The following is a 57,671-nucleotide window of genomic DNA, read 5'->3' on the forward strand; positions in this document are numbered from 1 at the left end:
GAGTAGCGATGATCGTCGAGCTGGAGCTCGATTTGCCCGGTATCAAGAAAGTGCATCTGAAAAAACTGGTCGTGGCGATGTGCCTGCATGTCGCGGCCAAAAAACGCGGCCATTCGTGCAAACGACTGATAATGCACGTCTTCACTGCCCAGCGTTTCATCGTACTCTTTGCTGATATCGATATTGGCAATACCCGGCTGACACATACCCGCTCCTTAGTGGATCTTTTGCGGCGCCATGCCGGCGGCGTTTTCGCGGTGTTCCCGCTGGGTCATGGGAATTCGCGTCAGCACCAGTGCGCCAACGAACAGCAGCCCCGCGACAAACCACAGCCCCGAACTGAAGCTGCCGGTGGCATCGCGCAGGATCCCAATCAGCAACGGGCTGACGGCGGATCCGACGTTACCAATGGCGTTGATCACCGCCAGCGCCACCGCGCGGGATCGCAGGCTGATAACCTGATCCGGCGTGGTCCAGAAGATGGCCATAGCGGTAAACGATCCGGTTGAGGCCATGATGATGCCAAAGAGCTGGATCAGGCTGTGATCGGTTGCCGATGCCAGCAGCCATCCCGCCGCCGCAAACAGATACGGCAGGATGGTGTGCTTTTTTCGCTCTTTTAACCGGTCAGAGCGGCGGCTCCACCAGATCATCCCGAGGATGGTGCAAAACTGCGGAATAGCCGCCAGCAGGCCAATCACAATGTTGCTGCTGCCGGTGTTAAAGCTTTGCAGGATCTGCGGCGTCCAGATATTGATAGCGCTAAGCGTATTGGTCAGGCAGAAATAGGCCAGCGTATAGAGCAGTACGGCGGGCGTCAGCACTTCGCGCAGAGTGGATCGTGCTGCTGAGGCGCGTGGAGAAACCGCCTCCTGCTCGCGGGCGATCATCGTCTTCAGCGTCTGCTTCTCTTCGTCGCTAAGCCAGGTCGCCTGATCCGGAGTGTCGTTCAGGAAAAACCAGGTCACCACACCCAGCACCACAGAGGGCAGCCCTTCCAGCAAGAACAGCCACTGCCAGCCTTTCAGGTTCCACAGGCCGTCGAGCGCCAGGATATAGCCCGAGAGGATCGAGCCCAGCATCATCGTGACCGGCATGGCAATCATAAACAGCGCATTGGCGCGGGCGCGGTAGTACGCCGGGAACCACCAGGTGAGGTACACCAGAATGCCCGGCAGGAATCCGGCCTCGGCGATACCCACCAGCATGCGCAATACGTACAGCGTTTCGGGGCTGGTGGCGAACATTGTGCAGGTAGAGGCAATGCCCCACACCACCATAATCCCGGCAATCCAGCGGCGTGCGCCAACTTTTGCCAGCATGATGTTGCTGGGGATCCCGCACAGCACGTAGGTGACGTAAAACAGCGTGGCGGCGAGGCCAAACATGGTAGACGTCAGGCCCAGATCTTTGCCCATCGTCAGTCCGGCAAAGCCGATGTTGATTCTGTCGAGAAACGAAAAGACAAACAGGATAAAGAGAAACACGATCAAACGACGGAACAGCTTTTGGATCACGCGATGTTCAACAGCTTTATTATCATCAGGTTGCAGGGTAGAGGTCGTCATGTTGCGCTCCACATCTTACGGTTAGTAGACGGATTTATTGTTATTGACTGACGGAACCGGTGAATCGATAAAACGTGCCGCTAATGCGTCGGCGGCGCGGGCGAGCAGGGTGGTGTCCACCCCGACGGCGACGAACAGCGCGCCACGTTCGAGATAACGTCTGGCGAGATCTTCATTCGCCATCAAAATGCCCGGCGCTTTTCCGGCTTCGCGGATTTGCGTGATGGCCTGTTCAATAGCGGCCTGGACCTCGGGGTGCTGCGGGTTTCCGGCGAAACCCATGTCGGCGCTCAGGTCCGCTGGGCCAATGAATACGCCGTCGACGCCTTCCACTTCGAGAATGTGCGGCAGGTTTTTCAGCGCCTCACGGGTCTCGATTTGCACCAGCACGCACATGGCGTCGTTGGCCTGTTGCAGGTAATCCGGGATGCGGTTCCAGCGTGAGGCGCGGGCCAGGGCGCTACCGACGCCGCGAATGCCCTGCGGCGGATAGCGGGTGGCTTTCACCGCCAGCCGGGCTTCATCGGCGTTCTGTACCATCGGCACCAGCAGGGTTTGCGCACCGATATCCAGCAACTGTTTGATTTGCACGGGGTCGTTCCACGACGGGCGAACTACCGGCTGGCTACGATACGGCGCAATTGCCTGTAGCTGGGTCAGCACCGTCTGAACGTTGTTCGGCGCGTGCTCGCCGTCTATCAGCAGCCAGTCAAAACCACTGTTGGCCAGCAGTTCGGCGCTGTAGCTGCTGCATAATCCCAGCCACAGGCCAATCTGCGGTTTACCCGCTTTCAGCGCCTCTTTGAATACGTTTTGCATCGTCTTCTCCTTACACAAAGCGGCAGCTGATGGCGCCCATATTGCCGTAGTCAACGTGGAAGGTGTCGCCCTTGCGCGCCGCCACCGGGCGAGTGAACGAACCGCCGAGGATTATCTGCCCCGCTTCCAGCTGTACATCGTACGGGGCGAGCTTATTCGCCAGCCACGCCACGCCGTTTGCCGGATGATTTAGCACGCCTGCCGCGACGCCGGTCTCTTCAATTACCCCGTTGCGATAGAGCAGGGCGGAGATCCAGCGCAGATCCAGCTCGTCGGGCTTGATCGGGCGGCCGCCGAGGATCACCCCCGCGTTGGCGGCGTTATCGGAAATGGTGTCGAACACTTTGCGCGGACGCTGGGTCTCGGGATCGTTGTTGTGGCAGCGGGCATCGATAAGCTCCAGCGCCGGGATCACATAGTCGGTGGCGTTGTAGACGTCGAACAGCGTACAGTTCGGGCCGCGTAGCGGTTTTGCCAGCACGAAGGCCAGCTCGACTTCAATACGTGGAACGATGAAGCGATCGGTTGGGATATCGCTGCCATCATGGAAAAACATATCGTCCAGCAGCGCGCCGTAGTCGGGCTCACTAATCTGCGAGCTGGCCTGCATCGCCTTTGAGGTGAGGCCAATCTTGTGCCCTTTCAGCACGCGGCCTTCGGCGATTTTCAGACTCACCCATTCGCGTTGAATGGCGTAGGCGTCTTCAATGGCGATCGTCGGGTAGTCGAGCGAGATCTGCCGGATCTGCTCGCGGGTCTGTTCCGCCTGATGCAGACGATGAGCAATCAGGGTATGGGTTGATTTATCGAGCATAGCGGGTGGCCTTAGCGAAATAACGCGTGCACGTTGTTTTGTTTGAAGTTCAGCGTCGGGTGCAGCTCTTCTATTTCGAAAGAGAGCGCCAGATAGCGGCTTTCCATCAGGGCGGCGAAATGGTGTTTAATCAGCGCAAACAGCGCTTCACCCACGGCTTCCCGACTCTCCAGGCTGCGCCCGGCGCCAATTTTCAGCGTCATATGAACGAAGGCGTAGTCGTGCTGACCGTCGGCCATCTGCCAGGTGTCCAGCCATAGCGCCCGGCTACGGATGCCGCCGATGGGGAAGATGCCGGTGGCGGCAAGCTCCGCGTTAACCTTAGCGAACAGGCCCGGTAAGTCGGCCTGCTCGCGGATGTTGTCGGTACATTCAGCAATAAAATGCGGCATGATTTTTCCTTACGCGGGCAGCGGGAACACGGCGTTCACCTGGCCGGTGCCGGAGCTTGGGAACAGGTCGGTGATGAACTCCACCTTGCCGTCGTATTTATCCCAGCCGAGCATCCCGAGCAGCATCACGGTGTCGTGCATATTGCCTTCGCCGTAGCAGTAGTCGGCGTACTCCGGCAGCATGTTGCAAAACTCTTTGAACTGGCCTTCACGCCACAGCTTCACCACCCGCTCATCCATCTGGCGGTCGAACTCGCGGGTGTAGCTGTTCATACCTTCTTCCGCTCGCTGATCGTCAATGAAGCGGTGGGAGAGCGAGCCGCTGGCGAGTACCGCGACGGTGCCGTCGTAGGCGGCAATCGCCTTCAGGATCGCCTGACCAAGCTTGCGGCTGTCGGCGAAGTCGTGAACGGTGCAGAACGCCGAAATAGAGATCACCTTGAAGTGTCGGTCACTGTTCATGTAGCGCATTGGTACCAGCGTGCCGTACTCCAGCTTCAGGCTCGGGATGTTGTGCGCCTTGGCGCGCACCCCAAGCTTCACCGCTTCGTCGGCAATCAGCTGACCGAGCGCCGGGTTACCGTCGTATTCGTAGGTCATATCGCGAATAAAATGCGGCAGCTCGTTGCTGGTGTAGACGCCAGCAAAATGGTCCGCACAGTTGATGTGGTAGGCGCTGTTCACCAGCCAGTGGGTGTCGAACACGATAATGGTATCGACGCCCATCTCGCGGCAGCGCTTGCCAATTTCTTTATGCCCGTCGATGGCGGACTGGCGGCAGCCGTGGTTTTTCCCCGGCAGCTCAGACAGATACATCGATGGAACGTGGGTGATTTTTGCCGCTAACGCTAACTTGCCCATATCAGACTCCCCATTTCGGGATCGGATGGTCGCCCATGGAAATGCAGACGTTCTTCATTTCCGCGAACACTTCAAAGCTGTACTCGCCGCCTTCACGGCCGGTACCGGAGGCCTTCACGCCGCCGAACGGCTGGCGCAGGTCGCGTACGTTCTGGGTGTTGACAAACACCATGCCCGCCTCGATGTTGCGCGCCAGACGCAGGACTTTGCTGACGTCCTGGGTCCAGATGTAAGAGGCAAGGCCGTACTCAACGTCGTTGGCAAGCCGCAGACCTTCCGCTTCGTCCTTGAACGGCAGCAGGCAGGCTACTGGTCCGAAGATCTCCTCCTGCGCCACGCGCATACGGTTATCGACGTCGGCGAGTACCGTCGGGCGCAGGAAGTTGCCGTTTCTCAGGTGTGCAGGCAGGTCGGAAGGTTTATCCGGGCCGCCCGCCAGCAGGGTGGCTCCTTCTTCAATGCCGAGGCGGATATAGCCGGAGACTTTTTCCCAGTGCTGAAGGCTGATGAGTGCGCCGACCTGGGTGTTTGGGTCGGTCGGATCGCCGACACGCAGGCGGTTGGCGCGCTCGGCAAATCGTTTAACAAACTCCGGATAAATGCTCTGCTGAATGAAGATGCGGGAACCGGCGGTACAGCGCTCACCGTTGATAGAGAAGATGGTGAACAGTGCGGCATCAAGGGCGCGTTCGATATCGGCATCTTCAAAAATCAGCACCGGTGACTTACCGCCAAGCTCCATCGAGTACTTCTTCAGCCCGGCGTTTTTCATGATGTTGCGCCCGGTGGCGGTGCCGCCGGTGAACGACACGGCGCGCACGTCGTGATGACGCACCAGCGCATCGCCCGCGGTAGAGCCGTAACCCTGTACCACGTTGAGCACGCCCGCAGGAATACCGGCTTCCAGCGCCAGCTCGCCCAGGCGGTCGGCGGTCAGTGGGGAAAGCTCTGACATCTTCAGCACGGCGGTGTTGCCCAGCGCCAGGCACGGCGCGACTTTCCACGTGGCGGTCATAAACGGCACGTTCCACGGCGACACCAGCGCGCACACCCCGACCGGCTGCACCAGGGTGTAGTTGAGCATTTTGTCGTCGACCGGGTAGGTTTTGCCGTTCATCTGCTGGCACACTTCGGCGAAGAACTCGAAGTTGTGCGAGGCGCGCGGGATCAGCACGTTTTTGGTCTGGTGGATGGGCAGGCCGGTATCGGCAGTTTCCATCGCGGCGATTTCCGGCACGTTCTGGTCAATCAGGTCGCCAAGGCGGCGCATCAGGCGCGCGCGCTCTTTCATCGGCAGGTTGGCCCACTTCGGGAACGCCTCTTTCGCGGCCGCCACCGCCTGCTGCACCTCCGCTTCGGTGCCGGAGGCCACTTCCGCCAGAACTTCCCCGGTTGCCGGGTTGGTGGTGTGGAAATAGTCGTTGCCGGCGACGTTTTTACCGTTAATCCAGTGATTTATCTTTTTCATTTCAGCATCTCCTCATGCTCCTGCTGACTGACAATGCGGTTAACCAGGCGGCCCACCCCTTCCACTTCCACCACCACTTCATCGCCCGGAACCACGTCCGATAATCCTTTTGGCGTACCGGTCGCAATCATGTCGCCGGGGTGCAACGTCATGAAACTGCTCAGATATTCGATAAGAAACGGCACGTCGAAAATCAGGTCGGCGGTGGTGCCCTGCTGGCGTAGCTCGCCGTTAACCCAGGTGCGCAGCGTCAGGTTGTGCGGATCGGGAATAGCGGACTTATCAACAATCCATGGGGCTATCGGGGTCAGGGTGTCGCGGCTTTTGACCCGCAGATTTGGGCGGTAGTAGTTCTCGAGATAGTCGCGAATGGCATAGTCGTTGCAGAGGGTGTAGCCCGCCACGTAGTCCATCGCCGTTTCACGGCTCACCTTGCGGGCGGTTTTGCCAATCACCACCACCAGCTCGGCTTCGTAGTGCATGTACTCGACGTTGTCCGGGCGCACCGACGTTTGCTTATCGCCGGTGAACGAGTTGGCCGCTTTGATGAATACCAGTGGCTCTTCCGGCGGCTTAAAGTCCAGTTCACTGGCGTGATCGGCATAGTTGAGACCCAGCGCGAACAGCGTGCCGTGCGGGTGTGGCTGCGGCGAAAAGGTGCGAGTTTCAGTGATATCGCGCTCGGCGACCACGTGGTTTTCAAGTGGCGGAAAACCTTCAGCGAGAACGCGGACGTGGTCTCCTGGCTGAAGCGTGACCCGCTGCTGTGGCGTACCCAGCAGAATGACGTCGCCGGGCTGCAGCGTAGCGAATTCACTCAACGCGCAGAGCAGTTCGGCGGCGCTACGTTGTAAATCGGCGGTGCTCCAGCGGTCTGCCTCGCGGCCGTTGATGTCGGTGATGATAGTCAGATTATCGACGTGGCTGAGCGGAACCAGCTCCCCCAACGGGCAGAAGCCATCGCGGCACTTGGCTTTGATAGCCGGGCGATAAAAGCTCTCTTCCGGCAGACTGACCTCGTTTGCCAGTGCAAAACCGGCGATATAGTCTGCGGCTTCCGCCACGCTGACGCGGCTTGCGGTTTTACCCACGACAAGCGCCACCGTAGCCCCGCTCAGTAGCGTTTCTTCTTCCGGGTGAGGGATGGCCTCACCGTCACGGATCACGGTGTTGCGCGGCTTAATAAACCACACCGCCGTTTTCGGTGGTGTGTTGTAGGGGGCTTGCTGGAATGCCTGGTGCCAGGCGTCGATTTGGCTGCGATGGTTGAGCGCAACGGCGAAAACAGTGCCTTTCATTCACCACTCCTCAGATCCGCTGTGGGATTTCATTAATATGTTAATGATCATCTTTTATGCTGCTGGGGGATGTTTGGCAAATTTTGGTGAATGATTTGTGATCTAATTAACGATAATTTTACATTTATTTAAAATATTTATTGATTATCAATGTGTTAATGGTTTGATGTTAACTCTGTTAGAATTTATGCCGCAGAAACCGGTTGCTGAATAATTCATCAATGTTAAATTATTCACTTATTAATGATTGGCAGGATGTACGGGAAGGGCAGCAATGCATGATTCGTTAACCATCGCGCTGTTACAGGCGCGGGAAGCGGCGATGGGCTATTTTCGGCCGATCGTGAAACGACACAACCTGACGGAGCAGCAGTGGCGAATAGTCCGAGTGCTGGCAGATAACCCGTCGATGGATTTTCATGACCTGGCGTTTCGTACCTGCATTTTGCGCCCAAGCCTGACCGGGATCCTGACCCGCATGGAGCGCGACGGCCTGGTGCTGCGGCTAAAGCCGATTAGCGACCAGCGTAAACTCTATGTCTCGCTAACGCCCGCCGGTGTCGCGCTCTACGAGCACGCACAGGCGCAGGTGGAAGAGGCATACCGGCAGATTGAGGTTGAGTTTACGCCTGAGAAAATGCAGCAGCTGACAGCGCTGCTGGAAGAGTTTATTGTGCTGGGCAATCGCCATATCGCCAGCCGTGGCGATGCGGATACCGACTAGCCCGCCGGGTAGCGGGCGACCGGCTGATAGCCATCGACATCAACGCGGTAAATACTTTCCGTCAGCCCCGGCAGCACCCAGCGTTCCGGGCGCTCGCACTCCAGATGAATACACAACCCACAGCCGCCGCGCAGCGCGCGTGGGATATCGGCAACCGTGAACGGTTCGCCCGCCGCCTGCAGCGTCCGGCGGGTTTGTACCACGCCAAGCGTCGAGTGAAACAGCAAGATGTAGTGCGCCACTATCGCCTCCGTTGCCGCTGGCCGATGAGCGCCGCGCCGATGGCCCCGGCAAACTGGGCATCGGGATGCGTCAGCACCGGTGCGCCGAGATGACTGGAAAGCATCTGCGAGAAGGTCTGGCAGTGGCTGACGCCGCCGGTAAACAGCACCGGGCCTTCGGTGGTCAGGCGTGAGATGAAATGCGCGCTGCGCCGGGCCATGGCGTTAATCACCCCGGCGAGGATCGCCTCCGGCGCGACGCCCGCCGAGCGCAGGCTGATGACCTCTGATTCGGCAAACACCGTGCACATGCTGGTGATCGCGTGCGGCTCCACGCCCGCGACGATGCTATCTAACTGCTCCACGCTGGCTCCCAGGGTGCGGGAGATGACGTCAAGAAAACGCCCGGTGCCCGCTGCGCACTTGTCGTTCATCAGAAAATCGTTCAGGTTTCCCTCTTCATCGAGCTTAATCACTTTGCTGTCCTGGCCGCCGATATCGATGATGGTGCGGGTGTGTGCCATCAGCAGCCTTGCGCCAAGACCATGGCAGGAGATCTCGGTCACCTGCTTGTCGGCAAAATCCACCAGCTGGCGACCGTAGCCGGTGAGGGTGAGGAAGGGGACCTCCGTCAGTCCGTCGCGTAGCTCATGCCATGCCTGCTCGATGGCCTCGGCCGGGCGAAACGGCGTGGGGCAGAGGAAACGGCGCAGCAGGGTGCTGCCATCAAGCAGCACGCCCTTCGTCGCCGTGGAGCCGGAATCAATCCCTATGGTTAGCGCCATCCTTACTCCTGGAACATTTCGATAAACGCCGCCACGCGGGTGCTGAGCTGGCCGATGTCGGAAGTTGAGTAGTCGGTTTCGATAGCCATATACGGAATGTCGTGCTGCTGTCGGACGTGGCGTTTGATGGCCAGCGACTCGACGGCGTAGGTGTGGCAGGCCTGCAGGATCACATCAATCACCCCGTCGGCCTGGTACTCCTCGACCATCTCGCTGAGCAGCTTCAGCCGCTGGGTGTTGGGCGAGACGCAGGAACAACCGATGGCGAGGTATTTATCCGCCAGCGCCTCCCATACGTCGCCGGTTTCCGCGACGTTGTGCTCGGTGGCCTTCGCCCCGGTGCAGTTTTCATAGCCAACCACCCAGCCGCCGTTTTCTTCAATCGCCCGTACCACTTTTTCAGCGGCGCCGCCGATAGGACAGCCGGTTATCAGGATGCGCGGGCGCGGGTCGAGGCGTTGACCGGTGAGCCAGCCCGCTTTGACCGTGGCGGTCATCGCCTCCAGTTCGGCGATAAGCGCTTCTTTATCAAAGCGGAACGTCGCACCGTACACCACTTTCAGTAGGTTGGTTCCGCTCAGCGCCGGTGGGTTGAGCTGGCCAAGATGGTAGAAATCCGCCAGCGCCTTACGTTCGCGGTTTCTCAAGGCAATCGCCTCGCGCAGCGCGGTTTCATCAATGGTGGCACCAAAGCGCGCTTCAACCGCCTCTTTCAGACGCTGCATTTCCGCTTTCCACAGCGCACGGGAGGCATCGTCGGTGGTGCTGTTGGGCAACTGCATGACGTGAACCGGTTTGAACTCCGCCATGTACTCGTACATTTTTTTCTTACCGTCGCAGGTGGTTTCGCCCACCACCAGATCGGAAAAGTAAAAGTAGGGGCATTTATCGGTTTTGCCGAAGCCGTAGCTGCTTTTAATCAGCGGACAAAGGTTGCGGGGCAGGTCTTTTTCCGCCTCTTCGATGGTTTCATCAGAGGTGGAACAGAGCGATACCACCACGGCACCGGCGGCCATTGGGATCTCCTGCGGCATAAACGTGCAGTAGGTACCGACCAACGGCACACCGCGCTCTTTGAGTTCCATGACGGTGAGAAAACCTTTCTGACGCGCTTCGGAGAATTGACTGAACAGGCTGGGTAATTCGGTGATGAGGGACATGCGTTTTCCTTCCCCGTAACACGGGAGACAATGAACGATGTCGGCATTATAGCCACTATAAATATGTGGTTATGTTGATCTGGGCCGTAAAATGACGCAGGGGTAGAAAACAAAAAAGCCGCTGATTTCAGCGACTTTTTGCGTATGTCAGCCGGGATACTTAGTAAATCTTCTTCACGTCCATCTCTTCCTGAATGCGGTCGCTCCATGCCATGTGGGTACGAATGGCTTCGTCGATTCCAGCGTTGTAGAAGGTGGGGCCTATCTGTTCGGCAATAAAATCGACGAAGAACTCGGCATCGAACTGCTCCAGTTCCAGCTCAAAATGCTCTTCACAGTACTTCTCAAGCTTACGACGCAGCAGCTCTCGCTGTTCGTGGCTTAGGGTTATCTCAGACATTCTCTTACTCCACCAGGTTCTTCGCCCAGTCCCGGAACAACTTTACTTTCATGGAGTTCATCGACTCCTGCTTCCACGTCATTATATATTTATTCCCGGTAAAAAAGGGTGCTTCGCAAGGGATAATGAGGTTGCCCTGTAATAGATCTTCTTTGATGGCAAATTTGGGTAATAAAGCAACACCTAAATTGGAACGTACGGCGGTAATTAGCATTGATAATAAATCGAAACTTGGACCTTTGTTCACATCTGGATTGGTGATATTAAATTGTCCAAACCACTCCTGCCAACCTTCAGGACGAGAGTTCTGGTGCAATAATGTGAATTCCGAAAGTAATTGATAGACGCTTATTTTTTTACTGTTGTCTTTTAAAAAGGTATTGCTGCAAACCGGAAGTAGCTCTTCCTCAAAAAGAGGCTCAACAAAAGCCCACGGAGTGCAAAAGTTTTCGCGCATGATCGCAATATCACTTTTACAATGCAGAAAATCATTGACGCAGGAAAGCGCGGTGATATTCACCACAATGTTATCGTTCAGTGCGGAAAACGCCTGCAGGTTGGGAATTAACCATTCTGTGCTCAGTGTGGGAGTTGTCGCAATTTCCAGCGATTGCTTCTTTTGATGGAAGCGGCGAATGTGATGAGTGTCATTTTCCAGTTTGACCAGCACGTCACGTACCAGTGGTAAGTAATGGCGCCCGGCGTCGCTCAAAAACAGCTTCTTCTTGCAGCGTGAAAATAGCGGTACCTGGAGGAACTCCTCAAGCGTTGCTATTTGTCGGAAAAGCGCACCTTGTGTTAATGACAACTCTTCTGCCGCCCGGGCAAAACTTTGATGCCTGGCAACAACTTCGAATGTCACTAATAACTCTGATTTCGGGATCTTCTTTTTCATAAAATTCCTACAATCGCGCATTTATTACAACAAAATCACCATGTTATCCGCTTTATTTAAGTTAATTAATTGCTAATGCTAGCAATAAAACTTAAATGTACAGTTAATAAAATGAGTTCCGGCGCGAATTTCAAGTTGTCTTCATTTTTTTTCAATTGCCTTATCATGTTGCTCAACATATATATATTCTGCGCTTGTAAGATTAATTCACAATTAAAAAAATAAGAGATGAGATATATGTCACAGATTCAAGCTGAAGGCGGAAAATATGCATCTTTTATTCAGCTTAATACTAATGAAAAAGCGATAGATAATTTTAAGTTAATTATAATGGCTATTTTTTTAGCATTAATGTTAATTTTTAGTTTATGTGCTGGTGATATTTGGTTAACGCCCGCGCAATGGTTTAGCCCTGAGGCTGAGCTTTTTGTCTGGAATCTACGGTTTCCCCGCGTGTTGAGCGTTATCGGTGTTGGCGCGGCACTGGCGCTGAGTGGGGCGGTGATGCAGGCATTATTTAACAATTCGCTCGCAGACCCGGGGCTGCTTGGCGTCTCTAACGGCGCAGGCGTCGCGGTGGTGATGGCGCTATTTTTGGCTGGCAACGGCCTGCATTTGGGCCTGCTCAGCGGATTCGCCATTTGCGGTGCTATGGCAATTACCCTGCTGCTGATTCTGTTTTCGATGAAGCAGGGGGTCAATAACACCCGGCTGCTGCTCTTTGGGATGGCGATGGGGATTGGCTGTAGCGCCTTTATGACCTGGGCCTTTTACTTCAGCAACAATATGGATATGCGCAAAATCATCGCCTGGACGCTGGGGGGATTTGGCGGCATCGACTGGAGTGAAGCCTGGCTGACGCTGGCGCTGATCCCGGCCATTGGCTGGCTCTCCTGTCAGGGGCAGACCATCAACATTATTGCGCTGAACGAGCTAACTGCGAAGCAGCTAGGGGTAAACGTTAAATACTGGCGCATTCTGCTGGTGATATTTATTGGCTGGCTGGTGGGAGTCAGCGTGGCGCTGGCTGGTATGATCGGGTTTATCGGCTTCGTGGTACCGCATTTGCTGCGGCTGTGGGGGATAACAAACCATCAGCGTTTGCTGCCCGGCTGCGTGCTGGCGGGCGCGTCGGTGCTGCTGGCCTCCGACACCTTTGCCAGGCTAGCGCTCACTTCGGCCGAAATCCCAACCGGCGTAGTCACTGCCACCCTCGGCGCTCCCGTCTTTATCTGGATGCTGCTTCGCACACCTGGTGGAGTGGTGAAATGACGAACCTCAATATCCGCCAGCTTTCAGTGAAGGGCCGGCTCGCCCCCTTCGATGCCTGCGTAAACCCTGGGCAGCTGGTACACCTTATCGGTCCTAACGGTGCGGGGAAAAGCTCACTCCTGTTGCGCCTTGCCGGGCTTATCAACGGCGGCGGATCGATAAGTTTAGGCACGACCCCTTTCTCGGCGATGACCGCTCACGAACTCTCGATGTACCGCGCCTGTTTGATCCAGCAGGATCTCCCGGATTTGCTGATACCTGTTTTTTCTTATCTGGGCTTTTTTATTCCTAAAGGCGCATTGCCAGACGCTGTTGATGCCGCCATCCACACGTTGAGTGAAAGACTGTTTCTGAGCGACAAACTCACGCGTCCCATTAATCAACTTTCTGGCGGAGAGTGGCAGCGGGTAAGGCTGGCATCGGTATTTTTACAGCTATGGCCAACGCTTAATCCTGCCGGAAAATTACTTATTCTCGACGAACCTGCCACCAGCCTGGACATCGTGCAGCAAATTGCGCTCGACAGGCTTATCGAAGAGATGTGCGCTCACGGAATATTAGTGATTTCCAGTTCCCATGAATTAAATCACACCCTGCATCATGCCAATGAGGTCTGGATGATTAAAAAAGGCCAGATGGTCATGCGTGGCCAGTGTAAAGAGATCATGCAGATCCATCAGCTAAATCATTTGTTTGACGCCAGATTTCATTGGGGAAAAAACGATACCGACAATTTACGGTATTCATTAACTTAGGAGTATTTTTTCAATGCCTACCGCGGGAATAGATCAACTTCACCGATTCTGCTGGGGAGTGCCGCTGTTATTTGCATTCCCCGTCATGGCAGAACAAACCATGACCGTCACCGCTAACCGTTTCTTGCAACCCGTCAGTACCGTCCTTGCCCCGATGAACGTTGTCACCAAAGAGGATATGGACAGGTGGCAATCTAAATCAGTCTCCGACGTTATTCGCCATCTACCTGGCGTCGACCTGTCGCAAAATGGCGGCATGGGGCAGAACTCAGCGCTCTATATTCGCGGCACCGAAGCCCGGCACGTGCTGGTGCTCATTGATGGGATCCCTGTGCCACGCCCGGGTATTGCTAACAACCCTGATTTTTCTCAGATCCCGGTCGCGATGGTACAGCGCATCGAATATATTCGGGGCCCACGCTCGGCGGTGCACGGCTCCGGCGCAATGGGCGGCGTTATCAATATTATTACTCAGCATGATGACGATAAAACCCAGGTTGATACCGGCATCGGTTCAAATGGCTACCAGCAATACGGCGCCACCATTAATAAAAAAATCGACAAAACGGTGCTGACGCTGGCCGGCAATTATGAGCGTACCAAAGGGTACGAGGTCATGCCGGATTCCACTTATGCGGGCGATCATGAAAACAAAGGCCATCACGACAAATTCCTGTTTGGTAGCGTCTCGACGGAGTTTAACGATAACCTCAACGGCTTCTTCCGCGGCTATGGCCACTCCGGCAACACAGCTTATTCTCAGGGAGATTACGGCTACGACGGCGGTAATAACCACCTGCAAAACTACACCCAGTCCTGGGATGGGGCGCTGCATTACCACTCAGGTATCTACGCTTCACAGTTGACGGCAAGCTACCAGCGAATCAAAGACTACAACTACAACGACACCGCAGGGCCTTATGCTTCTCCCGCCACGCTTGATGATATGGAGCAATATTATCTGCAGTGGGGGCATAACGTCGTGGTGGGCCACGGCATGGTAAGCGCCGGTGTCGACTGGAAGCGGGAAAAGCTGACCACTACCGGCGAAACCTTCGACCTCAACCCGGTATTTTCCAGCCAGAGCTACTCGCGGGACAACACCGGGCTGTACATGGTGGGCGTGCAACAGCTTCAGGACGTGACGCTCGAACTATCCGGACGTGAGGATCACGATGAGCAGTTTGGCTGGCACGGTACCTGGCAAACGGCTGCCGGATGGCAGTTTGCAGAAAACTACCAGACAACGCTCTCTTACGGCACCGCCTTCCTGGCCCCGTCTCTGGGCCAGCAGTATGGCGCCACGCGATTTAATATCGCCTCGAACCCGAATTTGAAGCCAGAAGAATCTCGCCAGTGGGAGATTGGTCTTGAAGGTCTGACCGGCCCGCTCGACTGGAAGGTCTCGGCTTATTACAACCAGATTACCAACCTCATCGACTACCAGATGGGCGGCGGTGATATGGGGATGAGCGGCGTCTACTATAACGTCAACAAAGCCACCATTAAGGGGATTGAGTTAACCGGGCAGTTTGCGACCGGACCAATTGCCCACAACGTCACGCTGCAGTTTATTGATCCGAAGAATGATGAAACTGGGCAACAGCTGCTGCGCCGCGCTAAGCAGCAGGTGAAGTACGAAATAAGCGGTGAAGTGGCGTCAATTGGCTGGAACGTGGTGTACAACTACGTGGGCAAGCGCAAAGACACCAGCAACAAGGATTACACCACCATCGACGTGGGCGGATCGTCGCTCTGGGACGTGGGGTTATCCTGGCCGGTAACGCGCCAGCTAACTCTGCACGGGAACGTGAATAATATCTTCGACAAAACCTGGCAGACGGCCAACGGTTACAACATGCCGGGCCGTGAATACACCCTGAGCGCCAGCTACCAGTTCTGAGTCATCCTGCCTGTCACGCAAGCCGGACTCTGGCTTGCGTGGTTCTCCGAGGAACCCACATGAAACCTTTCCTGTTCGCGCAAGCTCTGCGTTTTTTACCGATCGTTGTTTGCCTGCTGTGTTCACCACACGCCTGGGCATTACGCGTGGTAAGCCTGGCACCACACACCACCGAAATGGCCTGGGCCGCCGGTCTTGGTGATTCTCTCGTTGCCGTCAGCGACTATTCCGATTACCCCGATGCTGCGCAAAAACGGGAGCGCGTGGCCTCCGGTAACAGCATTAAATTCGAACGTATTTTGCTGCTCAAACCTGACCTGGTGGTGGCTTCCCGCGAGACTAACCCGCAGCGTGAGCTTGAGAAACTGCAAAAATATGGGATCCCGGTGGAGTTTGTCGATTCGCACCGGCTGGCGGAGATCCCGCAGGATATTGAGCGCCTGGCGCGTTTTAGCGCTAACCCGGAAGTGGGGGCTCGTAACGCCCGCGATTTTCGCCAGAAACTGGCGGCGCTCAGCAGGCAGTACGCCAGAGAGGATAAGATCCCCGCCGCGCTGCTCTTTGGCGTGAGCCCGTTGATGACGGCGAACGGTGAGTCGATACAAAACGACGTGCTGCGGGTGTGCGGTGTGGAGAACGTTTTTGCCGACAGCCGGGTGGCCTGGCCGGTGGTCAGTCGTGAGCAAATTATCTCCCGCCAGCCACGATTACTGATTACCGGTACCCATCAGGAAGGCGATGAGCAGGAGATGCAATTCTGGCAACAAAAAACGGGTTATCCGGTGATTAATTTAAATCCTGACTGGTTTAACCGTAGCGGCCCTCGAATTTTATTGGCCGCAGAAGACCTGTGCCAGAAAATAAAAAATGGTAGTTTTTAAATTTGGCTGTGATTGGTATCACATAACCCCTACTTAAATAAAATATTGAAAAATTACGTCAAGATCACAAATTTACGATGCCGATATTTATCATAGTGATAAAAAACAGTGCTGGTTGTATTCGTTCATTTTAACTGTATGTTTTAACTGGTTTTTATTATGTGATGTTTATCAGGCAAACAACGTCAAGTTGTCTTCAAATTTTATCAATTGCAGAAATAAAATACGCGAAGCATATTGCCACCATCACAAAGGATTAATAAACGAGTTACCCCCTTCAACATAAAGGATAGTTAAATGAAGAAACCAACATTAGTTATCGGCGTAATTGGGGCAGATTGCCATTCTGTTGGAAATAAAATCATGGAGCGTGTTTTCACTGAATTTGGATTCCACGTCACAAATTTGGGCGTGATGGTGAGTCAGGACGAATATATTGACGCCGCGATTGAAACGGGTGCTGACGCCATTATTGTTTCCTCTATTTACGGTCACGGCGATACCGACTGCCTGGGCATGCGTGACCGCTGCATCGAGCGCGGCGTTGGCGATATTTTGCTGTACGTCGGTGGCAACCTGGTGGTGGGCAAATACGACTTTAACGAAGTTGAGCCTAAGTTCAAGGCGATGGGCTTTGACTTCGTAATGCCGCCGCATCAGGAACTGGAGCCCCTGTGCGACCAGATCGTCCAGGACGTTAAAACTCACAACGAGAAATTAGCCCTCGAGGTTTGCTGATGCGAACGTTATCAATTGATATTGGCTCAACGTGGACCAAAGCGGCGCTGTTTGCCGTTGAAGGTCACGAGCTGACGTTAATTAATAAAGGTCTGGTGCCCACGACCACAGAAAACTTAGCCGAAGGCTTTTTCCACTGTGTGGAGAATATCGTACAGGAAGATGTGCGCGGCTTACTGAGCCGGGGCGAGCTGTCAGTCAATTACTCTTCGTCGGCGAAAGGCGGGCTCGCGGTGGCGGCCCTGGGTCTGGTGCCGTGCATTACGCTTGAGTCTGCCAAGGTCACCGCGCATTCAGCGGGTGCCAAGATTGTTCACTATTACTCCTACAAGCTGACTCGTCACGATATTAAAGAGCTGGAAAGCTCACCGCCCGACATTCTGCTGTTTACCGGTGGAACCGACGGCGGCGAAGAGAAATATGGTCTGGTCAATGCCCGAATGCTGGGCGAATCGAGTCTCGACTGCGCGATTATCTTTGCCGGTAACCGCGACATTCAGGATGACGTGCGCCAGTTGCTGCGCGACAAAGATCTCACCATTGTCGATAACGTGCTGCCTGACCTTGATACCCCAAATCCTGGCCCTGCGCGCAAAGCGATTTGTGACGTCTTTTTAAAGCGCATTGTGAAGGGCAAAGGGCTGGACAAGATTGTTGATGTGATTGGCAAAGAGCCGCTACCGACGCCGTACACCGTGTATGAGCTGGTGAATCATATCAGTCAGTCTTCTGAAGCCTGGCGCGAGTTTATGCTGTTCGACATGGGCGGTGCCACGACCGACGTGTACACCACCTGCGACAACATCCTGACTCCGGATACCTTCAAGCATGGTCTTGATGAGCCGTTCTTAAAACGCACGGTAGAAGGCGATCTCGGCATGCGTGTTTCTTCCGTCACGGCGGGCGACAGCGCGCGGGCGTTGGTGGAATCGGTATTCGCGAATAAGCCGGTCGAGAAAGCGGCGTTTTATGACTATCTGCGCCGGGTCAACGCCCAGCCGGAACATACTCCTGTCAACGCCACAGAGGCGCATTTCGACACCGTGCTTGCCGGGTTGAACGTGGGGTATGCCAGCGAACGCCACGCGGGGACGAAACGGACGGTGGCAACCGTGGCGGGTAACCGCGAACTGCAAATTGGCCGAGATTTAACGCCTGTCCGCAAAATTATCGGCACCGGTGGGTGGCTATCGCGCGCGCAAGCCTTCGATATTCACCAATGGATCAAATACCGCGACATTGATGAGCAAGGTAAAAAGATCCTCTTACCCACTGAATTTGAATATTACCGGGATAGCCAGGGGTTAATTCCTTTACTGGCGAACGTTGCCCGTGAGTTTCCACAGCATGCCGCAATTACCAGTATTAAAAATTTAACTGACAACCGAGGCCGTAAATATGGAAATTAATAATAAAAAAATAAATATCGATGCTTTTATGAAAGAACGTGAAACCGTGTTGACCACCTGGGAAACCGGTAAAGACGTTCAGAACATTGAAGACGGCATGGCGTATCAGAAATCCATTCCTGATTCCAAAAACTTTGCGTTAACGCTGCTCAAAGCCGATCAGGCCGGTATCACCTTAAGCCAGCCACGTGCCGGTGTTGCACTGATGGATGAGCATATTGCCCTGCTGAAAAAACTGGAGCCAGACTGCGACTTACTGCCGTCCACCATTGATGCCTATACCCGCCACAACCGCTATGAAGAAGCGGCAATCGGTATCAAACACTCCATCGAAGCGGGCACCTCAAAATTAAACGGTCTGCCGGTGGTTAACCACGGCGTGGCCGAGTGCCGCCGTTTAACCGAAGCGCTGGTGAAACCGGTGCAGGTTCGTCACGGTACGCCGGATGCGCGTCTGCTGATGGAAATCAGTATGGCCTCAGGTTTTACCTCCTTTGAAGGCGGCGGTATCTCCTACAACGTGCCGTACACCAAGCGTGTGACCATCGAGAAATCTCTGCGCGACTGGCAGTACGTCGACCGCCTGTGCGGCATCTACCAGGAAAATGGTATCACCATCAACCGCGAACCGTTTGGCCCGCTGACCGGCACGCTGGTCCCACCGTTCATGTCTCACGCCGTTGCGCTGATTGAAGGTCTGCTGGCGCTGGAGCAGGGCGTGAAATCCGTCACCCTCGGCTACGGCCAGGTGGGTAACGTGGTGCAGGACGTGGCGGCAGTTCAGTCTCTGCGCGAACTGGGCCATGAGTACTTTACCGAGTATGGCTACTCCGATTACGAACTCTCCACCGTGTTCCACCAGTGGATGGGCGGTTTCCCGGAGCAGGAGCCAAACGCGTTTGGCCTGATCTCCTTCGGTGCGCTGGTTGCTGGTCTTGCTGGTGCAACCAAAGTGATCACCAAGTCACCGCACGAAGCCTTTGGGATCCCGACCGCGGCCGCCAACATTCAGGGTCTGCAGGCTTCCCGCCAGATGCTGAATCTGGTGCGCGATCAGAGCTTCCCGCAGTGCGCCGACGTGCAGCGTGAAGTGGACCTCATTAAAGCGGAAGTTCGCGCCGTCATGAATAAAGTCTTCGCGCTGGGCGAAGGAGATCTGGCTCGCGGTACCGTGCTGGCCTTCGAAGCCGGGGTGCTGGATGTCCCGTTTGCCCCATCAATGTACAACCAGGGCAAGATCCTGCCGGTCCGTGATAACAAAGGCGCTATCCGCCTGTTTGAACACGGCAATATCCCGCTGCCAGACGACATTCTGACGCTGCACCGCGACTTCATCGCCGAGCGCGCCACCGCTGAAAAACGTAAACCCTGCTTCCAGATGATCGTTGACGACATCATGGCAGTTTCCGATTCCCAGTTAATAGGACGTCCGCAATGAAAATTAAAAATGTGATTTTTACCCCGGGTTATTCGTCTTTTTATTTTGACGATCAGCAAGCGATTAAAAACGGCGCGGAACACGATGGCTTTACCTATACCGGAAAGCCTGTCACGGAAGGTTTTAATGCGATTCGCCAGGCGGGTGAGTGCGTGTGCATTCAGCTGATTCTGGAAAATGGCGCGGTAGCCGTGGGCGATTGCGCCGCGGTGCAATACTCTGGCGCCGGCGGCCGCGATCCGCTGTTCATCGCGAAAAACTTTATTCCACAGCTGGTGAACGACATTAAACCACTGCTGGTGGGTCTCGACGTGAGCGAGTTCCGCAAGAACGCTCAGTATTTCGATAAGCTCAAAATCGACGGCAAGCCGCTGCACACCGCGATCCGCTATGGCCTTTCTCAGGCGCTGCTTGATGCCACCGCGCTGGCTAACAACTGCCTGAAAGCGGAAGTGGTCTGCAAAGAGTGGGATCTGCCGGTGATCGCCGATGCTGTTCCGCTGTTTGCCCAGTCTGGCGACGATCGCTACCACGCGGTCGACAAAATGGTACTCAAAAGCGTGGATGTTCTGCCTCACGCGCTTATCAACCACGTTGACAGCAAGCTCGGTCGTGAAGGTGAGAAGCTGCGTGAATATGTGCGCTGGCTGTCTGACCGCATCATGACCCTGCGGACCTCCGAAGATTACAAACCGACGCTGCACATCGACGTGTACGGCACCATCGGCCTTATTTTCAACAACGATCCGATCAAATGTGCGGCGTACATTGCAAGCCTGGAGCCGGAAGCGCAGGGCCTGCCGCTGTATATCGAAGGCCCGGTTGATGCGGGTAACAAACCGGATCAGATCCGTCTGCTGACCGAGATAACCCAGGAGCTGGCGCGCCTGAAATCTGGCGTGAAGATCGTCGCCGATGAATGGTGTAACACCTTCGAAGACATCGTTGATTTCACCAAAGCGAAATCCTGCCATATGGTGCAGATCAAAACCCCGGATCTCGGCAGCATCCACAACGTGGTCGACGCCGTGCTGTATTGCAACGATCACGATATGGAAGCCTACCAGGGTGGCACCTGCAACGAAACCATCAACAGCGCCCGCACCTGCGTGCACGTCGCCATGGCGGCACGTCCGATCCGTATGCTGGTCAAGCCGGGCATGGGCTTCGATGAAGGTATGAACATCGTTTACAACGAAATGCATCGCACCATGGCGTTACTGAAGGCGGAAGAGACTTATGCCTAAGACGTTCAAAATTCTGTCGCCGACGGCCATTCTTGGCTACGGCTTCCCGGAAGAAAGCTTTCATCGTGCGATGCTGGAAAAACCCGATCTGATCGCGGTTGACGGCGGATCGTCGGATCCGGGCCCACACTACCTGGGTTCTGGTAAACCGTTCACCGATCGTGAAGGGGTGAAACGCGACCTGCGTTACATGATCCGTGCCGGTGTGACCAACAATATTCCGGTGGTTGTCGGTACCGCAGGCGGTTCCGGCGCTATCTCGCACCTTTCCTGGTGCCGCGATATCGTTCTTGAAATCGCGCAGGAAGAGGGGCTGACCTTTAAGCTCGCGACCATCCCGACCGATATCGATAAGGCCACGGTGCATGAAGCGCTGGACAGCGGCAAGATCCACGCCCTGGACTGTGTACCGGATCTGACCCACGAGGCGATTGACGACACCACCGCCATCGTGGCGCAGATTGGTCTGCAGCCGTTCCAGGCCGCTCTGGCGGCGGGTGCGCAGGTGGTGCTGGCGGGTCGTGCCTACGATCCGGCCTGCTTCGCGGCGCTGCCGGTGATGCTCGGCTTTGATGAAGGCCTGGCGATGCACTGCGGCAAAATTCTGGAGTGCGCGGCCATCGCGGCGACGCCGGGCAGCGGGTCTGACTGCGCCATGGGCATCATCGACGACAAAGGCTTCACCCTGAAGGCGTTCAACCCGCTGCGTAAGTTCACCGCCACCTCGGCGGCAGCACATACGCTGTATGAGAAATCGAACCCGTACATTCTGCCGGGGCCGGGCGGGGTACTGAATCTGGAGCACTGTGAATTCACCAATGTTAACGAAGGTGAAGTGTACGTGACCGGTTCGCGCTTTGAAGCCACGCCGTATCAGCTGAAGCTGGAAGGGGCGCGTCGGGTTGGTTACCGCTGCATCACCATTGCCGGGACGCGCGATCCCATCATGATCGCGGGCATCGACGGCATTCTGGAGAAGGTGAAAACCCAGGCCATCACCAACCTGAAGGTGGCGGAAGACATCATCAAACTCAACTTCCATCTCTACGGTAAAAACGCGGTGATGGGTAAGCAGGAACCAAGCCAGCAGACGCCGCACGAGTTGGGCATTTTGCTCGATATCGTGGCGCCTACGCAGGAGATGGCCAACAGCGTCTGTTCGCTGGTGCGCTCAACGCTCCTGCATTACGGCTACGAAAATCGTATTGCCACTGCGGGCAACCTGGCTTTCCCGTTCTCGCCATCGGATATTCCGACCGGGGAAGTGTTTGAGTTCTCGCTGTATCACCTGATGGATGTCGAAGGTTTAGATTTTGCCTTCAATATGGAAACCGTTTCACCGGAGGGCTGCCAATGACGACGCCGATTACCGATGTGGCGCTGGTGATTCGCTCCAAGAATGCCGGGCCGTACGAGCTGGTCCTCGATATTTTATTTAAAAGTCGGGAAGACTATCTGGCGGTTAAACAGTCCGGACAGTTCACCACTGAGTTAATTGCCGGTCTTTATAAAATGAAGCCGGAAGATGTTCTTAATATTGTTTGGTTTGAACCGGCCAATGCCGTCAAAGTCGTATTACCACGACTCATTGTTTCCGGGGAAGTTGGCGATTCAGATGTATATGGCGCACAGCAGCACGCACCGCTATTAGCCATTAAATTCAATCTGGATTAAATCCAAAAAGCAGGGGGGGTATCCCTCTCCTGCTTTCTCATCAGGATAATTATAATATGTTAAAAAAGCTCAACTTGACGACAATGATCATTATCGCCTTAATACTGGGTAGTATTGTCGGCGTCATGATCAATGAAATGGCTGCGCCGGAGACGGCAAAAGTTTATGCGGATGATATTAACATTCTGACCGCAATTTTCTTACGTTTAATTAAGATGATTATCGCACCGCTGATTATCTCCACGCTGGTCGTTGGGATAGCCAAAATGGGCGATGCGAAAACGCTGGGACGTATTTTCTCCAAAACCCTTACGTTGTTTATTCTGGCCGCGCTGATCTCTATCGCCCTTGGCCTGATTATCGTTAACATCTTCGGGCCGGGTCATGGCATTAACTTTGTGGCGACCGGTACAGAGCAAGTGGTTCAGGCACAGGCCTTTACCTTCAAATCCTTTATTCTTCATGCGTTCCCATCGAGCATCTTTGATGCGATGGCGAAAAACGAAGTGCTGCAGATTGTGGTGTTCTCGATTTTCCTCGGCGTGGCTTTAGCCTCCGTAGGGGAGCCGGCTGCACCTATCGTACGTGGTTTAGACGCGCTGGTTCACGCCATGCTGAAACTGACGGGTTACGTGATGCTGTTTGCTCCGTTAACCGTTTTCGCGGCGATTTCCGGCATGATTGCCGAGCGAGGCCTTGGGATCCTGGTCAGTACCGGGATCTTCATGGGGGAATTCTATTTCACCCTGGGCCTGCTGTGGGTGATCCTCATTGGTCTGTCCTGGATGCTGGTGGGGCCTTGTATCAAACGTCTGGTGCGCGGTATCGGTCAGCCAGCGGTACTGGCATTCACCACCTCGAGTTCTGAAGCGGCTTTCCCCGGCACTCTGAAAGCGCTGGAAAACTTCGGTGTGAGCCCGAAAATCGCCAGCTTCGTGCTGCCCATTGGTTACTCCTTCAACCTGGTCGGCTCGATGGCTTACTGCTCCTTCGCGACCATCTTTATCGCTCAGGCCTGCAATATCCACCTCAATCTGACCGAGCAGATAACCATGCTGCTTATTCTGATGCTGACCTCAAAAGGGATGGCCGGTGTGCCGCGCGCATCGCTGGTGGTTATCGCCGCCACGCTGAACCAGTTCCATATTCCGGAAGCGGGTCTGATCCTGCTGATGGGTGTCGATCCGTTCCTCGACATGGGCCGTTCTGCGACCAACGTGATGAGTAACGCGATGGGTGCTGCGCTGGTTTCCCGCTGGGAAGGTGAACACTTTGGTGAAGGTTGCCGTGGTGAACCGGCGGAGCCAAATGCCATTGTGCTGGAAACCGTGAAACCGGTTGAGCAAAACGCGTAATCCTTTTATCGGCCGATCGCTGTCGGCCGATTTTTCTATTCACAGGAAAATAATAATGAAGACGAAGTTAATTGGCATCTGCGTCATGAGCTTTACCCTGCTGACAGGCGCTCCTGCGCAGGCAGATACCACACCGGATTATGCGCAGTTGGTTGAACAGGCACACGCGAAATACAAAAACCTCAACGACGGCAAAGTCGCGGATTATATTCCGGCGCTGGCAAGCTACGACCCGAAAAATTTTGCCATCGTGCTCGCGACCGTTGACGGCAAAATCTACCAGGCCGGTGATGTGAATAAAGCGTTTCCGATCCAGTCTATCTCTAAAGTCTTCACTATGGGGCTGGTAATGCAGCAGAGCGGCCCGGAGACGGTTTTAGAGAAGCTCGGTGCGAATGCGACCGGCCTGCCGTTTAACTCCGGCGTCGGCCTTGAGGCCAGTAAAGGGACGCTGGAAAACCCGATGGTGAATATTGGCGCAATGAGCGCGGTAAGCCTGGTGCGCGCCGATAACAACGCCGACCGCTGGACCAAAATAAAATCCAACCTTGATGCCTTCGCTAACGCGAATTTAGCCGTGAACGAAGAGGTCTTTAAATCTGAGATGGATACTAACCAGCACAATAAAGCGCTGGCCCATCTGGCGAAATCCTTCAACCGTTTCTACAGCGACATTGACGGAGCAGTCGAAATTTACACCCGTCAGTGCTCGGTGGATGCCAATACCCTGCAGCTGGCGCGTATGGGGGCGGTACTGGCCAATAACGGTAAATCCCCGTTTAACGGCCAGCAGCTGATAAGCCAGCAGTATATGCCGTACGTTCTGGCAGAAATGGCGATTGCCGGGCTGTATGACGGCAGCGGTAAATGGCTGTATCAGGTCGGTATTCCGGCGAAGAGCGGCGTCGGTGGCGGTATTCTCGCCGTGGTGCCGGGTAAATATTCCGTTGCGGTGTACTCTCCGCCGCTCGACGAAGCCGGGAATAGCGTCCGCGCGCAGGCCGCCATTAAATATATCGCCGATGCCACTCAGGCCAATATTTTCGTTACACCAAAACAAGAACTTTGATCCGTTTACTTAGCATTATACGGAGTATTTATGACTATGGTTTTCAGTTATCAACCCGATTTCCCGTTGTCTGCCGATGAGACCGAATATGAACTGGTCAGCAAAGATTTTGTTTCGACCATTCAGGTTGGCGAGCGGGAAATTCTTTCCGTGTCGAAGGAAGGTTTAACCTGGCTTGCACGTCACGCGTTTCACGCGGCATCGTTTTATTTACGCCCGGCACATATGCAGCAGGTCGCCAGTATTCTGGACGATCCCGAGGCCAGTGATAACGATCGTTATGTCGCGTTACAGCTATTGCGTAACGCGGCAATTGCAGCGGAAGAAGAATTACCGCTGTGCCAGGACACGGGGACATCCACCATTATTGCGGAGAAAGGCCAGCAGGTATGGGTGGATGGTAATGAACGGGAAGCATTGAGTGAAGGGGTGTTCCACGCGTTTCAGGAGAACAACCTGCGCTATTCGCAGAACGCGCCGCTCGACATGTACACCGAGGTGAATACCCAGACCAACCTGCCGGCGCTGATTGATATCAGCGCGGTGATGGGTAACGAGTATCGCTTTATGTTCATGAACAAAGGCGGCGGTTCATCGAATAAGGCCGCGCTGTTCCAGGAAACTAAATCGATACTGAACCCGACCTCGTTGAAGCGCTTCCTGGCGGAGAAGATGATAACGCTCGGCTCCTCGGCGTGCCCGCCGTACCACATTGCCTTCGTGGTGGGCGGCCTGTCGCCGGAGCAGGCTCTGAAAACCGCCAAGCTCGCGTCGACCAAATACTACGATGCGCTGCCGACGGAAGGGAATCAGTATGGGCAAGCTTTCCGCGACCACGCGCTGGAAGCGGAGCTGCTTAAGGTGGCGCAGGAGATTGGCATTGGGGCGCAGTTCGGCGGTAAGTACTTTGCCCATGATATTCGCGTGATCCGCCTGCCGCGCCATGGGGGATCCTGTCCGATCGCCATGGCGCTCTCCTGCTCCGCCGATCGCCAGGTGAAAGCGAAGATCAACAAAGATGGCATCTGGATGGAGAAGCTTGAGCGTAATCCGGCGCGCTATCTGCTGAACCGCCACGATATGAACGCCGGAGCCGAGGTGGTGCATCTTGATTTAACCCGGCCGTTTAATGAAACGCTGGAAACCCTGAGCCGCCTGCCGGTGTCGACCCGTCTGAGCCTGACCGGGCCAATCATTGTCGCCCGTGATATTGCCCACGCCAGAATCAAAGAGAAGCTGGATAAAGGCGAGCCGATGCCGAACTATCTGACCAATCACGTGGTGTATTACGCCGGGCCTGCAAAAACGCCGGCGAATCATATCTGCGGTGCGTTAGGGCCAACAACCGGTGGGCGCATGGACTGCTATACCGAAGAGTTCCAGTCTGTGGGCGGTAGTCTGGTGATGCTCACCAAGGGCAACCGCAGCCAGCAGGTGACCGATGCCTGTAAGAAGTACGGCGGGTTTAGCCTCGGCAGCGTAGGCGGTGCCGCCGCCTTGCTGGCGAAAGAGTACGTGATGTCGCTGGAGTGCCTGGAGTATCCGGAGCTGGGGATGGAAGCCATCTATATGATGGAGGTGAAGGACATGCCTGCCTTTATCATGGTGGATGATAAAGGGAATAACTTTTATCAGTTCGTCGACCAGCCTTCCTGCCACGCCTGCATCAAGAATCTGTGAGGGAATATGCGTACAGACTATGAGGAAAATGAACACAAGAAGAACCAGCAAACGCTGAAAACCCTGGTGGATGAACGCGTTAAAGGCGCGACCATCAGCAAAGGTGTGATGATGGTCTACACCGGCAACGGTAAAGGCAAAACCACGGCGGCGATGGGCACCGTGGTGCGCGCTATCGGCCACGGCAAAAAAGCCGGGGTGGTGCAGTTTATCAAAGGGAAGTGGGACAACGGGGAGTACAACTTCCTCAAAGCCCACAACGTCGATTTCTTCATGATGGGAACCGGGTTTACCTGGGAAACCCAGGATCGCGAGAAGGACATTGCGGCGGCGAACCTGGTCTGGGAAGAGGCCAGGCGTATGCTGGCCGACCCGACGTATGACCTGGTGGTTATGGATGAGATAACCTACATGACCACCTACAGCTATATTCCGCTGTACGACATCATCGCGGCGCTGCAGAACCGTCCGGCGCATCAGAGCGTGATCCTTACCGGGCGTGATTGCCATGAGAAGCTGACGATCCTGGCTGATACGGTGACCGAGATGCGCGCCGTGAAGCACGGTTTTGATAAGGGTATTAAGGCGCAGCGAGGGATTGACTGGTAACGCGTTGCCGGATGCGGCAATACCCGCATCCGGCACTATCAACACATCAGGACTCCGTCACCGCGATTGCCGCGTTATGCGTGCGCACCCGTTTCAGTAATCCCGCCAGCATCACCACCATCACCACGCCCGCGACCACTGCCAGCAGATGAAACGGCATTCTTCCGCCGTTAAACCACAGCCAGCGAGCGCCTTCAATAGCCAGCGCCATTCCGGTGAGGATGGTCATGTTCAGCGATGCCGAGACGGTACCTTTCGGCAGGTCGTTGGAGAACAGCGTAAAGCGGAACAGCGTCGGGAATATCAGCCCGATGCCGAAGGCGTACAGACTGGTGCCCGCCACCGACCACAGCCAGACGTGCGGCCACAGCAGGTTACCAACGATGAGCAGCGCCAGGCCGGTGAGCTGAATGGGGACCGCCCGCCAGATATACGTCGGGCTGGTCGGATCCTTCACAAAGCGCGCCATCACCATGTTCGCTACAATTACCGCGCCGAATACCGGCACCTGCACCCAGGCAAACTCGGCGGTGCTGAGCCCTCCGGCGTCAATCAGAATAACCGGCGACACCGCAACCCAGGTCATCATCGGGATATAGCTGAGGGTGATGGTTGCCGCGCCGAACAGGAAGATACGGTTGCGGAATACGTTACGAAAATCGCGTACCACTCCCGTCACGCTTAACGGTATGTTACCGCGAACGACGGTTTCCGGCATGGCCCACAGCAGACCGAGAAAGGCGAACAGCCCCAGCACCGCAATAATGGCGAACAGCACCTTCCAGTGGACAAAATGCAGCAGCGCCGCGCCGGAGAGCGGGCCGATGACCGGAGCCATCAGCACCACCGAGGTGACGATCGCCATCAGCTTAATTGCCCGCGTCTGGCCGAACGCCTCCTGAATGGTGACGTAGCCAACGGTGGCGATAAAGCAGATGCTGGTGCCCTGCACGAAGCGGGCAACGAGGAACTGCTCCATGGTGGTGGTGAAGAGCGTTGCGGTGCAGGCGAGGGTAAAGATAAGCGTGCCCGCTATCAGTACCGGCCTGCGGCCAATGCGGTCTGACAGAGGCCCCAGCAGCCACTGCAGCGCCATGCCTCCCGCCAGATAAAGACTGACGGAGGCCGGGGCCATGCTGACATCGGCGTTAAATTCACGCACCACATGAATTATCCCGGGCTGGATCAGATCCGTCGTCAGATAAGCGGCAAAATCGTACACAATCAGCGCCATCGGGAAGAACAGCGACGTGGCGTGACGACGAAAGAAAGACAACATCCGTTGCATAAAAAACAGACTCCTTGTACGGAGAAAAAACGCTACAGCGAAATCCAATGGCGGCGCTTTACGGACAGGCGCGGGGCAGGGCGAAAAGAGATAAAGCGGACTGCAATGCATTGAATTTCGTGTAATCAAAATCGCCGCCGGAGCAAGCTCAGGCAGGTAAACACTCAGCTGACGCGTCGTCAGAAAGTGTTGTGATTACGCGCGGTATTCAACACATTGCACCTCGGAAAGAATGGCGGAGAAAAAAGCAGCATCAGTGTAAATCATATCCACAATGAATCAATGACTATTCATCGCTCAGGCCAGGTGCGCGGCAACCAGTGACGGAATTTGTGACAGCGCCCAGAGAATGAGGCCAATGCTGCCGCCCACCAGCGTGCCGTTGATGCGGATGTACTGCAGATCTTTGCCGATGTTGAGCTCTATCTGCTGCGACATATCGCGGGCATCCCAGCTTTTGACCGTATCGCTGATGTGGTGGGTCAGGAAGCTCGCGAACTCCGGTGCCGCCCGGCGAGCGACCTGCTCCAGATGCTCGTTAAGCGAGGTACGCAGCGCGGCGTCTGCTACCAGGGTTTCGCCGAACCACTGTCCGGCTTCAGCAATACGCTGGCGCACGCGGGAGTCTTCGGCCTCAAGATCGGCTTTCAGCCAGCGGCGCAGATCGCCCCACAGCTCGCCGAGATAGCCGTTAAAGGCGGGATCTTCTTTCAGATATTGCTTGATACCGTTGGCTTTCTCCGCCATTTGCGGATCGTTTTTCAGCGCCTCGACAAGCTTTTGTACCGCCCGATCGAAGGCGTGGCGGATCTGGTGGCTCCGGTCGAGGGTGATGTCGTCGAGCAGGGTGTTAACCGCGTCAGTCACCAGCTCTGCGCTGTGCTCGCCGAGCCACTCGGTGGGCAGCACTTTGGCTTTGAGCGGGTGCTCGGTTTCGAGCCAGTGGACAATCTGCCGGGCGATAAAACTGCGGGTGCCGTCGCGATGGATAAGCACGATCAGCTGGGCGATGAGGGCATCGAGCAGCTTCTGGTGGCGGTTGTCTTTGGTCATGCTCTCCAGCATCAGCGCGCTGGTGCCGGTAAGATCGACCTTATCGATGGCTTTGTGCACCGCGCGCTTCAGCAGCCCCTGAATGCGCGAGTCGTCGGTCAGCTCAAGAAAGCCGCCCATCACTTTAATCAGATGATGCCCGACGCGCTCTGCGTTTTGCGGCTGGCTGAACCAGTTGCCGATGAGCATCGCCGGCTCGTGACGCTGAATGAGCGCCACCAGCGAGCCGGTATCGAGAAACTTCTCCTGCACAAAACGCCCGAGATTGTCGCCAATCCGGTCTTTATTGCGCGGGATAATCGCCGTATGGCGGGAGATAAAGGGAATGGGGATGCGGCGAAACAGCGCCACCACCGCGAACCAGTCCGCCAGCGCACCGACCATCGCCGCTTCCGACATCGCCTTCAGCGCGCCAACCCACCAGACCGGTGGCAGAAACAGCGTGGTCACGAAAATTGCCGCGGCTGCCAGCAGCAGCGACAGCGCCAGCCTTCTGGCGCGTTTTAGTTCAGCTAATTTGTCCATCCGCTAAGACCAGATCCCCTTGAAGCGCGGTCAACGGAACGCGCTGTTTTTGTTCTCAACCATGGCGATAAACGCCATGATCTGCGCCTGCTTGCGCTTTGATAACCGTTGTACCCGCTTGTGCAGCGCCTCGTGCTCCGGCTCCGGCGCTTTGCTGGTGAGCACGATGCAGCCCTCCATCACCCGCACCTCCATCTTACTGCCGGTGGTAAAACCGGCTTTCGCCAGCCAGTCACCTTTTAAAATAATCGCCGGACTCTTGTTCAGCGTCGGATATTTACTGACATAGGTCACGGTATAATGGCGCAGGGTGGCAGGAAGCACTACAGGTTCGGTGATTTCGGCGATATAATCGGGGGTAGTCATGGTGGCTATTCCTATTTAATAGTCATTGTGATTAGCGGGGTGAATGTGTTGGCGCACATTCACTTCGCGATAAAAGAACACTGTTAATTTAGCCAGCGGGGAAGGGAAAGTCCATCTGGAAAATAGAAAAACAGAAAATAAATATAAAAATAAAAACAATGAATAATTAATTGATAATATATTTTTTATAAAAATAAAAAGGCACGCTAAATAACGTGCCCCTTTATGACATCATTACGCCCCTTTCAACATATCAAACACCACCCGGGCAAATCCGCGCGCAATTTCCGGGCTGGAAAGGTATTGCATCATCATCGCCTGATGCGCGTCGTTGCTGTCCATTACCGCGTCATCAATCGCTTTCGGGAAATCGCCCAGCATCGCCTGCTCGCGCGTATTGTTGGCGATCTGGGTCATCACCGCCTGGTTTTCTGACAGCTTGTCACGCACCGCGAAGGCATAATTGATCATATCTTTATCGGTGAGATTATCGGTGACGAACAGCTCATTCAGACGGGCCAGGATATTCGACAGAAACTCTTCTTTCTTGTCCTTCGGCTTTGCCGTACCGACATCATTACCCGGCGTAATTTTGTATTCCGCCGCATCTTCCTGCAGCCTCAGATGCTGCTCGTGAAGCTTCGACAGGCGATAATGGCTCATCTCCACGTTGCTTAAATCAATCTCATCTTCTTCGATGCGCTGCTCATGCAGCAACGGACGCAGATGACGGGCAAACAGGCTCAGCTTTTCCAGATCCTTGTCATCGTAATCGACGATTTGCGACATAAACTCGTAAAAGCGGACAAAGCTGCCGAGATCTTTCTTGAAGATATCGAGCTTACTTTTTTCTTTTTCACACTCTTTGAAGGTGTTTTCCGCATTGGTGATCAGCACTACATCGCCGGTCTTCTTAGTGCGTTCAAACATCTCTTTGGCCAGCACATACGCCTCAATCGCCGAGGTGTAGCGATGTTTCCAGCGCTCCACCGCAGGTTTGCAGATATTACTAATGGCCGCGTTGGATTTGTTTTTGCTGAAGAACGCCTCGCAGAACTGCTCCACTTCGTTCCACAGGAAAATGCCGCTGGTACGCAGCTTTTCAAACAGCTCAAAGACGAGCTGCGGATCGCTGACATCCGTCAGTTCCGCGGTCTGGTAGTACGGCTGGAAAGCACCCAAAATCTCGTCGGGCTCGTTCCAGAAATCGAGCACAAAGGTGCCTGACTGCGCCTTCCCTGGATAGGTCCGGTTCAGGCGCGACAGCGTCTGTACGCACTCCACGCCGCCCAGCTTTTTATCCACATACATGGCGCAGAGCTTGGGCTGGTCAAACCCGGTCTGGAATTTGTTGGCGACCAGCATCACCTGGTAGTCGTCGGTATCAAACGCTTTACGCATATCCCGGCCTTTGAGGCCAGGGTTCATATTGATTTCGGTGAACTTCTGGTTAAGCAGCGCAAGGCTGTTGTGGTCATCTTCATGGAATTCCACTTCCCCGGAGAACGCCACCATTGCGCTTATCCTGTCGTACTTTTGCTCGGCGATGTATTTATCGAACGCCAGCTTGTAGCGCACCGCCGCTTTACGCGAACTGGTCACCACCATCGCTTTCGCCTGACCGGCCAGCAGGTGCATCACATGCTTACGGAAGTGCTCAACAATCACCTTCACTTTCTGCGAGACGTTATGATCGTGCAGCGAGACCCACTGGTTCAGCTTTATCTTCGCTTTTTTGCTGTCCACTTCCCGGTCAGGATCGTCCAGCTTCTGCAGCAGCTTGTACGCCACCTTGTAGTTGGTGTAGTTCTTCAGCACATCAAGAATAAAGCCTTCTTCGATGGCCTGACGCATGGAGTAAACGTGGAACGCTTCCGGTTTGTTCGTTTTCGACGCCGGTTCCTGCGGATGAGGACGACGGCCAAACAGCTCCAGGGTTTTGGCTTTCGGCGTGGCGGTGAAGGCGTAATAGTTGAGGTTGCTGCTGCCTTTACGTGCGGCGACGGTGGCATCCAGAATATCTTCTGAAGACATCTCTACGTCGTCGTCCGCCTCTTCGGTCATCAGCACTTCTTTCAGCTGCCGCGCCGTAGAGCCGCTCTGCGAGGAGTGCGCTTCATCGGCAATCACCGCATATTTGCGCTGCTTAAGGCTGACGCTGTTTTCAATCGCCTTCAGGACAAACGGGAAGGTCTGAATGGTGACGATAATGATTGGCTGCGAGTTTTCCAGCGCGCTGGCCAGCTTCTCCGATTTAGATCCGTCGCCTTCTTTGTTATTGATGCGCCCGACCACGCCGTCCTGATGTTCAAACTGATAGATGGTGTCCTGCAGCTGATCGTCCAGCACGGTGCGGTCCGTCACCACAATCACCGAGTGGAACTGTTTTTCGCCATTTTCATCGTAGAGGCGGGAGAGCTGATGAGCCGTCCAGGCGATAGAGTTCGATTTGCCCGACCCCGCGCTGTGCTGGATCAGGTATTTATTGCCGGTGCCTTCCACCGTAGCAGCAACGATCAGTTTATTCACCACGTCCCACTGGTGGTAGCGCGGAAAAATCAGGCTCTCGCTTTTGTACTTCAGGCCAACGGCATTTTCTTTTTCAACGATTTGCAGATGCACGAAGCTCGCGAGAATTTTCAGCAGATTGTCCGGCAGCAGCACCTCATTCCACAGGTAGCTGGTGGCGTAGTCGTTGGCATCTTCCGGGATATCGTTCCCCGCGCCGCCTTCATGGGTGCCTTTGTTAAACGGCAGGAAGAAGGTTTTATCGCCCTCGAGTTTCGTCGCCATAAACACTTCATACTGGCTGACGGCAAAGTGCACCAGCGCCCCGCGCTTAAAGGTCAGCAGCGGCTCGGGTTTATTGGTGCCAGGATCTTTCGGCAAACGCGTTTTCTTATACTGCGTGATGGCGTTTTGTACCGTCTGCTTAAATTCAGACTTCAGTTCGAGGGTCGCAATCGGCAGGCCATTAACGAACAACACCAGGTCGATACGCCATTTCTTCGCCTTAACGCCCGTCTCTTCAAATGCGGCGTTGGACGCATGCGGGCTGTAAACCAGCTCCGGCACGATGCGGCAGATATTGTGTTTGTAGCGCGTCAGGGTTTGCGGATTAAGATTATGTTCCGGCTTAAACTGGCACAGGGAAAAACGCGCATTATGGCTTTTGATACCGTGACGCAGCACGCCGAGCGTACCCCAGGTACGTGAAAGCATATCGGTAGCGTTGATATCCGCTTTTTTCAGCTGTGCCACCAGCGCATCGAGGAAATGACGTTCGGTATCGGTCGGGTAAATTTTGGCAAACTTCTCCCACTCCTGCGGCTGGGTGGTTTGCACAAAGGTCAGCGCATCCTGCGAGTACAGCGCACGTTCGCGATCGTAGCCGTCGGTTTTGCCACAAACCCAGCCTTTTGCTTCCATCTGAGCAATCATCTCATTCTGGAAAATCAGCTCTTTAGTGCTGTCCATGCTCATGCGGTGGCCTCCTGTGATGCCGCAATATCCTGAGCGTCAGGGGCAACCCAATCGCGGACGTCAATTTTTCCGGTGACGGCGGCGGAGATCAGGGCGGTGCGGCGTTCCTGGAGAAGCAGAATAATATTTTCCGCATTTTTTTCAAGAATATCTAATTGTGGCAATCTAATTTTTAGATACCCTAAAACTGCACCAATCTCTTCTTCTGGTGGTAAACATATATTAATTTTTGAGGTCTGCTCAAAATTGAGTCCCTCCCTGTTTCCACCGACCTGACATGCTTCAATCTGTTCCTTAGTTGAGGACGATTTCATAGCATATGAAATAAAGTCACGAATATTTTCAGTGAAACGAAGTATGCAAACGTGCTGATTCACATTAGCTTCAACAAATGGCGCGGGAACTATACAACTACGACCAATCGAACCACCGGTAATATTAAGTAATATATCACCTTCAAGAACATGAGTTCCTTTCATTTCATTATGTGTTTTAATATCGATAAAAACGCACTCTGAAGGTCCTACTCTAAGTCCATCATCGTAGATATTTTGACTTCTTAAGAAGAGTACTCCCTCATCAAGGTATATTTCTGAACCACCTCTTGGAGTTTTGCCGCTCCCTATTTTTATAGCATGGTTACCCAGCCTAGTTACGGTCCAATGCTCCGGCACTTCTCCTAACCACTCAACACCAGAATCTTTCATCGGCACATCAGGGTTTAGCCCTTTGGTGACAGCATGGCTAATCACTGCCTGACGTTTTTCTTTCAGCAGTTCAATCAGCTGTCGTTGCTTCTCGATTAGAGCATCGATTTTTGCAGTCTCGTGGTCGAGAAAAGAAACAATTGTCCCAATGCCTACATTTGGCATTGGGACTTTAAATGAAGCGAGATCTTCAGTGGATAACTCAAGGAAGGTGCTTCCTCTTCCTAAATTATTTAACGGACTTGTTGATATTGAGAGGAAATAATAGAGAAACAAACTGCTTTCTTTATTTGTTACAACCAAAGATTTGCAACCTTGGTTAGTACAAGACTGAACCCCTGTTATGGCTAACGAACCGATTGGAGCTCGGGTAGACAGAATAACTGTATTTTCTGGCACTAAGCTAGTACCACAAGAATTCAATCCCTCATTAGTGATTTTTCTCTGACTATCATTTAAATAAACACCCGATTTTTGGCTTAAATCGGTTGGGGTTATCCAGTTAATATCACCATCCCAATATTCTTCCACACCTGACTTAGGAGTTGAGCCATTAACAATCAGAGCTATATTTTTTAATGAGTTAACGGACCACTCAGTAGGTACTCGACCCAAAAATTCAACCCCGGAATCCTTATACTCCGGATACGCCTTATACTTCGCCATCAGGAATGCACCTCCTGCAGCAGCTTCATAATCTCGGCGCTGACCGCATCCAGGTCGGCATCAATCTCATCCAGCGGGCGCGGCGGCTGGTAGACGTAGAAATGGCGGTTAAACGGTATTTCATAACCGACAATCCCCACTTCGTTATCTTTGGCATCGCGCTTATCGGCGTTGATCCACGCGTCACTCACATGCGGCAATACTTCGGCTTTGAAGTAGTTTTCAATCAGATCGCTGGTGGAGATGGCCGGGTTCAGCGGCACGTTTTCGTTATCGCGCAGCTCGCCGTCCTGCTCAAACTCAACCACCTTGCCTTTGTACTCAAACGCACCGTACAGAGGCTGAGCGGCTTCTTTCAGCGCCTTTTTCACCACCGGCTCGGCGTCCGGGTTTTTGGTGGTGATGGCGTCGATAAACTGCTTGTTCTCTTTCGCGTCCAGCTTCACGCCAGCGGTTTTGATGGCCCCTTTCAGAGTCAGCTGGAACTGGTTGAAGTCGTTGCTCACCTGCGTTTTGCCACCCGCCTGCGTACCCAGAGCCGTCTGAATCTGCTGCGCTTTTTCCATTAAACTACGCTGCGCCAGCCACAGTTTGCTGTCGAGCAGGTCTTTGATTTGCTTCTCTTTCAGCTCGGTGAAGTCCGCTTTGATAATAGTTCGGGCTTCAGCTTCCAGCCCGGAGAAATCACCATAGTTATTCCCCTGCCACTGGGATGCGAACTCGTCATACAGACGTTCCATCGGCGCGTTAAACGGCTTCGGCGCAAAGCGCAGAGTCGCAATAGCCTCATCCGTTACCTGAGCGGATAAACGCAGCGGGCGCTCAATGGTCAGGCGGCGATAGCCAAAATCGGTGCTGTTAAAGATTTTGCTGGCGAAGGTTTTCGGCGCTTCGGTTTTGGCGGTGGCAGGCTGACGACCACGGCTGGATTTTTGCTCGGTGGCTTTTTCCAGGCCTAAATCCTCAAGCGAGGTGGCGTTCAGCACTTCAAAATTGCCGAAGGTGCGGGTGATGAGCTGGATATCGTCATCGCCCATCAGGTTACGCTTGGAGCCCAGCGATTTACGCATTTTGCCGCACAGGCTGGTGCCATCGATAAGCTGGACTTTACCCTTGCGCTCCGGAGCCTTTTTGTTTGACAGGATCCACACGTAGGTGGCGATGCCGGTGTTGTAGAACATGTCGGTTGGCAGCGCGACGATACCTTCCAGCAGATCGGCTTCGAGGATATAGCGGCGGATCTCACTTTCACCGCTGCCTGCACCGCCGGTAAACAGCGGCGAACCGTTAAGGATAATGCCGATGCGGCCACCGTTGTTCACCATGCCGTCGGCGGCACGGGTGTCGCGCATTTTGCTGATCAGGTGCAGCAGGAACAGCAGCGAACCGTCGGAAACACGCGGCAGGCCGGGGCCAAAACGGCCGTTAAAGCCTTTCTGCAGGTGCTCATCGTTAATGTCACCCTCGATCTTTTTCCAGTCGACGCCAAACGGCGGGTTAGAGAGCATGTAGTCGAACTGGTCAGCCGGAAGCTGATCGTTAGAGAGAGTGTTGCCCAGCTTAATACGGCTGACGTCCTGGCCTTTGATCAGCATGTCGGCTTTACAGATGGCGTAGGACTCCGGGTTCAGCTCCTGACCAAACGCGCGCATCACGGCTTTCGGGTTCAGTTCATGAACGTATTCCATCCCGGCGGAGAGGAAGCCGCCGGTACCCGCGGTCGGGTCGTAAATGGTACGGATGATCCCTTCTTTGGTCAGGGCATCGTCATCTTCCATAAACACCAGAGAGGTGGTCAAGCGCACAATATCGCGTGGGGTAAAGTGCTCCCCGGCGGTTTCGTTAGAACTTTCCGCGAAGCGGCGGATCAGCTCTTCAAACACCAGCCCCATTTCATAGTTGGAAATGGCCTCCGGGCTGAGATCGGTGGTGGCGAACTTTTTAACGACCTTATACAGCAGGTTAGCGTCGTCCAGCAGACCGATAAACTCGCTGAATTTAAAGTGCTCGAAGATCTCGCGCGCATCTTTTGAAAAGCTTTGAATGTAGTTTTCCAGGTTGGCGCTGATGTCGTTCTGTCCCATTTTGCCGAGATCCATTGGCGAGGTGTTGTAGAACGACAGGGAGTTGGTGGCGCGCAGCAGAAACTTTTCTTTGGCTTCTTCCGGCAGCGGGCTGGTTTTGAGTTCCTGTGCTTTAGCCACTACCGCGTCTTTGCTTTCTGCCAACACGCATTCCAGACGACGCAGCAGGGTGAAAGGCAGGATCACGCGGCCGTACTGAGATTGTTTGAAGTCGCCGCGCAGCAGATCGGCAACGGCCCAGATGAAGGCCGCCGTTTGCGAGAAATTTGTGTTAGTCATGAAAGTTACCAAAAGCGGTTACAAAATAGGGTGATTATACAGCGTCATTCCGACTTCGCACGGCATTCATCCCTTCCGGTAACGGGATGAATACCGGCTAACGGGTTACTGTTCGATCTCCAGCTCATCAAACAGCTGCAGGTCGACGTCCAGCAGCTCAACGGCATTGCTGCGGCGAATACCGACGTTGTTTTCAATCAGCAGTTCGAGCAGGCGATCGCCGTCGATCAGGGTGATCGGCGCGGCTCCCGGGAACAGCGCGGCTTCGGCGCAGCTGGTGGCAAATCTGCCGGTGGTGATGAGCGTACCGCGAATGGCCTTATGGTACGGTAGCGCACCGCGCAGCTGGTCGATAAGCGGGCGGTTGACGGTGTTCTGCATCCGCTTCACCTGTACTACTTCGGTGATGGTGGTGATGCCCACCTGCACCTTGCCGACAACGTCCACGCCCTTGTCACCGGAGGCTTTGGTGACTTCAACTTGTTCGTAGCCCATTGCTTCCAGAAGCTGACCCACTAAGTGTTCAAACTTATACGGATTCATGGTGCTGATTTGCTCACGCAGCAGCTCTTTTTGCTGCTGGTTATAGCGTTTGACCGCATCGAGCAGCTCTTTGCGCGGGTCGGTTTTCCGCGCTGGCAGGGCTTTACTCAACCAGGCACGGCCGGTATCGGTAATGCTGTAGCTCATGCCGTCGCGATCGACCATGTGCCTGTCGATAAGATTGTAGAGCCGCGAGTAGAGCGTGCTTTTGATGGAGCTGGCGGAAGCAAACTTTGAATGCTGGTGGAGGAAGGCCTGCCATTCCGGCAATAAATCGGCGCGTTTTGACATCTCACGGCTGGCGAGCAGCTCCAGTAGCTGCAACATGCCTTCCTGATCGTCGAGCCAGCGCCACGTTGACTCATCAGCGTTGAGGAATTGATTGCCCCGCTCGGTGGCCTGCCAGAGCCCGTCGCTGCTCTCTTCCATCAGCTTAAACTGCTCGTTGTTGAGGAACAGATAGCAGCCGTAGCTGTGGCGAGGGTTGAGGATGTGGTTATCGGTTTGCCAGATGCGGTGCGCGAGCTCTGCGTCCTCACCGGTCAGGCGCTCAATGATCCATTTGTCTGGCTCCGACCAGTCGACGGGTTTTTGCGGTGTGCCGGTTTGCTCATGGATCGCGGTGATCATATTTCGTACCGACTTAGCGGGGTAGCCTGCAGAGGCTTTCATCATGGCCTGCGCCTGTGCATAAGTCGGAAAAAGTGGCGTTATGACTTTGTAGTTTTTCACGTTGTTCCCTTAACGATGATGTTGTGCATAGCATGCCAGTTTCGAGGGGAATTACTGTTGGATGAATCACTTATCGGAAAGATATCGCGACGAGTGTCATTTTTCTGACATCCACTCTCTTTATAGTGTCCTGCTCTTGCAAAGGATACTAACCACATGAAAATCAAAATAATCCCTCTGGTTATCGGCTGTACTCTCTCTTTCTCTGCGCTGGCGGCGGAACCTCACGCCGAGCGCTATATCGTGAGCTTTCCGGAAGGCTCAAACATTCCTTATCGCGGTGCATTCTCCAGCGCTTTCCTGAACGGGTTGCCGGTGGGAATTGGCTCCGGGCTGCTGTTTACCGGCAAAGAGGGCGATGCCCTGACGTTTGCCACCGTGACCGATCGCGGGCCGAACGCCGATTCACCGAACGTGGGCAAGCGCGAGGCGAAGATCTTCGTGGTGCCCGAGTTTACTCCGCAGATGATGACTATTCGGCTGGAAAACGGTAAAGCGCAGGCGACAAACGCCGTGCCGCTGCACGATGCGAAGGGCAACATCAACGGCCTGCCGCTTGAAAGCGACGTCATTGGCTCCACCAATGAAGTGGCGCTCAGCGACAGCATGAAGGTGCTGAAAGGGGATAACCGTGGGCTGGATACCGAAGGTATTACCCCGGATGGTAAAGGCGGTTACTGGCTTTGCGATGAATATGGTCCGTTCCTGGTGAACGTCGACCGCAGTGGAAAGATCCTCGCCATGCACGGGCCGCAGGCCGAAAACGGCGAGAAGTCTATCGCCGATGGTTTGCCGAACGTTATCAAATGGCGTCAGCCAAACCGTGGCTTTGAGGGGCTGACCCGCATGCCGGACGGGCGGATTATTGCGGCGGTACAGAGCACGCTCGATATCGACGGTAAAAGCAAGAAGCAGGCGCTGTTTACCCGCCTGGTGAGCTTCGACCCGGCGACGGGGAAAACGGCGATGTACGGTTACCCGATAGATGCGGCGGCGTACAGCAAAAACAGCGATGCCAAAATTGGCGATATCGTGGCGCTCGATAATCAGCATATTTTGCTGATTGAGCAGGGTGGCGATAAAGACGGGGCGATGCGAAATAACATCTACAAAGTGGATTTGAGCAAGGCGAGCGATCTGGCGGCATTCGACAAAACCGGGAAGTATCCGGAGTTTGATGATGCGGAAAAACTGGCGAAACGCGGCGTCATGCTGGCGGAAAAATCGCTGGTGGTGGATTTGCGTAAGCTCGGCTGGCAGCAGGAGAAAGCCGAAGGGCTGGCGCTGATTGATGGTAAAACTCTGGCGGTGGCCAACGATAATGACTTTGGCGTGAAGACGGTGCTGAAAGATCCTGTCGCAGGGAAAAAGCTGAAGGATTACCGCCTGAACGAGCAGGGTGAGCTGACGGTGGACGATAAGGTTGTGGCGACGAGCATCGGCGTGAAGCCGCTGGAGAAACCCGAATCTGAGAGTGAGCTGTGGGTGGTGACGCTGCCTGAAGCGGTGATGTAAGCGTTGTGCGGTCTGCTCCCCTCACCCATCCCCTCTCCCTCCGGGAGAGGGGATGGTCAGTGCGGTCTGAATCCCTCTCCCTTTGGGAGAGGGGATAGTTACGGTACTATTTTTTCAATCCGGCGAACGCTGCGCGGATCTCTTCTTCCGGCAACTGAACGCCGATAAACACCAGCGTGCTGTGCGGTGTTTCTTCGCCCCACGGGCGGTCCCAGTCGGCGCTGTACAGGCGCTGAACGCCCTGGAACAGCAGGCGGTTCGGTTCGCCGTCAATCCACAGCATCCCTTTGTAGCGCAGCAGCTTCTCGGCAAATGATAGCAGCAGGTTCTCCATCACTCGCGAAACGTCGCTGATATCCACCGGGTAGTTCAGTTCGACGACAATCGAGCTGACGTCGTTTTGTTTGTCGGCCATGAAGTGGAAGCGCGGCGCGGTGGTGACTTTCTCTTCCAGCATAAAGCCGTTGGTATTAAACAGCAGGCCGAGGTCAATATCGCCGTGCGTGACGGTGTAAATTGGCGCACGGGCGTTGATGCGCGCCAGGCGTTCACGAAGCTGGGCGGCTTCACCTGCAACGTCGGTTTTGGTCAGCAGAATGCGGTCCGCGTAGCCCACCTGCGACTGGGCGAGGGTGAACTGATTCATTTGCTGATCCGCATGGGCGGCATCGACCAGCGCAATGACGCCGTCGAGGAGGTAGCGCTGGCAGAGGATTTCGTGGGAGAAAAAAGTCTGAATAATCGGGCCCGGATCGGCCATGCCGGTGCACTCAATCACCAGCCGGTCGAAGGTGATTTCACCACGGTCGAGGCTGTCGAGCAGGTCCAGCAGCGCGTCTTCCAGTTCGTTAGAACGGCTACAGCAGATACAGCCGTTGGTCAGGGTTTTGATCTGCGTGGCGCGATCGCCAATCAGCTGGTCGTCGACAGAGACTTCGCCGAACTCATTTTCGATGACGGCAATTTTGAAGCCATGCTGCTCATTGAGGATATGGCGCAGCAGGGTGGTCTTCCCGGCGCCGAGAAAGCCGGTGAGTAGGGTGACTGCAACAGGTGTCATGTTCTCTCCTTTAGCAACAGCGCATACCGCCTTTTCCGTCGCCGCCGTAGCGTGCCTGCTGGCGTTCGCGGAAGAATTCGTTATAGGTCATGTAAGGTTTGTCCGGATGGTTGGTCTTCATGTGCTCGACGTAGTTGTCGTAATCCGGAATGCCAATCAGCATTTTCGCCGCCTGACCGAGATATTTTTTAGCTTGACCTAAGTTACCAAACATTTTGCCATCCTGATAATGCGTAAAGCCCGGTGAAGTGAGTTCACCGGGCGTTTTCCCTTATCCCCCGACCCTAAGGAGAGGGGGATAAAAGGATTAGTGGTGGGAAGAGGTTTTCACGCCGCCTTCCGGTACCGGGACGTACGGGGTTTCTTTATCCGTACGCTTGTCGCTGTTACGCACATTGAGCCAGGTTTTGATGCCGTAGAAGATGATGCTGTAAACCACCACCAGGAACAGAATGCTGAGACCGGCGTTGGTGTAGTTGTTCACCACGATATGGTTCATGTTGGCAATCTGTTGCGCGGTCAGGTCGCCGCCACCGGCTGCCAGCTTCTCTTTGTACTGGTTCGCCATGAAGAAGAAGCCTTCCATTGACGGGTTAGTACTGAAGAGCTTCAGACCCAGCGCCCAGGTGGTGCAAATCAGTAGCCATACGGCTGGCAGCACGGTTACCCAGATGTATTTGGTGCGCTTCATCTTCACCAGGACCACGGTACCCAGTACCAGTGCGACTGCCGCCAGCATCTGGTTAGAGATCCCGAACAGCGGCCACAGGCTCTTCACACCGCCCAGCGGATCGACCACGCCCTGATACAGCAGGTAGCCCCACAGGCCAACGCAGCCCGCTGTACCCAGGATGCCAGCCACCAGAGAGTCGGTTTTCTTCAGGAACGGGACGAAGTTACCTAGCAGATCCTGCAGCATGAAGCGGCCAGCACGGGTACCGGCGTCCAGCGCGGTCAGGATGAACAGCGCTTCAAACAGGATCCCGAAGTGGTACCAGAAGCCCATGTCGGCCATCGGCAGCACTTTGTGGAACACGTGGGCAATACCTACCGCCAGCGTCGGTGCGCCACCGGCGCGGTTCAGCACGGACGGTTCACCAATGTCCTTCGCCGTTTGCATGATCTGCTCAGGCGAAATCACGAAGCCCCAGGAGCTGACGGTCGCCGCCGCCTGGGTGCTGACGTCTTTCAGCTGCGCCATGATCATCGCCGCGTTCTCACCGCCCATCTCGTGCAGGTTCGGCATGGTGATGCCAAGGCCCGCCGGTGGGGTGTTCATCGCGAAGTAGAGACCAGGCTCGATGATAGAAGCCGCAACCAGCGCCATGATGGCAACGAAAGATTCCATCAGCATCGCGCCGTAACCGATGAAACGCGCGTCGGTTTCGTTGGCCAGCAGCTTCGGCGTGGTGCCGGAAGAGATCAGCGCGTGGAAGCCGGAAACCGCACCACAGGCAATGGTAATAAACAGGAACGGGAACAGCGCACCTTTCCACAGCGGGCCGGTACCGTCGATGTACTGGGTGACCGCCGGCATTTTCAGATCCGGGTTGAGGATCACGATGCCGAGCGCCAGACCGACGATAACGCCAATTTTCAGGAAGGTGGCGAGGTAGTCACGCGGTGCCAGAATCAGCCATACCGGCAACAGCGCGGAGATAAAGGCATAACCAATCAGCGCGAAGGTGATGGTGGTATCTTTAAAGGTCAGCGCCGGGCCCCAGTACGGGTCGTGCGCAATCACGCCGCCGAAGTAGATAGAGGCGACCAGCAGGACGATACCAATGACTGAGACTTCACCCACGCGGCCCGGGCGCAGGAAGCGCATGTAGATGCCCATAAACAGCGCAATCGGCACAGTGGAGCAGACGGTAAACACGCCCCACGGACTTTCTGCCAGTGCTTTCACCACGATAAGCGCCAGCACCGCAAGGATGATGATCATGATGAGGAAGCAGCCGAACAGGGCAATTGAACCCGGCACGCGGCCCATCTCTTCCTTCACCATCTCGCCAAGCGACGAGCCGTTACGGCGGGTGGAGATGAACAGTACCATGAAGTCCTGTACCGCACCGGCGAGCACAACGCCTGCCAGCAGCCACAGGGTACCCGGCAGGTAGCCCATCTGTGCTGCCAGCACCGGGCCGACCAGTGGGCCTGCGCCCGCGATGGCCGCGAAGTGGTGGCCAAACAGCACGTAGCGGTTGGTTGGCACATAGTTAAGGCCATCGTTGTTAATCACCGCCGGTGTGGCGCGTGTGGGGTCCAGCTTCATCACCTTCTGGGCGATATAGAGGCTGTAGTAGCGGTAAGCCACCAGATAAACCGAGACGGATGCCACGACTATCCACAGGGCGCTGACGTGCTCGCCGCGACGTAGCGCGACAACCGATAGACAAAAAGCGCCGATAATCCCGAGGATGGCCCAGGGTACGTGCTTAAATATTTTTTTCGTATCCATAGTAAGACCTGGTTGTGTAAACGAAAGTTGGGGTCAATGTGTGTTATTGGGGAGTTATTGATGGTGATGCTGGCGCTATCTTGCCTGAAAGGTGTCTTCCTTTATGAAGGAAAAACGGTGAGTGGTTGTATAACGTGCTCAGCGGTTGCTGGAATGACTGAGTGGTTGAGTAAAGTCTGATATTGGTTATTTATGTGACCTATGTCACGGAAAGTAGAGGAATATATTTTACAGCGCTAAGCTGGAATATATTTTAAGAAATTGCCAAATGTCTATAAATTGCACAGCAGTGTCTCTTTTTTAGTGCGTTGTTGAATAGGGAAAGCTGTCTTATATTCAATTCATACACACTGTAAATTGAGATAGTTATGGGATACTTATTATCAAAAAAAATGCGTTACTTTATGGTAACCATGGAGTTAAGGAATTTCTCCAAAGCCGCTGAAGCATTGTGCATAACTCGTTCACCATTGAGCAAAGTTATTTGCGAGATGGAGGATTACCTTGGCGGAATGCTGTTTAAACGCAAATATAATGAACTGGAGCCGACTGAGCTTGCACTGGAGTATTACGCTAAGTTTCGCTCGGTTTATAACGAGTTGCTTGAGCTTGAAGATGATATTCAGAATAATAGCAAGATAAAAGATCTTCTGGTCAAGTTCGATATTACTTTTCCTGAATTATTATATAAAAACATTAAGATTGCCCTGGAGTCTTCAAATGCGAAAGTGCAGTGTGAGCGAAAAATCATTGAGGCTGGAGATATTAATGAGCTGATTTATAACAAAAACAGTGTAATTTTCTCAATGCGAGATATTTCACTATCGTATAACGTTAACCATGATGAGTGGTTTAGCGATGAGCTGGTGCTGATCTCGCCAAAAGATGCCGATCTTAACAAACCACTCAAACTTTTTATCTGGAAGGATATGAATACCCATTATTATAAACAAATTTTCGGTAATTTACTGGGTGACATTAATAAAACGGTAGAGTTCGTTGAACATAACTGGGATATTCTTTCTGTTTTTTATAACGTTCACCTGGGTAAAGGCTCTGCGATTATAACACCTAAGCTGTCTCGGTTTTTGTCTATCGATGGTGTACAGAGTACGGTGCTCAAAAATAAAAGGCTTAAAATAAGAGGGTATCACTGCTTAAAGTCTGACTATACCGCAGAGAAGAATAAGGTGAAAAAGATCATCAACTCCTTTGTGTAGTTTTTTCCTTAATCATCAGGCAATGAAGTAGTGGATTCAAAAAGCTTTTTTGCCCGTCAGGAAAGCAATAGGTGAAGTTGATGTTATGATCATAGGCAGGAATGGTTATCTGCTGATTGTTAATCATTTTAACAACAAATGATAATGAATCTCTGTCCAGATCATGGCCATCTGTACCCATAAACAAGCCAAAATACTGATTATTAATCAGTATAATATCCTTTATTACGTGATTCAGCGTACCTCTTTCGTAATGTTCAGCGATTGATTTCATGAATAACTCTATCTTTTAAGTATTCTAAAATATCATCATTTTAGCATAAGTTGTTGATTATGATCGTTTTTTGATGTTATTTTTAGTTTTTTATCGTAACTCATTGAAAAAGATCACTTTATTTTTACCGCCCCGTTTTTGTCATTTGTGTATTTTCAAATGAAGATAAAAAAACCTTTTTATTATCGCCTTCAATAAGGTGATTACCTCTTTTTATCTTTTCTCGATGGCAGGAGATGGGGTGTCTGACGGTAGTTCTACTTGTGAGTAATCCCAGAAATCTTTCTTCTTAACATGACAGAATAGTTTTTTTGTCAGAGAGGAATTTTGGTAACTCTCTGAGTTTTCACTATGACAGAGAAATCATGAACCTCTCATTTCAAGAATGATGCGAAAAAAGTCAAATGTGATTGTTTTTTGCTCCAGGTTCTCTGATTGCTCATTTAGAATTTTCTCAACGCAACTTCTCTGATGGCGTTTTTTCTTATTCGAGGTGGTTATGATTAGCGATGACAAAGTGCTGTCGGCAATGTCGACGGTGGAAAGCTACGTCGTGCAAACGGAGGCGCACACATTTCAGAGCCCGCACATTATTATGGCGGCTCTGGCAGGGAGCATTATTTTTTCAGTGACGGCAAAAGACTTTAATGCGCGTACGCGTATTTTACTTTTTGTTGCCTCCTTTATTGTCGGCGTACTCGCGGCCCACTTTATGTCGGGAGTGATATACGTGGTGTTAAAGGATTTTTTAAAAGTAACGGTGTCGGTTCCGGATACCATTGGTGCCTTAATCGGCGCGGTGGTTTCTGTCCGTCTATTAATGTTTTTCTGCGAAAAGCCGGAAAAAACAACATCCATTTTTGATCTGCTGAAACGCAAATAAGGTAATTAAAGAGGTTATTATGCAACAGTTTACATTGAGTGAAAGAAGTCTGAGGAATTTGCAGGGAGTTCATCCTGATTTAGTCGCCATCTGTAAAAAAGCGCTCGATCTGACGTTGATTGATTTCGGTATTACCGAAGGGCTGCGTTCGCTGGATAAACAAAAAGAGATGGTGCGGACAGGGAAATCACAGACCATGAAAAGCCGCCATCTGACCGGACACGCGGTTGATGTATTTGCTTATCCGACACCAGCCGGCTCCTGGGATTTTGCCGACTACGAGCTCATTTCCAATGCCTTCAAACAGGCAGCGAAAAGCCTGGGTCACAGCATTGAATGGGGCGGTGACTGGAAGAGTCTGAAGGACGGCCCGCACTTCCAACTGACATGGAGTGAATACCCGGTTTGATCCCCGCGCCGATCGCCTTTTTCTCCTGGACGGAGAGGGAGGCGACCTCTCCCTTTTTCTGCACGTTTTCAGCACGATTTGCCGTAAAGTTTTTCCTCCTCAGGCCGAAAACATCGTTATCTGCCTAAAGGAAAGCGTAAACATGTTAAACCGAATCAGGATTGTCACCAGCCTCGTGTTGGTGCTGATGTTATTTGGCCTTTTGCAACTGACATCTGGCGGGCTGTTCTTTAATGCCCTCAAACACGACAAAGAAAACTTCACCGTACTGCAAACCATCCGCCAGCAGCAGTCTTCGCTGAACGGCAGCTGGGTTGCATTGCTGCAGACCCGTAACACCCTCAACCGTGCGGGTATCCGTTACATGATGGATCAGAACCATATCGGTAGCGGTGCGACCGTGCAGGATCTGATGCAGATTGCGAGCAAAAGCCTGAGTGAAGCTGAAAAGCGCTGGGCCGAGTATGAAGCGCTGCCGCGCGATCCGCGCCAGAGTGACTCTGCCGCTGCCGAAATTAAGCGTAACTACGATATCTACCACGGTGCGCTTGCCGATCTGATCCAACTGCTGGGTGCAGGTAAAATCAACGATTTCTTCGACCAGCCGACTCAGAGCTATCAGGACGGTTTTGAGAAAGAATACGTGAGCTACCTTTCCCAGAACGATCGCCTGTACGAACTGGCGGTTCAGGACAGCAGCAGCTCCTACTCCCAGGCTATCTGGGTGCTGATCAGCGTGCTGATCGCCGTGCTGGTGGTGATCATGGGCGTATGGATGGGGATCCACAAAACCCTTATCGCACCGCTCAACAGCCTCATTGGTAGCATTCGTCATATCGCCAGTGGCGATCTGGTGAAGCGTATTGATGTAGAAGGCACCAACGAAATGGGCCAGCTGGCGGATTCACTGCGTCATATGCAGGGTGAGCTGGTGCGTACCGTCGGTGAAGTGCGTAACGGCGCCGATGCGATTTACAGCGGCGCCAGCGAAATCGCGATGGGTAACAACGATCTCTCCTCGCGCACCGAAGAGCAGGCAGCCTCTCTGGAAGAGACGGCGGCGAGCATGGAACAGCTGACGGCAACGGTTAAGCAGAACGCCGAGAACGCCCGTCAGGCAAGCAACCTGGCGCTCAGCGCTTCTGAAACCGCGCAGAAAGGCGGTAAAGTGGTTGATAACGTTGTGCAGACGATGCGCGATATTGCCGGCAGCTCGCAGAAAATTGCTGACATCATCAGCGTGATTGATGGTATTGCCTTCCAGACCAACATTCTGGCGCTCAACGCCGCAGTCGAAGCGGCACGTGCGGGCGAGCAGGGCCGTGGCTTTGCGGTGGTGGCAGGGGAAGTTCGTAACCTGGCCCAGCGCAGTGCTCAGGCGGCGCGCGAGATTAAGAGCCTGATTGAAGACTCCGTAAGCCGCGTGGACGTTGGCTCTACGCTGGTGGAAAGCGCCGGTGAAACCATGGATGAAATCGTTAATGCGGTGACCCGTGTGACCGATATCATGGGTGAAATTGCCTCGGCATCCGATGAGCAGAGCCGCGGTATCGACCAGGTTGGCCTGGCGGTTGCCGAGATGGATCGTGTGACCCAGCAGAACGCCTCCCTGGTGGAAGAGTCCGCTGCTGCGGCGGCTGCGCTGGAAGAGCAGGCGAGTCGTCTGACTCAGGCTGTGGCGGTGTTCCGCATTCAGCAACAGCAGATGAAGGCGAAAGGTATGGGCGTGGCGGCGAAATCGCTCCCGTCTGCACCGCTGAAGAAAGCCGCCGTTGCCGAAGGCAACGACAACTGGGAAACCTTCTGATTGACTGACCGCCGGCGAGGTCTTTAACCCCTCGCCGGACTATAATTCACGGCGCATGGCGCACCGCAGTTCTCGCGGTAGCCCCTGCGCCGTTTCTTTATCTCGTTTGCCCGCAAGACCCGACTCCAGCTCGCTATCGTCGAGTATGATAAAACCCTGCCGCGCATAGAATGGGGCGTTCCACGGTACTGCTTTGAACGTTGTCAGCGTCAACGCCGGGTAGCGCTGTTCACGCGCATAGTCGGCGATAAACTGCAGAAATTGCTGGCCAATACCGCGCCCCTGCCAGCTCCGGTGTACCGAAATCTCCGCAATGAACAGGGCGTCATCCAGCGGCTGCGCCAGCATAAAACCAACCAGCTGCTGCCCGTGCTCTGCAACCCAGCTGTGTCCAAGCTCGGCCCACTCGCGATGAACCGCTTCAGGTACACCATCATCGGAGGAGATCCATGCCAGGTCCGGGAGAGCCAGAAAGGCACGTCCTGCAGAGCGTTCAATGGCCGGAAGTGCACTGATATCGTGGTTTTGCGTGCGGCGAAACAGAACCTCGTGCGCAAAGGTGTTAGTTTTCATTGTGTAAGTCCCTTTTAGCCTTACGGAGAATTCTATGCCATTTCGCGCTGTCCCTGCGACCCAATTCAGTAGTGAACAACTTACCGCTATGTTAGGGAAGTGCTTTGAAGGCTACAGCCAGCCTTTCTCGCTCCCCGTCGATGTATTTGCCCAGCGCTTCGCCGCCGAAGGATTGAGCCTGGTGGATTCGTGCGTGTGGATGGAGGGGGATGACCTGGTCGCCGTGGCGCTTATCGCCCACCGCGGGCAATCGGCCCGGCTGGCGGCTTTCGCGATCCGCCCGGCCTGGCGGGGGAAAGGCATCGGCAGAAAACTGCTGGCACCGTTGATGGACAGCCTGGGTGCGAAAGGGTTCCAGGAGATCTGGCTGGAGGTGATTCAGGATAATCATCCCGGCGTGGCGCTGTATCAGTCGCTGGGGTTTACCATCACCCAGAAGCTCTGCGGCTATCAGGGGATGCAGCCGGGCAAAATTACCGAGCGCGCCCTGCAGGAGACGGCGGTGATGCCGCTGCTGCGCCGGGCGATGGTAGAGCAGGCTCAGGGCACGCCGTGGCTGATGGATCCGGCTTCACTGATGATGCTGCCGTGTCGGGCGTTCATTCACCAGCAGGCGTTTGCCGTGGTATCGATGCTGACGGAAAAACCGCAGTTAAGAATGATTTATGTGGCGCCTGAGAAACGCCATCATGGGCAAGGACGGGAAATCCTCCGGGCGCTTAACCAGCAGTTTCCGGGGCTGGCGACGGTGGTTTCAGTACCCGAACCGCTCACCACGCTGTTCGCTTCCGCAGGATATATGACCATGGCGGTGCAGCAGTTTGAGATGCGGGCGGCGCTGGTCTGAATAAAAAGGGGAGCCCGGCTCCCCTCTGTTTAACCTTCGGTTTTCACCACTTTGATTTCGACCATGCCGATGCCTAACTTGCGTGGCGCGTGGCCAAGAATATTCCCTTCGTTAGTGAATTCCGGATCCGGAGGCGCGATGTGCAGCAGGTTGCTGCGCGCCGGATTCTCAAAATGCAGCGTGGTGGTCGAGAGTTCGTTGCTAAGTATTAGTAACTGCTCACTGTCTCCCACACGCACGGGGATAGGCTTATTGGCATTCGGACCCCAGGCTTTGGCAGTGATCACCAGGTCGAATTTCTCCGGCAGTGGCGCGTTATACTCAATCTTCACTTCATCATTCAGCTGAGCATTTGACCAGCGCCCCCATAGCTCCGGGCGCGAGATGCCGCTGAACTGTTTCACTTCTTCTGGCGCACCGGCGACGTTAAACAGGAAGCTGTCGGCCTTATAGCGAATATCGTTATCAACAATTTTCAGCGTATCAACGTTACCTTTATAGCGCGTCATATCGATAACGGTGTCCTTAAAGGCGGTTTTGCCTTTCCACAACGCTTTATCGACGTGCTGCACTTTTTGCTCACCGCCAAGCTGCCCCTGTGAAACGCACCAGTCGGTAGAAAGCGCCACTTCGGGTGCCCATAGCTGACCCATTTTGTAGCAACGGTCAATCCAGACGAAGTTATCGCGCGGAGCAAAATCAGCCAACTGGAAGCGCAGCGGTGCCGAGTATTCGCTTTCCGGCAGCGGTTCAACGCGGGAATCGGACACCCGCAGCAGCAGCGGCAGGCGGAACTGGCTACCGGAGAAGGCAATCATGCCCTTGTTCGTATCGACGGTGAAATCCTTCATCTCTTTCGGGAAGTTCCACAGACGAATGACGTCTGGCTTCCACGCCAGCACTTTCTCTTTCATGTTGAGGAACACTTCCGAGAGGGATTCCGCCGACAGGCTGCTGCGCCCAAGGCCGATAAAGTTATCGCCGCCGAGAATATCCAGCACCGTCGCACCGTTATCCATGGTGCTGCGTTTCACGCCGGAAATCTCCTGCTGCGGCTGGTCGCCACGGATAATAAAGAACAGGTTGCTGCGATCCTGCTTGTTGAGCTGGTCCCAGGCGGTATTTTTCATCGCCAGATGGTCAGAAGAGACGACGATCACCGTGTTTTTGAAGTACGGCGAGGCTTTGATTTTTTCAATCAGCGCTGCGATATGTTCCTGGCTGCAGCTGACGGCGCTGAAGGACTGGTTGGCTTTACCGCCAATGTCGTAGCGCTTGCGCTCGCAGGTGCGCGAGATAAAACCGTCCGGGTGATGGGTATCTACCGTTAGCGCAAACAATGAGAAACGTTTCCCCGAGCGGGAAAGTTCTTCGAATTTTTTCCAGGTTTCATCCAGTACCGTATCGTCGTAGAAGCCCCAGTCGTTACGGTATTTTGGGTCTTCTACCACGGTTTTTAGCTCTTCGGCCCCATACAAATAGTCAAAACCGTGGGATTTCAGGAACACGTCCTTTCCGGCAAAACGCAGGTTGGCGCCCTGCACGAAATAGTTTTCATAGCCGGAATTTTTCAGAATATCGCCGAGGCAAATGTTTTGCGGGAAGAAGCTCGATACTGACGCCGAGGCGTTACCTTCGAACGGTGCAAATAGCGGGATGCCGCACTGAGAGGCGACCATTCCGGCAATGGTGTAGTCGGTACCCGGCAGCTGCATGGTATGGCTGAAATCGAGACTGTCGTCTTTCAGTTTGTTCAACTCCGGGGCGAGGTCCGGAAACGCATTGTTATCGAAATAAGTGCGTTCGAGGCTCTCACCGTAGATATACACCAGATTAAGCTTGGGGTTCGGGATCGTCTTCGACGGTTCTTTGTAATAGACAGCGAAATCCGGGTCGCCTTCGCGTGACTGAGATTTCACCAGCTCACTAATCTGGCGAAACGCCGGGCTGGCGTCGACTGAGGCAAGCGCGAGCGCCAGCGCCAGCAGGCTGTAGCCAAAATGGTGCGGGTGATGACGTCGGCGGCGCAGCACCCAACCCAGGGTGCCAAAGACCAGCACCAGAGCGGCTGCAATGCCAGCTCCTGGAAGTAGGTACTTACTAACACCGGCGCCGGTCAGACTGTTGGTGAGGGTATAGAGCACGGCATCATTGATACCGTCACCGGTGAAATAATCGCTGGCGTAGAGAGTGATGTTAAGAACAACAAACAGGCCCAGCACCGTCAGTGTGGCAATAAACCACCAACGGTTACGACCTGCTTTCAAAGCGTAAATCAGCACAGAGGCCAGAAAAAGCGCGATGGATAACAACTCTGACACAGCAAACCCTCGATAGCACCAGCCGCCGCTGGCCATTAAGCAACAATTTTTGAAGCCACACTGTAATGTCGTGTTCACTTCACTGCAATTGTACTGTCGCTTAAATGTGCAGTAATTCGGAGTTGGTTTAAAAAACGCATTTTTTGATCAAGCGGGTATCACGCCTGGCGGGGCTTGAGCGGTGTAAGAGGGGATAAAACGGAACGAACACCGCGTTAAGGGCGCAGAGCGCGTAAACGCGGTGTTCTGTACTTTACGAAAGGAAGCTGGCGCCCTGTTTCAGAACCATGTCACAGGCCTTGGTCTTCACTTTCTCTGCCAGCGGCGAACTGCCGAGGCTGTTCAGGTCAAGCTGTTGGCCGTTCTGCGCGTTCAGCAGACCCTGGATACCATCAAGATAGTTGGTATCTTTCTTCTGTTCAGCGGCGCCCAGGCCCAGTTTATCCAGCACCTGGTTTTTCACGTTGTCGACGTTGGTGGCTGACGCCAGTTTTTGCTTCGCGCAGTACTGCAGAATACCCGCGGCGTTGTTCATGTTGTTGGCGCTCAGCGCCTGACCGTTGCCGTTCAGCAGGCTGGTCAGCGAAGAAAGCGACATACCACTCTGAGAAGTAGTGCCACTCTGCGCGGTGCTCTTGGTGAGCTCGTTGGCGGCGCTGTTGAGGGAATCCTGCCAGGAGGCGGCAAACGCGCCGGAAGAGAGCAATGCAGCGCCCGCAATAGCGCTGCAGATAAGACGTTGTACTGTATTCATAAGACCCAATCCCGTTAACTGTGAAGGTCGAAACCGCCACAGTATACCCCGGCAATGCGTCAGAAAGTTCTTAATACTCTTTGCCGGTAACGCGCGGGCGGAAGCTCGGCCAGTCGAAGGTGACAAACAGGCTGTTGCCAAGGCGCATACGGTCCATCACGCGTTCGCCAAGCAGGCGGGTCATCTCCTGGGAGTTGTGGTTACTCAGCATACCGGTGGGGCGCTTTGAGGAGGATCGACGATCGACAATCTGATTAATGATCACCTGCTCGTAGCGGGATTCGTTCTGCATCCCGATCTCATCAATGACCAGCAGATCAACGTTGCTGAGATCGCTCAGCAGCTGTTCTTCGCTGATTTCACGATTGCCGAATGTTCCTTTCATGGCAGACATGATATCGGCCACGGTAATGATCAATACCGACTTACCGCGCAGCAGCAGCTCGTTACAGATAGCGGCAGCGAGGTGGTTTTTACCGGTGCCTGGCTTACCGGAGAAGATAAAGCTTGAGATGCTGTCTTCAAACTCTTCAACATACTGACGGGCGAGATGCAGCGCTTTGAGCTGTTCCTGACTCTCAACTACGTAGTTATCAAAGGAACAGTTCTGATGTAACGGGCGGATCCCGGAGCGGTTGAAGGTGCGCTGCATTTTCATCGCCCGGTTTTCACGTTCGATGGCCGCAGATCGCAGCTGGCCCTGTTCTTTCTGCCAGGCCAGTAGTTCTTCTCCCGTTTTAAACGCAGGTTCAATGTTTGCAGGCATCATTTTTTGCAAACGTTTCATGAGATCGCCGACGTTTTTCATTTTGCTCCTCGGAAGCCAAAGGGAATCGATTTATCGGGCTCTGACATCATGCTGTTATCGCGCGGTGGTTGTCCACCGTGGCTGGCGCGCCCCATCATTACGCTGCGGGCGAGTTTTTGCTGCCACTGTACGTGATGGAATACTTTCCCTTCCGCCTGCCAGTAGGTCACAAACGAGGCCAGCTCTTCGGCGGTGACCGGCGCATGGAGCGCGATGCCCCACAGGGCGGCAAGGCGCTGAAAATCTTCATCGGGACGCCAGTCGGGATACATTGCGAATTTCCCCATCGGCACCGAGACCGGTGTGGCAACCGTCGGTTCTTCAAAAAACTGGTTATCCAGCGCGACGTCGCTGCCCGGGCGGGCGAGTTTCTCTTCCAGAGCCAGCAGCTGCGCCAGACGTTCCGGCGTGAGTGCGTAAAACGCAGGGGTATTGTTGGCAAAAACGGCCACAGCGCCGCTTTCGGCTCGCGACAGAATGGTGGCATGATCCTCCACCAGGGCGTCAATACCGATGACCTCGGAAGTTAAAATACGAGAAGACATAGCACTTTCTCAACACAGAATGACGACAGGAAAGACGCGGAAAGCCCGCGGGTATTCATGCCCCTATAGTAGCACAGGGTGAGCGGGAGAAGGGACATCCTCTCGGCGATGAGAGGATGTCGGGGAGCGGTTAGCTGATGATATTCAGCGTGACGTCGATATTGCCGCGGGTCGCGTTAGAGTAGGGGCAAACGATGTGGGCGGCATCCACCAGTTTTTTCGCTTCGGCTTTGTCCATTCCTTCGAGATGAATATTCAGTTTGGCTTCGATCCCAAAGCCGGTTGGCAGCGGACCAATACCGACTTCCCCTTCAATAAAAGCGTCCTTCGGGATGGCGATTTTGTCGCGATTGGCGACAAATTTCATGGCGCCCAGGAAGCAGGCGGAGTAGCCAGCGGCAAAGAGTTGTTCCGGGTTGGTAACCGCTCCGCCCATCCCGCCCATCTCTTTCGGCACGCCGAGTTTCACGTCGAGAACGCCGTCAGAAGAGACCGCACGGCCATCGCGACCTCCCGTAGCTTTTGCTTTAGCGGTATAGACCACTTTTTCTAATGACATGTCATTTTCCTCATCATAAGTTGACCCTAACTTTGGTCATTGTGGCTGAAGTCATAACACTCAAGCATAGTCCGGAATCGACAATCAGACGCGCGGACGTTTGCGGTAAAGCCAGAGTCCTGGCACGGAAAGCCCCACCGACAGCGCCCCGACAATAGAAGACGCTTTAAGGAAATTACTGATAAGCAGTTCCATCAACTCCGGTGAAAAACCGAAGTGGCTGATTTTGACCGCCGAGACCATCGCGGTATACGCGGATATTCCAGGAAACATCGGGATCACCGCGGCGACGGTAAAGATTTTTGGATGCGCGAGATACCAGCGTGACCACTGGATCCCGATGCTGCCGACCAGCATTGAGGAGATAAAAGTGGCCCATTCGATGTTGCATCCGGCGGTCATCATCATCATACGCGAGCTGTGGCCGATGGCTCCCAGCAGAGCACACCAGGGTAACGCGCGGGGTGGGACGTTAAACACCATGGCAAACCCGACGGCGGGAATGGCGGAAAGCAGAATGTCCTGGCCCAGAGCCAGAATAAAATCGATTACGCCCATCCCGGCAGCCCCCATAAGGTTAATGACATCACGACGCCAATACAGGTTGCGAGCGTTAACAGGCTGGCTATCGCCCAGCGGGCCAGCCCGGTGTTGATATGGCCTTTGAACATATCAGCCACGGCGTTAATCAATGGAAAACCGGGTACCAGCAGGAGGACGCTGGCGGCCATCGCCACGGTAGAGGTGCTGGCAAACATGGGGAGACGCAGCATCAGACCGGAGATGGTCGTCGCCACAAAGGCGGTGATACAAAAGTTGAGCTGCGGATGTAACGAACGGTGCGTTAACACCTGGCGAATGTACATCGCGATAGTGCTGGCACAAAAGGTAATGAATGCGCCGTCCCAGCCACCTTTGTTCAGTTTACAAAAGCAGGCGCAGGACAGCCCAACCATCAACACGACCTGCCAGCGCGGATAACGCAGCGGGTGGATGTGCTGGAAACGTTTCTCAACGTCTTTGTAATCTAAAAGCTTATGCTCGGCCATGATCACGATATGCTGCACTTCAGTCACGACGTGCATATTGATGCCGCGATCGGCATTTTTCCGTGTTGAAGTCAGGCACTGACCGTCTTTGATGGTGGTCAGTACGATAGCATTCGATGAGATAGCGCTTTCCACGCTGTCCATGCCCAACGCGATGCCGAGACGCGTTGAAAGCTCTTCCACCAGCGCGCTTTCTGCGCCGTGTTGGAGTAAAAACAGGCCACACTGAATACACAAACGGGTAATTTTCCGCTGAACGTCCTGATCTGCTGCCATGAATCGCCCTGCCAATAAACATCTGAAATCGCTGCTCAATACACTATTTGTACATGAAGCGCCGAGAGAGAGCTTCAGCCAGGATCAAACAAAGTGCAAAAAACGGGTTCTGCATCACGTTGCTGCTGCGCTGTTCAGGGGGTCATGCTGGTGGTTTAATTTTATCTAATTTTTGAAGTTATATTTTCTAATCCCGATGTGATTATTTTTCTCATTCCAATATGAGATATTTAACTCTCAATAAATGGCAATCATAACTTAATTGATGGCCAGTTCTTTTTATCACTCTATTTCAGATATTCAATTAAACATAATTGGTAAGAAAAGGAGATTTTATGCAAGCAGGATGCTGCAAAAATGGCATGATTATCAGTAAGTCACCGATCATTCAATTGGGACTTCACGGCATTATTAATCAACAGCTCCCTGATTACGAGATGGCGTATTGTCGTGCCCCTGACGAGCTGACGCTGCTGCAACTGCGTCGAACTGTACTGGTGGTGGCCGATCTTTCCGGTGATGTTCGCCAGGCCAGGACTATCTGCCAGCAGTATTATTCCATGATCATGCAATATCATGATATTCACTGGGTTTTCATGGTGTCGCGCGCGTTTTACCCTTTTGCGGTGGAGTTTTTACTCTGCCCTGAAAGTACATTGCTCTCCGACGCAGAGCCTGTTGAGCATCTGGTTGATGTCATTCGCAAGGGCGGAGCGAGTGAGCGGATAAGCTCGTCGTTGCTATGTCCATGGCAGGGAGGGCATAACGATAGCGATGTGGAAAAAGAGATGCTGACGTACTCCGAGCGGCAGGTACTTCGTTTGCTGGCTAAAGGCTGGTGTATTAATCAAATCGCTTCTCTGTTGAAGAAGAGCAACAAAACCGTCAGCGCGCAAAAGAACAGTGCGATGCGTCGGTTGTCGTTACGTGGCAATGCGGAAATGTACGCCTGGATTAACAGTGAGCAAGGGATGCAAGAGCTGAATCTGTTTTCAGCTTATGGGGAGCAAAATGAATGGAAAAAAACGCCACAATACGACATGTCGCCATTGTAGAGCGCTGTAGCCTGACCCTGGTGGGGCTGTGGCATTTGTTCAGGCAGGCAGAATACTCACGGTATGACGTACATTTCTTCCAGAATGTACGAGT

At 54.0% G+C, this 57,671-nt stretch carries 55 protein-coding genes (2 of these 55 only partly in view); 23 read left to right on the plus strand and 32 right to left on the minus strand.

What is annotated here, in order from left to right; genetic code table 11:
* The 8 genes in view from hpaA to hpaG are tightly spaced (at most 21 nt apart) and all read right to left on the minus strand, a layout consistent with a single transcriptional unit that may run on beyond the window.
* Positions 1-206: the 5' portion of a 4-hydroxyphenylacetate catabolism regulatory protein HpaA gene (hpaA, locus tag C7387_RS16690; RefSeq protein WP_120817126.1), read on the minus strand. The gene continues 685 nt to the left of window position 1, outside the view; only the first 206 of its 891 coding nucleotides appear in the window; its start codon is at positions 204-206; its stop codon lies beyond the left edge, outside the window.
* A 9-nt stretch (positions 207-215) separates the two neighbouring features.
* Positions 216-1,568, minus strand: coding sequence for a 4-hydroxyphenylacetate permease (hpaX, locus tag C7387_RS16695; RefSeq protein WP_038252387.1), 1,353 nt, complete (start codon positions 1,566-1,568; stop codon positions 216-218).
* A gap of 21 nt (positions 1,569-1,589) precedes the next feature.
* Positions 1,590-2,387 (minus strand): 4-hydroxy-2-oxoheptanedioate aldolase, encoded by a 798-nt coding sequence (hpaI, locus tag C7387_RS16700; protein ID WP_120817127.1) that lies wholly within the window; start codon positions 2,385-2,387, stop codon positions 1,590-1,592.
* A gap of 10 nt (positions 2,388-2,397) precedes the next feature.
* Positions 2,398-3,201, minus strand: coding sequence for a 2-oxo-hept-4-ene-1,7-dioate hydratase (gene hpaH / locus C7387_RS16705; RefSeq protein ID WP_006816968.1), 804 nt, complete (start codon positions 3,199-3,201; stop codon positions 2,398-2,400).
* A gap of 11 nt (positions 3,202-3,212) precedes the next feature.
* Positions 3,213-3,593, minus strand: coding sequence for a 5-carboxymethyl-2-hydroxymuconate Delta-isomerase (locus tag C7387_RS16710; protein ID WP_006816969.1), 381 nt, complete (start codon positions 3,591-3,593; stop codon positions 3,213-3,215).
* Positions 3,594-3,602: 9 nt separating this feature from the next.
* Positions 3,603-4,454: a 3,4-dihydroxyphenylacetate 2,3-dioxygenase gene (hpaD, locus tag C7387_RS16715; protein WP_038252384.1), complete on the minus strand. Its 852-nt coding sequence runs from the start codon at positions 4,452-4,454 to the stop codon at positions 3,603-3,605.
* Position 4,455: 1 nt separating this feature from the next.
* Complete coding sequence (gene hpaE, locus C7387_RS16720; protein WP_006816971.1) at positions 4,456-5,922, minus strand: 5-carboxymethyl-2-hydroxymuconate semialdehyde dehydrogenase; 1,467 nt, start codon at positions 5,920-5,922, stop codon at positions 4,456-4,458.
* Complete coding sequence (gene hpaG, locus C7387_RS16725) at positions 5,919-7,220, minus strand: 4-hydroxyphenylacetate degradation bifunctional isomerase/decarboxylase (protein ID WP_120817128.1); 1,302 nt, start codon at positions 7,218-7,220, stop codon at positions 5,919-5,921. The genes hpaE and hpaG overlap by 4 nt, the downstream gene beginning before the upstream one ends.
* 274 nt (positions 7,221-7,494) lie before the next feature.
* On the opposite strand from hpaG, the gene hpaR reads away from it, so the two are divergent.
* Entirely contained in the window at positions 7,495-7,944 is a 450-nt protein-coding gene (gene hpaR / locus C7387_RS16730) for a homoprotocatechuate degradation operon regulator HpaR (RefSeq protein WP_006816973.1), read from the plus strand.
* Here hpaR and C7387_RS16735 read toward each other — a convergent pair.
* The 5 genes from C7387_RS16735 to C7387_RS16755 form a co-directional block, all read right to left on the minus strand.
* On the minus strand, positions 7,941-8,186 hold the full coding sequence (locus C7387_RS16735) for a putative Se/S carrier protein (RefSeq protein ID WP_006816974.1): 246 nt from the start codon (positions 8,184-8,186) through the stop codon (positions 7,941-7,943). The two genes, hpaR and C7387_RS16735, sit on opposite strands and share 4 nt — an antisense overlap.
* Positions 8,186-8,950 carry a putative 2-hydroxyacyl-CoA dehydratase activator YjiL gene (gene yjiL / locus C7387_RS16740; RefSeq protein ID WP_120817129.1) on the minus strand — a complete coding sequence of 255 codons (765 nt, stop codon included), beginning with the start codon at positions 8,948-8,950 and terminating at the stop codon, positions 8,186-8,188. The genes C7387_RS16735 and yjiL overlap by 1 nt, the downstream gene beginning before the upstream one ends.
* 2 nt (positions 8,951-8,952) lie before the next feature.
* A complete protein-coding gene (locus C7387_RS16745; RefSeq protein WP_120817130.1) occupies positions 8,953-10,110 on the minus strand; it encodes a double-cubane-cluster-containing anaerobic reductase in 1,158 nt (385 codons plus the stop codon).
* A 160-nt stretch (positions 10,111-10,270) separates the two neighbouring features.
* Positions 10,271-10,510, minus strand: coding sequence for a DUF2164 domain-containing protein (locus C7387_RS16750; RefSeq protein ID WP_038252375.1), 240 nt, complete (start codon positions 10,508-10,510; stop codon positions 10,271-10,273).
* 4 nt (positions 10,511-10,514) lie between these two features.
* Positions 10,515-11,405 (minus strand): LysR substrate-binding domain-containing protein, encoded by an 891-nt coding sequence (locus tag C7387_RS16755; RefSeq protein ID WP_006816979.1) that lies wholly within the window; start codon positions 11,403-11,405, stop codon positions 10,515-10,517.
* Between the two features lie 228 nt (positions 11,406-11,633).
* Between C7387_RS16755 and btuC the strand changes: the two genes are divergently transcribed.
* The 14 genes from btuC (at position 11,634) to cobO (ending at position 27,435) form a co-directional block, all read left to right on the plus strand.
* Positions 11,634-12,677, plus strand: coding sequence for a vitamin B12 ABC transporter permease BtuC (gene btuC, locus C7387_RS16760; RefSeq protein WP_120817131.1), 1,044 nt, complete (start codon positions 11,634-11,636; stop codon positions 12,675-12,677).
* Positions 12,674-13,432 (plus strand): vitamin B12 ABC transporter ATP-binding protein BtuD, encoded by a 759-nt coding sequence (gene btuD / locus C7387_RS16765; protein ID WP_006816981.1) that lies wholly within the window; start codon positions 12,674-12,676, stop codon positions 13,430-13,432. Before btuC ends, btuD begins: the two co-directional genes overlap by 4 nt.
* A gap of 85 nt (positions 13,433-13,517) precedes the next feature.
* Positions 13,518-15,335 (plus strand): TonB-dependent vitamin B12 receptor BtuB, encoded by a 1,818-nt coding sequence (btuB, locus tag C7387_RS16770; RefSeq protein ID WP_120817132.1) that lies wholly within the window; start codon positions 13,518-13,520, stop codon positions 15,333-15,335.
* A 59-nt stretch (positions 15,336-15,394) separates the two neighbouring features.
* Complete coding sequence (gene btuF, locus C7387_RS16775; RefSeq protein WP_120817133.1) at positions 15,395-16,216, plus strand: vitamin B12 ABC transporter substrate-binding protein BtuF; 822 nt, start codon at positions 15,395-15,397, stop codon at positions 16,214-16,216.
* Positions 16,217-16,513: 297 nt separating this feature from the next.
* Positions 16,514-16,954: a methylaspartate mutase subunit S gene (gene glmS, locus C7387_RS16780; protein WP_006816985.1), complete on the plus strand. Its 441-nt coding sequence runs from the start codon at positions 16,514-16,516 to the stop codon at positions 16,952-16,954.
* On the plus strand, positions 16,954-18,363 hold the full coding sequence (gene glmL, locus C7387_RS16785; RefSeq protein ID WP_006816986.1) for a methylaspartate mutase accessory protein GlmL: 1,410 nt from the start codon (positions 16,954-16,956) through the stop codon (positions 18,361-18,363). The genes glmS and glmL overlap by 1 nt, the downstream gene beginning before the upstream one ends.
* Positions 18,353-19,801: a methylaspartate mutase subunit E gene (locus C7387_RS16790; RefSeq protein ID WP_006816987.1), complete on the plus strand. Its 1,449-nt coding sequence runs from the start codon at positions 18,353-18,355 to the stop codon at positions 19,799-19,801. Before glmL ends, C7387_RS16790 begins: the two co-directional genes overlap by 11 nt.
* Positions 19,798-21,048 (plus strand): methylaspartate ammonia-lyase, encoded by a 1,251-nt coding sequence (locus C7387_RS16795; RefSeq protein WP_120817134.1) that lies wholly within the window; start codon positions 19,798-19,800, stop codon positions 21,046-21,048. The genes C7387_RS16790 and C7387_RS16795 overlap by 4 nt, the downstream gene beginning before the upstream one ends.
* Positions 21,041-22,405 (plus strand): acyclic terpene utilization AtuA family protein, encoded by a 1,365-nt coding sequence (locus C7387_RS16800; protein ID WP_120817135.1) that lies wholly within the window; start codon positions 21,041-21,043, stop codon positions 22,403-22,405. The genes C7387_RS16795 and C7387_RS16800 overlap by 8 nt, the downstream gene beginning before the upstream one ends.
* Complete coding sequence (locus C7387_RS16805) at positions 22,402-22,722, plus strand: DUF4387 domain-containing protein (RefSeq protein WP_006816990.1); 321 nt, start codon at positions 22,402-22,404, stop codon at positions 22,720-22,722. The genes C7387_RS16800 and C7387_RS16805 overlap by 4 nt, the downstream gene beginning before the upstream one ends.
* Before the next feature lie 56 nt (positions 22,723-22,778).
* Positions 22,779-24,077, plus strand: coding sequence for a dicarboxylate/amino acid:cation symporter (locus tag C7387_RS16810; RefSeq protein ID WP_006816991.1), 1,299 nt, complete (start codon positions 22,779-22,781; stop codon positions 24,075-24,077).
* Between the two features lie 55 nt (positions 24,078-24,132).
* A complete protein-coding gene (gene glsA / locus C7387_RS16815) occupies positions 24,133-25,146 on the plus strand; it encodes a glutaminase A (protein WP_120817136.1) in 1,014 nt (337 codons plus the stop codon).
* Positions 25,147-25,176: 30 nt separating this feature from the next.
* Positions 25,177-26,826 carry a FumA C-terminus/TtdB family hydratase beta subunit gene (locus C7387_RS16820; protein ID WP_120817137.1) on the plus strand — a complete coding sequence of 550 codons (1,650 nt, stop codon included), beginning with the start codon at positions 25,177-25,179 and terminating at the stop codon, positions 26,824-26,826.
* 6 nt (positions 26,827-26,832) lie between these two features.
* A complete protein-coding gene (gene cobO / locus C7387_RS16825; RefSeq protein WP_006816994.1) occupies positions 26,833-27,435 on the plus strand; it encodes a cob(I)yrinic acid a,c-diamide adenosyltransferase in 603 nt (200 codons plus the stop codon).
* 46 nt (positions 27,436-27,481) lie between these two features.
* On the opposite strand, the gene mdtM is transcribed toward cobO, so the two are convergent.
* The 7 genes from mdtM to C7387_RS16860 all read right to left on the minus strand — a co-directional run bounded on the left by mdtM (position 27,482) and on the right by C7387_RS16860 (position 39,161).
* Positions 27,482-28,723: a multidrug efflux MFS transporter MdtM gene (gene mdtM, locus C7387_RS16830; RefSeq protein ID WP_038252364.1), complete on the minus strand. Its 1,242-nt coding sequence runs from the start codon at positions 28,721-28,723 to the stop codon at positions 27,482-27,484.
* 297 nt (positions 28,724-29,020) lie between these two features.
* Positions 29,021-30,301 carry a DUF445 domain-containing protein gene (locus C7387_RS16835; RefSeq protein WP_038252362.1) on the minus strand — a complete coding sequence of 427 codons (1,281 nt, stop codon included), beginning with the start codon at positions 30,299-30,301 and terminating at the stop codon, positions 29,021-29,023.
* Between the two features lie 30 nt (positions 30,302-30,331).
* On the minus strand, positions 30,332-30,667 hold the full coding sequence (locus C7387_RS16840; RefSeq protein WP_120817138.1) for a SymE family type I addiction module toxin: 336 nt from the start codon (positions 30,665-30,667) through the stop codon (positions 30,332-30,334).
* A 234-nt stretch (positions 30,668-30,901) separates the two neighbouring features.
* Positions 30,902-34,150 (minus strand): type I restriction endonuclease subunit R, encoded by a 3,249-nt coding sequence (locus C7387_RS16845; RefSeq protein ID WP_120817139.1) that lies wholly within the window; start codon positions 34,148-34,150, stop codon positions 30,902-30,904.
* Positions 34,147-35,523, minus strand: coding sequence for a restriction endonuclease subunit S (locus C7387_RS16850; protein ID WP_120817140.1), 1,377 nt, complete (start codon positions 35,521-35,523; stop codon positions 34,147-34,149). The genes C7387_RS16845 and C7387_RS16850 overlap by 4 nt, the downstream gene beginning before the upstream one ends.
* The gene (locus C7387_RS16855) at positions 35,523-37,886 is read right to left on the minus strand and encodes a type I restriction-modification system subunit M (protein ID WP_120817141.1); all 2,364 of its coding nucleotides are present in this window, start codon (positions 37,884-37,886) and stop codon (positions 35,523-35,525) included. The genes C7387_RS16850 and C7387_RS16855 overlap by 1 nt, the downstream gene beginning before the upstream one ends.
* Before the next feature lie 105 nt (positions 37,887-37,991).
* On the minus strand, positions 37,992-39,161 hold the full coding sequence (locus C7387_RS16860; protein ID WP_120817142.1) for a restriction endonuclease: 1,170 nt from the start codon (positions 39,159-39,161) through the stop codon (positions 37,992-37,994).
* Positions 39,162-39,317: 156 nt separating this feature from the next.
* Here C7387_RS16860 and C7387_RS16865 point away from each other — a divergent pair, with 156 nt between their 5' ends.
* Positions 39,318-40,676: an esterase-like activity of phytase family protein gene (locus C7387_RS16865; RefSeq protein WP_120817143.1), complete on the plus strand. Its 1,359-nt coding sequence runs from the start codon at positions 39,318-39,320 to the stop codon at positions 40,674-40,676.
* A gap of 106 nt (positions 40,677-40,782) precedes the next feature.
* On the opposite strand, the gene yjiA is transcribed toward C7387_RS16865, so the two are convergent.
* The 3 genes from yjiA to btsT form a co-directional block, all read right to left on the minus strand.
* Positions 40,783-41,736 carry a GTPase gene (gene yjiA / locus C7387_RS16870; protein ID WP_120817144.1) on the minus strand — a complete coding sequence of 318 codons (954 nt, stop codon included), beginning with the start codon at positions 41,734-41,736 and terminating at the stop codon, positions 40,783-40,785.
* Positions 41,737-41,746: 10 nt separating this feature from the next.
* Positions 41,747-41,950, minus strand: coding sequence for a YbdD/YjiX family protein (locus C7387_RS16875; RefSeq protein ID WP_006817000.1), 204 nt, complete (start codon positions 41,948-41,950; stop codon positions 41,747-41,749).
* 93 nt (positions 41,951-42,043) lie between these two features.
* A complete protein-coding gene (gene btsT / locus C7387_RS16880; protein WP_038252352.1) occupies positions 42,044-44,197 on the minus strand; it encodes a pyruvate/proton symporter BtsT in 2,154 nt (717 codons plus the stop codon).
* A gap of 368 nt (positions 44,198-44,565) precedes the next feature.
* On the opposite strand from btsT, the gene C7387_RS16885 reads away from it, so the two are divergent.
* Positions 44,566-45,417 carry a LysR family transcriptional regulator gene (locus C7387_RS16885; RefSeq protein ID WP_120817145.1) on the plus strand — a complete coding sequence of 284 codons (852 nt, stop codon included), beginning with the start codon at positions 44,566-44,568 and terminating at the stop codon, positions 45,415-45,417.
* On the opposite strand, the gene C7387_RS22915 is transcribed toward C7387_RS16885, so the two are convergent.
* Positions 45,401-45,691 carry a hypothetical protein gene (locus tag C7387_RS22915; protein ID WP_006817005.1) on the minus strand — a complete coding sequence of 97 codons (291 nt, stop codon included), beginning with the start codon at positions 45,689-45,691 and terminating at the stop codon, positions 45,401-45,403. The genes C7387_RS16885 and C7387_RS22915 overlap by 17 nt on opposite strands.
* Before the next feature lie 499 nt (positions 45,692-46,190).
* Between C7387_RS22915 and C7387_RS16890 the strand changes: the two genes are divergently transcribed.
* From C7387_RS16890 to tsr, 3 genes are all read left to right on the plus strand, one after another.
* The gene (locus C7387_RS16890) at positions 46,191-46,574 is read left to right on the plus strand and encodes a putative holin (RefSeq protein ID WP_006817006.1); all 384 of its coding nucleotides are present in this window, start codon (positions 46,191-46,193) and stop codon (positions 46,572-46,574) included.
* Positions 46,575-46,590: 16 nt separating this feature from the next.
* Entirely contained in the window at positions 46,591-46,983 is a 393-nt protein-coding gene (locus tag C7387_RS16895; RefSeq protein ID WP_420855540.1) for a M15 family metallopeptidase, read from the plus strand.
* 142 nt (positions 46,984-47,125) lie between these two features.
* Complete coding sequence (gene tsr / locus C7387_RS16900) at positions 47,126-48,790, plus strand: methyl-accepting chemotaxis protein (RefSeq protein WP_038252343.1); 1,665 nt, start codon at positions 47,126-47,128, stop codon at positions 48,788-48,790.
* Positions 48,791-48,829: 39 nt separating this feature from the next.
* Here tsr and C7387_RS16905 read toward each other — a convergent pair whose 3' ends face one another.
* On the minus strand, positions 48,830-49,363 hold the full coding sequence (locus C7387_RS16905) for a GNAT family N-acetyltransferase (protein ID WP_038252340.1): 534 nt from the start codon (positions 49,361-49,363) through the stop codon (positions 48,830-48,832).
* A 34-nt stretch (positions 49,364-49,397) separates the two neighbouring features.
* On the opposite strand from C7387_RS16905, the gene C7387_RS16910 reads away from it, so the two are divergent.
* Positions 49,398-50,210 carry a GNAT family N-acetyltransferase gene (locus tag C7387_RS16910; protein WP_038252338.1) on the plus strand — a complete coding sequence of 271 codons (813 nt, stop codon included), beginning with the start codon at positions 49,398-49,400 and terminating at the stop codon, positions 50,208-50,210.
* Positions 50,211-50,239: 29 nt separating this feature from the next.
* Here the strand turns inward: C7387_RS16910 and opgB are convergent, their stop codons facing one another.
* The 7 genes from opgB to C7387_RS16945 form a co-directional block, all read right to left on the minus strand.
* Positions 50,240-52,531: a phosphatidylglycerol--membrane-oligosaccharide glycerophosphotransferase gene (gene opgB, locus C7387_RS16915; RefSeq protein ID WP_120817218.1), complete on the minus strand. Its 2,292-nt coding sequence runs from the start codon at positions 52,529-52,531 to the stop codon at positions 50,240-50,242.
* A gap of 253 nt (positions 52,532-52,784) precedes the next feature.
* On the minus strand, positions 52,785-53,285 hold the full coding sequence (locus tag C7387_RS16920; RefSeq protein WP_006817012.1) for a YjjA family protein: 501 nt from the start codon (positions 53,283-53,285) through the stop codon (positions 52,785-52,787).
* 70 nt (positions 53,286-53,355) lie between these two features.
* Entirely contained in the window at positions 53,356-54,093 is a 738-nt protein-coding gene (gene dnaC / locus C7387_RS16925) for a replicative helicase loader DnaC (protein ID WP_006817013.1), read from the minus strand.
* Positions 54,090-54,638, minus strand: coding sequence for a primosomal protein DnaT (gene dnaT, locus C7387_RS16930; RefSeq protein WP_006817014.1), 549 nt, complete (start codon positions 54,636-54,638; stop codon positions 54,090-54,092). Before dnaT ends, dnaC begins: the two co-directional genes overlap by 4 nt.
* A 130-nt stretch (positions 54,639-54,768) precedes the next feature.
* A complete protein-coding gene (locus C7387_RS16935; protein ID WP_006817015.1) occupies positions 54,769-55,197 on the minus strand; it encodes an organic hydroperoxide resistance protein in 429 nt (142 codons plus the stop codon).
* Positions 55,198-55,281: 84 nt separating this feature from the next.
* Positions 55,282-55,755: a threonine/serine exporter gene (locus C7387_RS16940; protein WP_120817147.1), complete on the minus strand. Its 474-nt coding sequence runs from the start codon at positions 55,753-55,755 to the stop codon at positions 55,282-55,284.
* Entirely contained in the window at positions 55,746-56,522 is a 777-nt protein-coding gene (locus C7387_RS16945) for a threonine/serine exporter family protein (protein ID WP_006817017.1), read from the minus strand. The genes C7387_RS16940 and C7387_RS16945 overlap by 10 nt, the downstream gene beginning before the upstream one ends.
* A 335-nt stretch (positions 56,523-56,857) precedes the next feature.
* Between C7387_RS16945 and C7387_RS16950 the strand changes: the two genes are divergently transcribed.
* Positions 56,858-57,577 carry a helix-turn-helix transcriptional regulator gene (locus C7387_RS16950; protein WP_038252328.1) on the plus strand — a complete coding sequence of 240 codons (720 nt, stop codon included), beginning with the start codon at positions 56,858-56,860 and terminating at the stop codon, positions 57,575-57,577.
* Positions 57,538-57,671, plus strand: the start of a protein-coding gene (gene bglJ / locus C7387_RS16955) for a DNA-binding transcriptional activator BglJ (protein ID WP_050812332.1). The gene runs 550 nt beyond the window's last position; 134 of the gene's 684 nt are visible here — the first part of the coding sequence; the start codon lies at positions 57,538-57,540; the stop codon falls past the right edge of the window. Before C7387_RS16950 ends, bglJ begins: the two co-directional genes overlap by 40 nt.

Source organism: Yokenella regensburgei, from assembly GCF_003634235.1.
In the GTDB taxonomy this organism is placed as follows: Bacteria; Pseudomonadota; Gammaproteobacteria; order Enterobacterales; family Enterobacteriaceae; genus Yokenella; species Yokenella regensburgei.

Coding starts and splice junctions, on each gene's coding strand:
- C7387_RS16905 (WP_038252340.1), bottom strand. CDS start 49,363: ATGAAAACTAACACCTTTGCGCACGAGGTTCTGTTTCGCCGCACGCAA.
- glmL (WP_006816986.1), top strand. CDS start 16,954: ATGCGAACGTTATCAATTGATATTGGCTCAACGTGGACCAAAGCGGCG.
- C7387_RS16840 (WP_120817138.1), bottom strand. CDS start 30,667: ATGACTACCCCCGATTATATCGCCGAAATCACCGAACCTGTAGTGCTT.
- C7387_RS16920 (WP_006817012.1), bottom strand. CDS start 53,285: ATGAATACAGTACAACGTCTTATCTGCAGCGCTATTGCGGGCGCTGCA.
- C7387_RS16885 (WP_120817145.1), top strand. CDS start 44,566: ATGGGATACTTATTATCAAAAAAAATGCGTTACTTTATGGTAACCATG.
- C7387_RS16790 (WP_006816987.1), top strand. CDS start 18,353: ATGGAAATTAATAATAAAAAAATAAATATCGATGCTTTTATGAAAGAA.
- C7387_RS16755 (WP_006816979.1), bottom strand. CDS start 11,405: ATGAAAAAGAAGATCCCGAAATCAGAGTTATTAGTGACATTCGAAGTT.
- dnaC (WP_006817013.1), bottom strand. CDS start 54,093: ATGAAAAACGTCGGCGATCTCATGAAACGTTTGCAAAAAATGATGCCT.
- hpaE (WP_006816971.1), bottom strand. CDS start 5,922: ATGAAAAAGATAAATCACTGGATTAACGGTAAAAACGTCGCCGGCAAC.
- tsr (WP_038252343.1), top strand. CDS start 47,126: ATGTTAAACCGAATCAGGATTGTCACCAGCCTCGTGTTGGTGCTGATG.
- dnaT (WP_006817014.1), bottom strand. CDS start 54,638: ATGTCTTCTCGTATTTTAACTTCCGAGGTCATCGGTATTGACGCCCTG.
- C7387_RS16945 (WP_006817017.1), bottom strand. CDS start 56,522: ATGGCAGCAGATCAGGACGTTCAGCGGAAAATTACCCGTTTGTGTATT.
- C7387_RS16890 (WP_006817006.1), top strand. CDS start 46,191: ATGATTAGCGATGACAAAGTGCTGTCGGCAATGTCGACGGTGGAAAGC.
- C7387_RS16710 (WP_006816969.1), bottom strand. CDS start 3,593: ATGCCGCATTTTATTGCTGAATGTACCGACAACATCCGCGAGCAGGCC.
- btuB (WP_120817132.1), top strand. CDS start 13,518: ATGGCAGAACAAACCATGACCGTCACCGCTAACCGTTTCTTGCAACCC.
- C7387_RS16865 (WP_120817143.1), top strand. CDS start 39,318: ATGAAAATCAAAATAATCCCTCTGGTTATCGGCTGTACTCTCTCTTTC.
- btsT (WP_038252352.1), bottom strand. CDS start 44,197: ATGGATACGAAAAAAATATTTAAGCACGTACCCTGGGCCATCCTCGGG.
- C7387_RS16820 (WP_120817137.1), top strand. CDS start 25,177: ATGACTATGGTTTTCAGTTATCAACCCGATTTCCCGTTGTCTGCCGAT.
- glsA (WP_120817136.1), top strand. CDS start 24,133: ATGAAGACGAAGTTAATTGGCATCTGCGTCATGAGCTTTACCCTGCTG.
- btuF (WP_120817133.1), top strand. CDS start 15,395: ATGAAACCTTTCCTGTTCGCGCAAGCTCTGCGTTTTTTACCGATCGTT.
- cobO (WP_006816994.1), top strand. CDS start 26,833: ATGCGTACAGACTATGAGGAAAATGAACACAAGAAGAACCAGCAAACG.
- yjiL (WP_120817129.1), bottom strand. CDS start 8,950: ATGGCGCTAACCATAGGGATTGATTCCGGCTCCACGGCGACGAAGGGC.
- btuD (WP_006816981.1), top strand. CDS start 12,674: ATGACGAACCTCAATATCCGCCAGCTTTCAGTGAAGGGCCGGCTCGCC.
- C7387_RS16805 (WP_006816990.1), top strand. CDS start 22,402: ATGACGACGCCGATTACCGATGTGGCGCTGGTGATTCGCTCCAAGAAT.
- C7387_RS16910 (WP_038252338.1), top strand. CDS start 49,398: ATGCCATTTCGCGCTGTCCCTGCGACCCAATTCAGTAGTGAACAACTT.
- C7387_RS16800 (WP_120817135.1), top strand. CDS start 21,041: ATGCCTAAGACGTTCAAAATTCTGTCGCCGACGGCCATTCTTGGCTAC.
- hpaG (WP_120817128.1), bottom strand. CDS start 7,220: ATGAAAGGCACTGTTTTCGCCGTTGCGCTCAACCATCGCAGCCAAATC.
- yjiA (WP_120817144.1), bottom strand. CDS start 41,736: ATGACACCTGTTGCAGTCACCCTACTCACCGGCTTTCTCGGCGCCGGG.
- hpaH (WP_006816968.1), bottom strand. CDS start 3,201: ATGCTCGATAAATCAACCCATACCCTGATTGCTCATCGTCTGCATCAG.
- btuC (WP_120817131.1), top strand. CDS start 11,634: ATGAGATATATGTCACAGATTCAAGCTGAAGGCGGAAAATATGCATCT.
- C7387_RS16745 (WP_120817130.1), bottom strand. CDS start 10,110: ATGTCCCTCATCACCGAATTACCCAGCCTGTTCAGTCAATTCTCCGAA.
- mdtM (WP_038252364.1), bottom strand. CDS start 28,723: ATGCAACGGATGTTGTCTTTCTTTCGTCGTCACGCCACGTCGCTGTTC.
- hpaX (WP_038252387.1), bottom strand. CDS start 1,568: ATGACGACCTCTACCCTGCAACCTGATGATAATAAAGCTGTTGAACAT.
- hpaI (WP_120817127.1), bottom strand. CDS start 2,387: ATGCAAAACGTATTCAAAGAGGCGCTGAAAGCGGGTAAACCGCAGATT.
- C7387_RS16940 (WP_120817147.1), bottom strand. CDS start 55,755: ATGGGCGTAATCGATTTTATTCTGGCTCTGGGCCAGGACATTCTGCTT.
- hpaD (WP_038252384.1), bottom strand. CDS start 4,454: ATGGGCAAGTTAGCGTTAGCGGCAAAAATCACCCACGTTCCATCGATG.
- C7387_RS16835 (WP_038252362.1), bottom strand. CDS start 30,301: ATGGACAAATTAGCTGAACTAAAACGCGCCAGAAGGCTGGCGCTGTCG.
- C7387_RS22915 (WP_006817005.1), bottom strand. CDS start 45,691: ATGAAATCAATCGCTGAACATTACGAAAGAGGTACGCTGAATCACGTA.
- C7387_RS16855 (WP_120817141.1), bottom strand. CDS start 37,886: ATGACTAACACAAATTTCTCGCAAACGGCGGCCTTCATCTGGGCCGTT.
- C7387_RS16875 (WP_006817000.1), bottom strand. CDS start 41,950: ATGTTTGGTAACTTAGGTCAAGCTAAAAAATATCTCGGTCAGGCGGCG.
- C7387_RS16850 (WP_120817140.1), bottom strand. CDS start 35,523: ATGGCGAAGTATAAGGCGTATCCGGAGTATAAGGATTCCGGGGTTGAA.
- hpaR (WP_006816973.1), top strand. CDS start 7,495: ATGCATGATTCGTTAACCATCGCGCTGTTACAGGCGCGGGAAGCGGCG.
- C7387_RS16750 (WP_038252375.1), bottom strand. CDS start 10,510: ATGTCTGAGATAACCCTAAGCCACGAACAGCGAGAGCTGCTGCGTCGT.
- C7387_RS16810 (WP_006816991.1), top strand. CDS start 22,779: ATGTTAAAAAAGCTCAACTTGACGACAATGATCATTATCGCCTTAATA.
- C7387_RS16950 (WP_038252328.1), top strand. CDS start 56,858: ATGCAAGCAGGATGCTGCAAAAATGGCATGATTATCAGTAAGTCACCG.
- C7387_RS16795 (WP_120817134.1), top strand. CDS start 19,798: ATGAAAATTAAAAATGTGATTTTTACCCCGGGTTATTCGTCTTTTTAT.
- glmS (WP_006816985.1), top strand. CDS start 16,514: ATGAAGAAACCAACATTAGTTATCGGCGTAATTGGGGCAGATTGCCAT.
- C7387_RS16845 (WP_120817139.1), bottom strand. CDS start 34,150: ATGAGCATGGACAGCACTAAAGAGCTGATTTTCCAGAATGAGATGATT.
- C7387_RS16935 (WP_006817015.1), bottom strand. CDS start 55,197: ATGTCATTAGAAAAAGTGGTCTATACCGCTAAAGCAAAAGCTACGGGA.